This window comes from Alcanivorax sp. REN37, assembly GCF_041102775.1.
In the GTDB taxonomy this organism is placed as follows: Bacteria; Pseudomonadota; Gammaproteobacteria; order Pseudomonadales; family Alcanivoracaceae; genus Isoalcanivorax; species Isoalcanivorax beigongshangi.
In genome coordinates this window covers 2002360-2058542 of sequence record NZ_JBGCUO010000001.1, presented here as the reverse complement: position 1 = coordinate 2058542, position 56183 = coordinate 2002360, and the positions used below count along the sequence as shown (strand labels likewise).

Sequence of the window (56183 nt, the reverse complement as noted above, 5' to 3'; positions counted from 1 at the left end):
ACGATGGCCGCTCATGCGCAGCGGGCTGGCCACATGGGTATGGCGGCCGTAGACCGGGTGCTCGGCCTCGAACACCTGGTCGCGCTGGCGGAACAGCGGCGTTTGTACCGCTTCATCCAGCGTCAGCATCGGGCTGACACAGCAGTCTTGGTCGGCGAACAGCTTTTCCCAGTGCGCCAACGGCGCGGCGGCAAAGCGTGCGGCAATGGCGCTGCGCAGCTTGCTGTTAGCTTCGGCGTCGCTGCTGCGGTGGTGCGCAGCCCAGCCGGATTCGTTCATCAATTCGCAAAAACGCAGCCAGAATTTTTTCTCCAGCGCGGCCACCGCCATGAAGCGGCCATCGCTGGTGCGATAAAAACCGTAGCAGGGCAGTGCGCCAGACAGCGTGTCCTTGCCCGGTGCCGGGGTGCTGCCGTGCTGGGCGCGGGCCATCAGCGGCATCACCGCATGGGCCAGAACGCCGTCAGTGATCGAGGTGTCGACGAAGCGGCCCTGGCCGGTGCGTTGGGCGTCAAATAGCGCCGCTTGGATGCCGGCCAAGGCGGTCAGCGTGCCGCCAATCAAGTCTGCCAGCGGCAGATTGGACAGCGCCGGCGTGTCGGCATCGACGCCCACTTGGTGGGCGACGCCGGACAGCGCGCAGTAATTCAGGTCATGGCCGGGGGCGTGGGCGAGAGCGCTGTCCGCGCCGTAGCCGCTGATGGAGCAATACACCAGCCGCGGATTGATGGCTGCCAGTGACGAGTAATCCAGGCCGAGACGGGCCATGGCGCCGGGGCGGAAGCCTTCCACCAGCACATCGGCATCGGCCACCAACTGGCGCAACAGTTCGCGGCCAGCGTCGTTTTTCAGGTCCAGCCGCAGCCCGCGCTTGTTGCGATTGACCTGCGCGCGCAGTTCGCCGGGGACGTAATCACCGGCACCGGTGTCCTCGATTTTGATGACGTCGGCGCCCAAGTCGGCGAGGTGCTGAGTACACAGCGGACCGGGTAACAAGCGGGTGAGATCGAGGACGCGAATGCCCGTGAGGGGCGCACGTGGGGCCATGGAGACACCTCCGGCAACAGGGTTCGGGATTGTTGTTTTCGATCGAGTCTAGGCAGCGCCCCGGGGTGAACCAATGGCGAAAGCGTTGGATTTGATTGGCGCGAACTAACAACAAATAGCCATGAACGATCAGTCAGCGGAAGGTTTGGTGGCGGCAGTTCTGCGCCGCGCTCATCAGCCGGCGGGGTGGCGATGGCGCCGGCGTTGGCCGCAGTCTGGGCCGCTGATGGCTGGCCAAAGCCGCGCCATCACTGGCTTTGCGTCTGCCAGTGCGGTGCCGCACCGGCGCCAGTGGTGGACGCGGTGGGAGAAAACAAGGATAAAAGCGTCTTTGTTTTGGCGTTTCCGCCTTCGGTGGCGGAGCTTGTGGTCGGATGCGGTGCCGACACGGCCTGACAGGTTCTGTCATGCATTTGTGGCGGAATTGGCCATTGCTGGCATCTGGACCCAGCGGTCAGTCTTTCCGGGCATCTGCGGTTCCGGGCCGGGCTACGGTTTTTGCCGGGCGAGAGCTGGAGACGACGACGCGCTTCGATGCCGGTCATCGGTGCTGGCAGCGAAGCTGACCAATGAGAATAAAAACAACGGGAGTCCAACCATGGGTTTGCTCAACAAACCGCAATGGAGGACCGCGATCCGTACCGGGTCGTGGCAAGGCGCAGGCCAACGGCAGCGCCGGGAGGTGGCGTCATGGTGAGCCGCCAGAAATTGCCTGATTTGATTGCTGCCCTGTCGGTGGTGGCACTGGGCGTGGCAGTGGTGGTCATCGGTCGCGGTTATCCGGTCGGCACCCTTAGCCGCATGGGCTCCGGTTACTTCCCGGTGATCCTCGGTGGTCTGCTGGCGCTGGTCGGCGTGGCGCTGATTTGGGAAGCGATCCGCGCCGGCGAGAGCGCATTGCAACGCATTCCGCTGCGGCCGGTGTTGATGATCGGCCTCGGGGTGCTCAGCTTCGGAGCGCTGGTAGAGCGCGCTGGCCTGGTACCGGCCACGGTAGCGCTGGTGCTGCTCAGCAGTCTGGCGGAACCGCCGCTGCGGCCGGTCAGCACCTTGGTGATTGCCGCCGTGATGTCCGCGTTGGGGGTGGCTCTGTTCATCCACGCGCTGGCATTGCCACTGAACGCATTCGGGGGCTGAGCCATGGATCTGCTGTCTAATTTTGCCCTCGGGCTGTCCACCGCCATCACCCCGGAAGCGCTGCTGTTCTGCTTTATCGGCGTCACCGTGGGCACGTTTGTCGGCGTGCTGCCTGGCATTGGCGCCATGGCCGCCATCTCGCTGGCGCTGCCGATGACCTTCCACATCGACCCCACCTACGCGCTGATTATGCTGGCGGGGATTTTCTACGGCGCCCAATACGGCGGCTCCACCGCGTCGATTCTGATGAACCTGCCGGGCTCGATTTCCAGTGCCGTGACCTGCCTTGACGGCTACCCGATGGCGCAGAAGGGCAAGGCTGGTGTGGCATTGTTCGTGACCGCCATCGCCTCGTTTATTGGTAGCTCGTTCGCCATCATCATCGTCATGTGCTTTGCCCCGGTGATTGCCGAGGCGGCGCTCGGGTTCAGCTCCTACGAGTATTTCGCGGTGATGCTGATGGGCCTGATCGCCGCCTCGACGCTGTCCACCGGCTCGCCGCTGAAAGGGCTAGCGTCGGTGGTGATCGGCGTCACGCTCGGCATTGTTGGCACCGATGTCACCACCGGTCAGTACCGTTTCACCTTCGGCCTCAATGACCTCAGTGATGGTATCAACCTGGTGGCCATCGCCATGGGCTTGTTCGGGATTTCTGAAATTGTCAGCAATATTTTGCGCAAGGGCAGTGAGCGGCCGAACATTGGTAAGGTGACGCTGCGTTCGATGTTCCCTAGCCGCGAAGAGTGGAAACTGATCCCCAAGCCGGCGGCGCGCGGCTCCATTGTGGGCAGTGCCATCGGCATCCTGCCTGGGGTCGGGCCGACGCTGTCGGCGTTCATGGCCTACCTACTGGAAAAGAAAGTGTCGCGCACGCCGGAGCGCTTTGGTCACGGGGCAGTGGAAGGCATTACTGCTCCAGAGGCGGCCAATAACGCGGCGGTGCAGGCCGGTTTCATTCCCACCCTCAGCCTCGGCATTCCCGGCGACGCCATCATGGCGCTGATGCTGGGCGCGATGCTGATCCACGGCATTGTGCCGGGGCCGCTGTTCATGACCGAATACCCGGAAATGTTCTGGGGGCTGGTGATGAGCTTCTGGATCGGCAACATCCTGCTGCTGGTGCTCAACATTCCGCTCAATGGACTGTGGGTGAAGATGCTGGCGATTCCTTACCACATCCTTTACCCGGCGATCCTGGTGTTCATCTGCATCGGCGTTTACAGCGCGCAGAACAGTGTGTTCGACGTTTATGTGGCGCTGTTCTTCGGGCTGGTGGGACTGGCCATGAATGCGGTGCGCATTCCCACCGCGCCGCTGCTGCTCGGCTTTGTGCTCGGGCCGCTGCTGGAGGAGCATTTCCGCCGTTCCATGCTGCTCTCGCGTGGCGCTTTTGATGTGTTCATGCAGCGCCCGGTGAGCGCCACCTTCTTGGTGATCACCGCCGCGCTGTTGCTGTATGCCGGCTTTGGCATGTGGCGCAACGCGCGCCGGCGCCGTCAGGCGCAGGCCGCTGCGGCGGCCTGATCTGCCGTCCGCCCCTTGCCGGGGCGCCTGTGGGCGCCCCGGTCACAAGAATGACAACGGAGGGGTTTCCAGATGTCGCTAGAGCGGGATCCTGCTACGACCAACCACACTATTTTGATTTTCCAGGTGAAGGAGATTTTGGCCGGCGCTGAGCGCCTCGGCCATGACGTGGGCAGCTTGCTCAATCGGGCCGATATTTCCCCAACACTGCTGGAATCACCGCTGTCGCGGGTGTCTCAAGCCCAATACGCGCGCCTGACGCGGGTGCTGCGCAATACACTGCGTGATGAATTCTTCGGCTTGTGCAGCCACCCGTTGCGGGTCGGTTCGTTCTCGCACATGTGCCATCGGCTGATCCAGTGCGACACCCTCGGCGAGGCAATGCGCTACGGCTTCAGTTTCTACCACATGATGATCGACGACTTTACCGCGCGGTTGTCGGTGAAAAATGACGTGGCGCGGGTGCGTATCACCCGCAGCGGCGGGGCGCCGGCGCAGGGCTGCTATGCCGAACGGCTGTTTCTGTTTTTCTCGATGGGCATTGCCTCGTGGCTGGTGGCGCGGCGCTTGCCGCTCACCCAGCTGCATTTCCTCGATATGGAGCGCAACCGCGAGCCCTACGTGAAAATGCTGTTCCAGGCGCCGGTGTCGTTTGCTACCGGCGAGCTGGGGTTTGATTTCGAAGCGCGCTGGTTGGACCTGCCAGTGGCGCAGAACAGCCTGAGTGTGCGCACCTTCCTACACCAGGCGCCATCCAGCCTGTTGGTGAAATACCGCGACCACACCAGCATTACTGAGAGGGTCCGGCGTCTGCTGCGTCGCCACCTGAGCGGCGAGATGCCCACGCTGGAAGATGTTGGTCAGGTGTTCGGTATGACGCCGCAGACGCTGCGTAGGCGTTTGGCCGACGAAGGTCATACCTATCAGGCGCTGAAAGACAGCTTACGCTGTGATGCCGCCATCGAATACCTGTCGCGGCTGGAATTATCGCTGGTGGACATTGCCGGCATGGTCGGATTTTCCGAACCCAGCACCTTTCACCGTGCGTTCAAGAAATGGACCGGATTGCCGCCGGGTGAATACCGCAGTCGCCGCCTTCAGAGCAGCGCCTACCACTGATTAATCCTGCCTTATTGCCTGCTTTCGACGCGTCCGGATTCAGTGCCGGGCGCGGCGGCGAGAGGGATCATGAATTCTGTAAATAACAAAAATAACTGAAAGGTTTCGCCAATCGGTTTGTTGGAATGCGCCATTGAGACAGCGCCGCCATAAAGCGACGCTGTAACCATCGCAGCGCCGGAAGCGGTGGCGCTGAATCCAACAATAACTATTCAGGAGCGTCCCATGAGTCAGTCCGTGCTTGTCGCCGGCGTCGGCATGATCCCCTTCACCAAACCCGGTGCCAGCGACCCTTACTCGGTCATGGGTGCCCAAGCGGCCAAGGCTGCGCTGGCGGATGCTGGCGTCGACTACAAACTGGTGCAACAAGCGTTTGTCGGCTACGTCTACGGTGATTCCACCTGCGGCCAGGCGGCGGTGTATGGGGTCGGCCTGACCGGTATTCCGGTGTTCAACGTCAACAACAACTGCGCCAGCGGCTCCACCGCACTGTTCCTCGCCCGCCAAGCGGTGGCCTCCGGTGCCATCGACTGCGCACTGGTGCTGGGCATGGAGCAAATGGTGCCGGGCGCGCTGAAAGGCGCGTTCGATGACCGTCCGTCGCCGATGGCGCGGTTCCAAGACGCCATGAGCGAGATCCAAGGCTTTGATCCGCAAGCGCCGCGCGCTGCCCAGCTGTTTGGCGGTGCCGGCCGCGACTACATCAAGCAATACGGCATTTCCAAAGACACCTTTGGCCGTATTTCGGTGAAGGCCCGCGCCCACGCTGCGAACAACCCGTACTCGGTATTCCGCGCGCCGATCACCTTGGAAGAAGTGATGGCGGCGCCCACCATTTTCGATCCGCTGACCCGTTTCCAGTGCTGCCCGCCCACCTGCGGCGCCGCTGCTGCGGTGCTGTGTTCAGACGACTTTGCCCGTCGCCACGGCCTGAGCCCGGCGGTGCGCATTGCCGCCCAGGCCATGACCACCGATACCGACAGCACCTTTGACGCCGGTGATATGCGCCAAGTGGTCGGTTACGACATGACCGCCGCTGCCGCCAAACAGGTGTACGAAGCAGCAGGCGTCGGCCCGCAGGATATTCCGGTGGTGGAACTGCATGACTGCTTCACCGCCAACGAACTGATCACCTACGAAGGCCTTGGCCTGACCGCGCCCGGCACCGCCGAGAAATTCATTCTCGACGGCGACAACACCTACGGCGGTCGGGTGGTGACCAACCCGTCCGGTGGCCTGCTGTCCAAGGGCCACCCGCTGGGCGCCACCGGTTTGGCGCAGTGCACCGAGCTGGTGTGGCAACTGCGTGGCCAAGCGGACAAGCGGCAGGTAGAGGGGGCTCGCCACGGCCTGCAACACAATCTCGGCCTCGGCGGCGCCTGTGTGGTGACGCTGTACGAGAAAGTGGGCGCCTGAGGAACCGGACATGATCGATACCCGTTTTATCGGCACGGAGCTGCCGTCGTTTAGCGTGGATGTGGAAGCCGGTCGGCTGCGCTTTTTCGCCAAAGCCACCGGCAACGCTGACCCGATTTACGTTGACCGCGAGGCGGCGCGTGCCGCCGGCTACAGCGATATCCCGATTCCGCCGACCTTCCTGTTTTGCTTGGAAATGGAATCCCCGCAGCCGAGCGCCATGCGTGAGCTGCTGAACATTGATATCGGCAAGGTGCTGCACGGTGAACAGCAGTTCATCTACCACCGGCCAGTGTGTGTCGGTGATCGCATTACGTTTGCGCCGCGCATTTCCGACATTTACGCCAAAAAGGGTGGCGCGCTGGAGTTTGTAGTGCGCCAAACCCGGGTGACCAACCAGCACGACCAGCTGGTGGCCGAACTCAACTGCGTCACCGTCGTGCGCAACAGCTGACCGGAGCCGATCCCATGACTGCTTCCTTGTCTCAAGCCCGGGTCGGCGACGCGCTGCCGGTGCTGACCACCACCCCCATCAGCCGCCTCGATCTGGCGCTGTATTGCGGCGCTTCCGGCGACCACAACCCGATTCACGTGGACCTGGATTTTGCCCGCGCGGCGGGCCAGGACGATGTGTTCGCCCACGGCATGCTGTCGATGGCCTACCTCGGTCGGTTGCTGACCGGCTGGGCACCGCAGCACCAGCTGCGCCGCTTTGACGTGCGTTTTGTGTCGATCACCCATATCGGCGATGCCATCAGCTGCCAAGGGGAAGTGACCGCGGTGGAACAGGTGGACGGCGAAACGCGGGTGCGGGTGGCGCTCACCAGCGCCAATCAGCACGGCGACATCAAACTCAAGGGCGAGGCCGAATTCGGCCTGCCGAACTGAATCGATACCCACTTGGGGAGTAGCACAACATGAGCAAACTGACTGGCAAAGTCGCCATCGTATCCGGCTCCGGCCGCGGCATCGGCCGTGAAATCGCCCTGAAACTGGCCAGCGAAGGCGCGGCGGTGGTGGTCAACGACCTCGATGCAGCACCGGCCAATGAAACCGTGGCCGACATCATTGCCGCCGGCGGCCGCGCCGTGGCCTGCGTTGGCAGCGTCACCGAAGACGGTTTTGCCGAGCGCTTTGTTAATACCGCAGTGGAGCAGCTTGGCGGGCTCGACATCATCGTCAACAACGCCGGTTACACCTGGGACAACGTGATCCAGAAAATGACCGACGAGCAGTGGCACGCCATTATCGATGTGCACTTGACCGCGCCGTTCAAAATCCTGCGCGCCGCCTCCGAGTTCATCCGCAAAGCGGCCAAAGAAGAAGCTGAGCGCGGTGAAGAAGTGTTCCGCAAGGTGGTGAATATTTCGTCCACCTCCGGCGTGCTTGGCAACGCTGGCCAAGCCAACTATTCGTCTGCCAAGGCCGGCATCGTCGGCATGACCAAGGCGCTTGCGAAAGAGTGGGGCCGCTACAAAGTGAACGTCAACGCGGTGGCGTTTGCGCTGATCAACACCCGCCTGACCCAGCCCACCGAAGAAGAAACCACGGTCGACATCGAAGGCCGCGCGATCCGCGTCGGTGTACGCAGTGCCAACCTGAAAGCGGCCGAGTCCACCATTCCGCTGGGCCGTGCCGGCACGCCGCAGGAAGCGGCCGGTTCGGTCTATCTGCTGTGCATCCCGGAATCCAACTACATCAGCGGCCAGTCACTGATCTGTGGCGGCGGCCGGCCATAAGCGGGCGATGACCATGAGCCAAGAGACCCCGCTGTGGATGGACCAGGATCTGACCATCTTCCGCGACAGTGCGCGCAAGATCTTCGAGCAGGAATTTGCGCCGCGTGAAATGGACTGGATCCGCCAAGGGCACAGCGACCGCAGTGTCTGGAACGAGCTGGGCGCACACGGTTTGCTGTGCGCCAGCATTCCGGTGGAGTACGGCGGCGCCGGTGGCAGCTTTGCCTACGACGCGGTGATCTGTGCCGAGCAGGCGCGTGCCCAGGTGGGCAGCTTCAGCCTCAACGTGCACAGCGCCATTGTGGCCCACTACATCCTCAATCACGGTACCGAAGCGCAGAAGCTGCGCTGGCTGCCGCGCATGGCCAGCGGCGAGATGGTCGCCGCCATCGCCATGAGTGAGCCGGGCGCCGGATCCGATCTGCAAGCGATCCGCACCAGTGCCCGCCGCGACGGCGACAGCTATGTGATCAACGGTGCCAAGACCTTCATCACCAACGGATTGCACGCCGATCTGGTGTGCGTGGTGGCCCGTACCAACCCGGCGATCCCGGGTGCCAAGGGGCTGTCACTGCTGATGGTGGAGACCGCCGACTGCGCCGGGTTCCGGCGCGGGCGGCTACTAGAGAAGATCGGCCAGCGCGGCCAAGACACCGCCGAGTTGTTCTTCGATGAGGTGCGCACCCCAGCGGCCTACTTGCTCGGTGGCGAGGAAGGGCGCGGCTTCGTGCAGCTGATGAAAGAGCTGCCGCGTGAGCGGCTGCTGATCGCCATCGGCGCCACGGCGATGATGGAGCGGGCGGTGGCCGACACCTACGACTACGCCGACCAGCGCAAGGTGTTCGGGCAGCGTCTGATGGACCTGCAGAACACCCGCTTCAAGCTGGCCGAGTGCCATACCAAAGCAGCGGTGGCACGGCGCTTTGTCGACGACTGCATCCAGCGCGCATTGGCCGGTACGCTCGATGTGCCCACGGCCTCGATGGCGAAGTGGTGGGTCACCGAAACCAACTGCCAGGTGATCGACGAATGCCTGCAGCTGCACGGCGGTTACGGCTACATGATGGAGTACCCGATCGCGCGCCTGTACACCGACGCCCGTGTCGGCCGCATCTATGGGGGCGCCAACGAGATCATGAAAGAGCTGGTGGCGCGCTCGCTGGAGCAACCGCGCTGAGTCCTGCTAGCGGACTGTGATAACAACAAGGAGTGGCCATGAGCACTGCCCATCACCCTTTCTGGCCCAAGGGCATGCCGTCAACACTGACGCTGCCGGACGTGACCTTGTGGGACAACCTCGCCACCGCTGCCGCCCGTTACCCGGAGCGGCCGGCGGTGGTGTTCTACGGCGCCAGCCTGAGCTATGCGCGGCTCGCGCGCGAGGCCGATCTGCTGGCCGGTTACCTGCAATATCACTGCGGTGTCACGCGTGGTGAGCGGGTAATCCTGCTGAGCCAGAACTGCCCGCAATTCTTCATCGCCTACTACGCGATAGTGCGGTTGGGGGCGGTGGTGGTGCCGGTTAATGCCATGAGCACCAGCCAAGAGCTGGCCTACTTTGTGGAAGACAGCGGCGCCCGTGTCGGCCTGCTGGCCCAGGAAATGTACGAGCGCGCACGGCCGCTGCTAGACGACGGTCGTCTCGCGCACCTGGTGGTGCACACCTACAGCGACTACGCCGGCCGGCCACTGAGCGCTGAAGTGCCCGGCTGGGTGGCGCTGCCACGCCAGCCGATCAACGACCCGTCAGTGACCTTCCTTGCCGACGCGCTGGCTGCGGGGCGTCCGGCGGTGCCGGAGCGGTTTGGCCCGGAGCAGATGAGCATCCTGCCGTACACCTCTGGCACCACCGGTCATCCCAAAGGGTGCGTGCACACCCACCGCTCGGTGATGGCCGCAGTGGCCGGTTCTGCAGTGTGGCGCGGACTGCATTCGGAGTCGGTGTTCTTCAGTGTGGCGCCGCTGTTTCACCTGCTGGGCATGCAGAACGGCATGAACCTGCCGGTGTTCCTCGGTGCCACCGTGATCATGCTGCCGCGCTGGGATGAAAGCCTGGCGGCGGCACTGATCGAGCGCTACCGCGTCAGCATGTGGTCAGCGACGCCGGCGATGCTGGTGGACTTCTTCTCCAATCCGGTGGTGCGCGAACGGGATCTGTCGAGCCTGACGCTGCTGGCTGGCGGCGGCGCGGCAATGCCGGAAGCGATCTCGAAAATGCTGCGCGAGCAGTACCAGATTGATTTCAACGAAGCCTACGGGCTGACCGAAACCGCGGCCTTCTTGCACGCCAATCCGGTGCAGCGCGGCAAGCCGCAATGCCTCGGCATGCCCACCTTCGGCGTCGAATCACGGGTGATCGACCCGGACACGCTGGAAGAGCTGCCGCCCGGCGAAGTGGGCGAGCTGATCACCTGCGGCGAGCAAGTGATGGTCGGTTACTGGAACAACCCCACTGCCAACGAGGAGTCGTTCCTCATCCGTGACGGCAAGCGCTTTTTCCGCACCGGCGACTTGGTCTCGGTGGATGAGGAGGGCTACTTCTTCATGCGCGACCGGCTCAAGCGAATGATCAGCGTGTCCGGGTACAAGGTATGGCCGGCGGAAGTGGAAAGCCTGTTTTACCACCACCCGCAGGTGCAGGAAGCCTGCATTGTCAGCGTGCCTGATCGGCGCAGCGGCGAGGCGGTGAAAGCGGTGCTGGTGATGAAACCCGGCGCCACCCATGACGAAGCCGACATCATCGCTTGGGCGCGCAGCAAGATGGCGGTTTACAAGGCGCCGCGCTTTGTCGAATTCCGCAGCAGCCTGCCGCGCTCGGCCACCGGCAAGATCCAGTGGCGTGAAGTGCAGGATGAACAGCAACTCACCCATGTCGCCGAAGCCGGAGTGTCCGGCGACTGATTACCCGCTGAGAGAGAGGACCATGATGACAACAACAACCTCCCCATCGAACCTGATCCGCCGCGCGCTGCGGCGCGCGTTGCTGGCCGTCGCGGTACTTGGCGTGGCCACTGGCGCCCAGGGTGCTTACCCCGATAAACCCGTGCGTCTGGTGGTGCCGTACCCAGCCGGCGGCGGCGCCGACACCATCGCCCGCACGCTCGGCAAGGAACTGTCGGAGCGCTGGCAGCGGCCGGTGATCATCGACAACCGCCCCGGTGCCAGCGGCATCACCGGCGGCAACGCAGTAGCGCGCGCCAAGCCGGACGGACTGACGCTGTTGCTGGGTATTACGGCGATGGCGCAGCTGCCGGCGCTGTACGCCAACCTGCCGTTCGATGTGCGCAAGGACTTCGAGCCGATTTCCGAGATTGCCCGCTCGCAGGACTTCCTCGTGGTGCCGAATCGCTTTGGCATTAGCAGCCTAGAGCAGTTTCTGGCGCGCATGAAAGCTGAGCCGGGTGAGCACAGTTATGGCTCCTATGGCACCGGCACCTCATCGCACATCCACGGCGAAATGCTGCGTAAGCAAGCCGGCTTGGATTTGGTGCATGTGCCGTACCGCGGCGCCGCGCCGCTGATCACCGATGTGCTCGGTGAGCGACTGACGCTGGGCGTGGTCGACACCGGCTCGGTGCGCTCGCACCTCAACACTGGCCGCTTTGAAGTGCTGGCGGTGACGGGGGCCGAACGCTCGCCGCTGTTGCCGGAAACGCCGACGCTGACTGAACTTGGTTACCGCGATTACGAGCCTTACGGCTGGTACGCGCTGTTCGCCCCGGCCGGGGTGCCGACTGCCATTCTTGATGAACTGTCGGAAGCGGTGCAGACCATCGTCGCGCAGGACAACGTGCAAGACATCCTTCACGGCCTCGGGCTGCGTCCGGTGGGCAACAGCCGCAGCGAGTTCGCCAAGATCTATGACGCCGACGTCGGCACCTGGACGCGGGTGATCGAAGACACCGGCATTCGGCTGGAGTGACGGTGATGGAACTGGACTTCAGCCAACGCAACGTCTTCATCGCCGGCGGTAGTAGCGGCATCAATCTCGGCATTGCCCATGCGTTTGCGGCCCGTGGCGCGCGCGTGGCGCTGCTCAGCCGCTCGGCGGAAAAGCTCGGTGTGGCGGCCACTGAACTGGCCCGCTATGGCGGAGAGGTGCTGGCACTGCCGGCGGATGTGCGCGATGTGGACAGCGTGCGCGCGGCGTTGGCCGAAGCCCACCGCCACTGGGGCCCGATCGACGTGCTGGTGTCCGGCGCGGCGGGAAATTTCCTCGCGCCGGCCACCGGCATGTCAGAAAACGGTTTTCGCACCGTGATCGAAATCGACCTGATGGGCACCTTCCATGTGCTGCGCAACGCCTATGGCTTCCTGCGCAAGCCGGGCGCCTCGGTGATCAATATTTCCGCCTCTCAAGCGTTCAACCCGACGCTGTTCCAAGCCCATGTGTGCGCCGCCAAGGCCGGTGTCGACATGCTTACCCAGGTGCTGGCGATGGAGTGGGGGCCGGAAGGCATCCGCGTCAACTCCATCGTGCCTGGCCCGATCGCTGACACCGAAGGCATGCGCCGACTGGCGCCGGAGCCGGAGGCGTTGGCGGCGGTGGTCGATCAGGTGCCGCTGCGACGTCTCGGCACCGTGGAAGACGTCGGCCACATGGCGCTGGTGCTGTCGTCGCCGTTGGCGTCCTACGTCACCGGCACGGTGGTGAAAGTGGATGGCGGCAACGCTCTGCGTGGCAGCCGCGACTACCGCGAGGCGGTGCAATCCCCTGTATCTCTGGCCAAGGAGTCCTGAACGATGGACCCGGTATTGCTTGATCTGCACGACGGCGTGGCCCGCGTGACCTTCAACCGGCCGCAGCGCCGCAACGCGCTCAACTTGGCGATGCGCGAGCGCATGGCCGAGGTGGTGCAGGAGCTGCGCCGTAATGATGACATCCGCGCGGTGGTGCTGACCGGCGCCGGCGGGGCGTTCTGCTCCGGTGGCGATCTGGAAGGCATCCTCGGTGCCGAACTGGACAACGACGGCTGGCGCACTCGTATGCGCGGCCTGCACCACTGGCTGAAAGACCTGATGACGCTGGAAAAGCCGGTCATCGCCGCGGTCGACGGCGCCGCCTATGGTGCCGGTTTCAGCCTCGCGTTGGTGGCCGATGTGATCCTCGCCACGCCGCGGGCGCGGTTTTCGATGTCGTTCCTGAAAGTGGGCGCGGTGCCGGACCTGGCGGCGCTCTACAGCCTGCCGCGTGCGGTGGGCCCGCGCTTGGCGCGCGAGTTGATGCTGTCCACCCAAGAGCTGGACGCCGAACGTGCCCACGCCTTGGGCATCGTCAGTGAAGTGGTGGCTAGCGAGCAGTTGCTGGCGCGTGCGCAGCAGATTGCTCACAGCTTCACCGGCGCTTCAGCGCTGGCAGTGGGATTGGTGAAGACGCTCACCGCGCGCGCCATCAACAGTGACTTGGACAGCATGCTCGACGCCGAAGCCGCCGCCCAAGCGCTGGTGTTTGGCTGCGATTACCACCGCCAGGCCATCGACCGATTCCTCACCAAACAGCCGCCGCTGTTTGTGTGGCCCCAAGCTTCTGAACAGGACGCATGACATGACTGCAATGCTGGAAGGAAAAGTAGTAGTGGTGACCGGTGCCGGCGGCGGCATCGGCCGAGAAATTGCGCTGCTGGCGGCGCGTCAGGGCGCGCGCGTGGTGGTCAATGACATCGGCGCTTCGCTCAGCGGCGAAGGGCTGGATGCCGGGCCAGCGCAGGCGGTGGTCAACGAAATTCGCGGCTTCGGTGGCGAGGCGGTGGCCAACACCGACAGCGTGTCGGAAGCGGCCAGCGCCCAGCGTATTGTCGGCGCCGCCATGGACCACTTTGGCCGCATCGACGGCGTGGTGAACAACGCCGGCATTCTGCGCGATCGCATCTTCCACAAAATGTCGGAGCCGGAGTGGGATGCAGTGATCAAGGTGCACCTGTACGGCGCCTACTACATCAGCCGCGCGGCCGCCACGCACATGAAAGAGCAGGGCAGCGGCGCCTTTGTGCACATGACCAGCACCTCCGGCCTGATCGGCAACTTCGGTCAAGCCAACTATTCGGCGGCCAAGCTGGGTATTGCCGCGCTGTCGAAATCCATCGCGCTGGACATGCAGCGTTTTAACGTGCGTTCCAACTGCATCGCGCCATTCGCCTGGAGCCGCATGACCGGCTCGGTGCCGGCGGACACCCCGGAAGAAAAAGCACGGTTGGCGCGGTTCCAGCAAATGACCCCGGACAAAGTCGCACCGCTGGCGGTGACGCTGCTGGGCGACCAGGCCGACACCAGTGGCCAGATCTTTGCGGTGCGCAACAACGAAATCGTGCTGATGAGCCAGCCGCGGCCGGTGCGCAGCGTGCACCAGAGCGACGGCTGGACCCCGGAGCGGGTGCTGGAGCATGCGCTGCCGGCGCTGCGCGCGTCCTACCACCCGCTGGATCGGTCCGGCGACGTGTTCTGCTGGGACCCGGTGTAAGGAGCCTGTCATGAGCGAAATGCAAAGCGGCGTGCAGCAGGCGTGGCAAGCGCGTCTGGACGCCGGTGAATTCGTCATCCAGCGCTGCGGCGGCTGCCAGCAGCATGTGTTCTACCCGCGTGGGCTGTGCCCGCACTGCGGCGCTGATCAACTGGCGTTCGTGACGCCGGCCGGCAGCGGCACCGTGTATGCCACCACAGTGGTGCGCCGCAAGGCGGAGCTGGGCGGTGACTACAACGTGGTGTTGGTGGATCTGGACGAAGGCGTGCGGCTGATGAGCCGAGTGGAAGGTGTGGCGCCGGACGCAGTCGCCATCGGCCTGCGAGTGCAGGCGCGGGTGGCGCGCGAGCAAGATCGCGGCCTGTTGTTGTTCGATCCCCTGTGAGCCGGAGCTGACCATGACTGATCTCAATTCCCTACGCGGCCAGGTGGCGATTGCCGGCGCCGCGACCTTCGGCTGCGGCGTAGTGCCGGGCTATACCGACATGGAACTGCTGGTGGGCGCCGCCCAGCGTGCAGTGGCCGATGCCGGTCTGACCATGCAAGACATCGACGGTCTGTGCACCGCCAGCGTCACCGCCACGATGTGGCCGATGGTGGTGGTGGAGCACCTTGGCATCCGCCCGACCTTCATCGACGGCACCATGCTCGGCGGCTCCAGCTTCATTGCCCATTTGCTGCCGGCGATGCAGGCGCTGATGTCGGGCCAGTGCAACGCGGTGCTGGTGTGCTACGGCAGCGCTCAGCGCTCCGCCACCTTTAACCGGCGCGACATCGTGGCCAGCCGCAAGCTGCTGGATCCGCAGCCCTACGAACATCCTTACGAGCCGATGCTGCCGCCCAGCGCCTACGCGCTGGCGGCCAATCGTCACATGCATGAGTTCGGCACCGAGCGCCGTCAGTTGGCGGAAGTGGCGGTGGCGGCGCGCCAATGGGCGCAGCGCAACCCGACTGCATTCGAGCGCGGTCCGCTGTCGATCGACGACGTGCTCAATGCGCGCATGGTGTCCGACCCGCTGACGGTGCGTGACTGCTGCCTGGTCACCGATGGTGGCGGTGCCTATGTGCTGGTACGCGGTGACCGTGCCCGCGATCTGCGCCAGCCGCCGGTGTACGTGCTCGGTAACGCCACCGCCTGCTGGAACCGGCAGATTTCCTCGATGGCCGACCTCACCGTCACCGCCGCCCAAGAATCCGGCGCGCGCGCGTTCGCCATGGCCGGGCTGACGCCGGCGGACGTGGATGTGGTGGAGCTGTACGACGCCTTCACCATCAACACCTTGCTGTTCCTCGAAGACCTCGGTTTCTGCGCCAAAGGCGAGGGCGGTGCCTTTGTCGAGGGCGGCGCTATTGCGCCCGGCGGGCGCTTGCCGGTGAACACCAACGGCGGCGGCCTGTCCTGGGGCCACCCCGGCATGTACGGCATTTTTGCCTTGATCGAAGCGGTGGAACAGCTGCGCGGCCAGTGCGGCGAGCGTCAAGTGAGCGGTGCCCAGGTGGCGCTGGCACACGGCAACGGCGGCACGCTGTCGAGCCAGTCCACCGCCATTCTTGGCACCGCTGCCACCCTGTAATTGCCGGCCCCGCCGGGCGGGGCCGTGGAGAGACGACATGATCCGTGACCAAGAAATGATGAATGCCTTCCTCGATACCGTGTCCAGTTTCGTGCGCGAACAGCTGGTACCGAACGAGGAATTGGTGGCTGAGACCGATGAAATCCCTGAGCACATCGTGCAGGCGATGCGCGACATGGGGCTGTTTGGGCTGACCATTCCGGAACAATACGGCGGTCTTGGGCTGACCATGGAAGAAGAAAGCCGGGTGATGTTCGAGCTGGGTAAAACCTCACCGGCGTTTCGTTCCATCATCGGCACTACCGTGGGTATCGGCTCCCAAGGCATCCTGATGGACGGCACCGACGAGCAGAAACAGCGCTATCTGCCGCAGTTGGCTACCGGTGAAAAAATGGCCTCGTTCGCGCTTACCGAGCCGGAATCCGGTTCCGACGCTGCCTCGCTGCGTACCACCGCCCTCCGCGATGGTGACCACTATGTGGTCAATGGCACCAAGCGTTTCATCACCAATGCGCCCCATGCCGGGCTGTTCACCTTGATGGCACGCACCGATCCGGCGGTGAAGGGCGCCGGCGGTATTTCCTCGTTCATCGTTGACGCCGGCACGCCGGGCATCTCGTTCGGCAAACGTGACAAGAAAATGGGCCAGCGCGGCGCTCATACCTGCGATGTGATTTTCGAAAATTGCCGAGTGCCGGCCGCCAACCTGATTGGTCTGAAAGAAGGCCAAGGTTTCAAGACCGCCATGAAGGTGCTCGACAAGGGCCGCATTCACATCGCCGCCATCTGTGTCGGCGTGGCCGAGCGCATGCTGCAGGATGCACTGGAGTACGCGGTGGAGCGCCAGCAGTTCGGCCAGCGCATCGCTGACTTCCAGCTAGTGCAGGGCATGTTGGCCGACAGCAAGGCCGAGCTGTACGCCTCCAAGTGCATGGTGCTCGACGCCGCGCAACGACGTGACAACGGCGAGAATATTTCCACTGAAGCGGCCTGCGCCAAGATGTACGCCTCGGAAATGTGCGGCCGCGTGGCAGACCGCGCGGTGCAGATCTTCGGCGGCGCCGGTTACATGGCCGAATACGGCATTGAGCGTTTCTACCGAGACGTACGTTTGTTCCGCATCTACGAAGGCACCACCCAGGTGCAGCAGATGATCATTGCTCGCAACATGGTGCGCGCCCTGGGCGCCTGATGCGCTGTGCAGGTTGCGGGGGCGCCGGCAAACCGCCCCCGCAGCCGCTCTCCGCCGCCGTGTGAACGGCGGTTTTTTTTGCCTGTAAAACGGGTAGTGCGGTGTCACTGTGGCGCCGGGTGTTACCGATCTCTACGCTGTCAGCGTGCCCGTTTGGCGGAACCGCCAAAAGTGGTCGTCAGCATGGATTTGGCCAACCGGTGGTGACCAGTCCGGCCATTGAGAGCACCGTGCCGGGATTCCACTATCGGAGACATCATAAAAACAACCGCGAGATGGAAAATGATGACGCGATTCATGAAGAGCTTTTCGGCACTGCTGGTAATGGCCGCAGCGCTGCTTCAGGTCTCCACGGCGGGAGCTGATTACCCCACTAAGACCATCCGCATGGTGGTGCCGTTTGCCGCCGGTGGCACCGTCGATGCCTTGGCACGGATTGTCAGTGAAGGGCTGTCACGGGAGCTGGGGCGTCCGGTGATCGTTGAGAACCGCGCCGGCGCCGGCGGCAACATCGGCGCCGAAGCGGTGATGCGCGCCCGCGCCGACGGCCATACGCTGCTGTTCGGCTTCACGCCAATGGTGCAGATCCCGCATATGTTCGAAAAACCACCGTTTGACGCCGAGCAGGACTTCACCGCCATTGCCCAGCTGGTAACCGGCGTCGGCCTGATGGTGGTCAATGCCGACAGCGGCATCGAGAACATCGAGCAACTGGTTGAACTGGTGCGCAGTGAGCCAGGCAAACACAGCTACGGCAGCTTCGGCATCGGTTCTTCCGCCCACCTCTATGGCCTCGCGCTGGCCGAGAAGAACAACCTCGACATGGCGCACATTGCCTACCGCGGTGAATCACCGTCCATCACGGACCTACTGGCGGGCCAAGTGACGGCGGTGATTGCCGGCATCTCCGGCAACACTATGCCGCACATCCGGGCCGGCAAACTGGTGCCGGTGGCGGTGACTGGCCCGCGCCGTTCGCCGGTGCTGCCGGACGTGCCGACCTTCAAGGAGCTGGGTTATGTCGACATCGACACCCGAGGCTGGATCGGCATTCTCGGCCCCAAAGGCATGGATATCGCGGTGCGTGATCGGGTGGCCGAAGCCGCACTGAAAGTGGTGCAGGAGCCGGACGTTCGCCAGCGCATTGACAACATCATGATGATCATGGACCCGCTTGGTCCGGAAGAATTTGGCGCCATCATCAGCAACGACAACCGCATGTGGCGCGAGATCATCAAGAAAGCAAACATCAGCGTTGAAGGCTGAAATATTCAGAAATAGTGCGCGCTAATCGCCAATGATTAATGAAAAAAAAGGCCATTGAGCGCGCCCCCTTCATCTTTGAAGATGAAGCCATAACACATAACAACAACAGCGAGAACGCCATGAAACGATACCTCGCCACGGCAGCAACGCTGCTGGCATTGGGCCTTGGGGCCTTGGCCCCAGCCAGCTGGGCTGACGACAACTGGCCGCGCAAATCAGTGCGCCTAGTGGTGCCGTTCCCCGCCGGGGGTGCCACCGATTCACTGGCCCGAGTGCTGGCTGAATTCATGCACCGCGAACTGGGCAAGCCGGTGATCGTCGACAACCGCGCTGGCGCCGGCGGCAACATTGGCGCTGAAGTGGTCGCCCGTGCTCCCGCCGATGGCCACATGCTGATGCTGACCATCACCAACATCGTGCAAACCCCGCAGATGCTGAGCCGTCAGCCGTTTGACCCGATCAAGGATTTCACCCCTATCGCGCAGTTGGTGACCACGCCACTGGTGATGGTGGTGCGCGCGGAAAGCGGCATCACCACCCCGGCAGAGTTGGTGGAATACATCCGCAATGATCCCAGCCACGCCAGCTACGGCAGCTATGGCGCCGGCTCCTCCGGGCACCTGTACGGCTATGCCTTTGCCAAACAGACCGGACTCGATATTCCCCATGTGGCCTACCGCGGCGAAGCGCCGTCGGTGTCGGACTTGCTCGGCGGCCAGGTGACGGCGGTGATCATGTCTGGCGTCGGTGCCGCACCCCACGTGCGTGCTGGCCGCATGAATGCGCTGGCGATGACCGGCACCTACCGCATGCCGGCGCTGCCAGACGTGCCCACTTTCAAAGAGCTGGGCTACGAACGCATGGATAACAAAGGCTGGTTTGGGCTATTCGGCCCGGCTGGCATGGACCCGGCGCTGCAACAACGGCTGTCGGACTTGATGCTGCGCGCCCTGAAAGATCCAGAGGTGATGCAGCGGGTGGAAAACCTGTCGCTGGTCATCGACCCGGTGCCGGCGAGTGACTTTGCAAAGGTGGTGGCCAGTGATTACAGCAAATGGGGCACCGTTATCCGTGAAGCTGGCATCCGTCTCGACTGAAGGAAGAGCGTAACCATGTATCTGACTCAAGGATTGCACCGTGCGGTGCAGCAGTGCCCGGAGCGCATCGCCACCATCGAAGGTGACGAGCGCTGGAGTTACCGCCAGCTGGCCGAGCGGGTGGCACGTCTGGCTGCCGCCATGCGGCGCGCTGGCGTGGAAGATGGTGATCGGGTGGCGTTGTTGTCGCTGAACTCCAACTTCTGCATGGAGTTCTTCCTGGCCGCCTGGTGGGCTGGGGCCGTGGCGGTGCCGGTGAACACCCGCTGGGCGCCGGTGGAAATGAGCTTCGGCATCAACGACGTGGGCGCCTCGCTGCTGTTTGTCGAGCGCACTTTCCTGTCGGCGGCGCCGTACCTGAAACAAGAGTGCCCGAGCTTGAACGGCAACATCGTGGTGGTGGGCGAGGGCGACAGCCAAGGCTTTACCTCCTACGCGCAGTTCATTGACGGCGTGGCACCCATCGAAGATCGCTTGCGCAGTGGCGACGATCTCGCCTGCATCGTGTTCTCCGGCGGCACCACTGGCACACCCAAAGGGGTGATGCTGTCGCACATGAACATGTGGTCGTCGCAGATTGCCGGCCGCGCCGAAAACGCGCCGCTGCCGCTGGTGATCACGCTGATGGCGCCGCCGCTGTTCCACACCGCCGCGCTCGGCAAGCTGGTGGCGCAGGTGATGCTGGGTGGCACCTCGGTGATGATGCCGGCGTTTGATGTCGGCGAACTGATCCGCTTGATCCAGCAGGAAAACGTCAACGACGTGATGTGGGTGCCGAGCATGGTGCAGATGCTGCTCGACCATCCGGACGCAGTGGGCGCGGATTTCTCCTGCCTCAAACGCATCACCTACGGCGCGGCGCCGATGCCGCTGGCGCTGCTGGAACGGGCGCAGAAAGTGTTCACCGAAGCCGAGTTCATCCAAGCCTACGGCATGACCGAAACGGCGCCGGTGATCTCCATGAACAACTGGGAAAACCACCTGCCGGCCGCCTGGGCCTCCGGCCGCATCCGCTCCGCCGGCAAGGCCACCATGGCCACCCAGGTGCGCATCGTCGATGAACATGACCAAGAGCTGCCGCGCGGCCAAGTGGGCGAAATTATCGTGCGCGGCCCCAACGTGATGCTCGGCTACTGGGGCCGGCCGGAAGAAACCGCGGAAACCCTGCGCGGCGGCTGGATGCACACCGGCGACGGCGGCTACATGGATGACGATGGCTACATTTACGTGGTCGATCGCATCAAGGACATGATCGTGTCCGGTGGCGAGAACGTGTACTCGGCCGAGATCGAGAACGTGCTGATGCGCCACCCGGCGGTATCGCAATGCGCGGTGATCGGCATTCCCTGCACCAAATGGGGCGAAGCCGTGCATGCGGTGGTGGTCCTGCATCCCGGCAGTGAGGCCGATGAAGCGTTGCTGCAACAGCACTGCCGCGACAGTCTGGCCGGCTACAAGGTGCCGAAGTCGGTGGAATTCCTTAAAGAGCTGCCATATTCCGGCCCCGGCAAGGTGCTCAAGTTTGTGCTGCGGCAGAAATATTGGGATCAGCCGCAAACCGCTGCCGATCAACAGCAATCGGTCTGATTGGCGCCGACTGGAGAGTGTCCCATGGTCTGGACCACCGCGGATGAAGTGCAATGGAACCTCAGCAATCCGTTCCGCCAGTTCCTCGGCGTGCAAGTGGGCGGCATCGAGGACGGTGAAGCGGAGATCCTGCTGCCGGTGGGGCCGCAGCTATTGCAGGCCTATGGCGTGGTGCACGGCGGGGTTTACTGCACCCTGATCGACACCGTGCTCGGCACTGCGGTGCGGGCGGCGGCCGGGTATGACGCGCGCCCGGCCACGCTGGATCTCAACGTCAGTTTCTTGCGTGCTGCCGGCCCCGGCCAGTTACGGGCCTGCGCACGCATCATCAAACCCGGCCGCCGCGTGATGGTCGGCCTGGGGGAGGTCTACGATGCCGACGGTCATCAAGTCGCGGTGGGGCGCGGCTCCTTCATGGTCGGCGCTGCACCGCCTGACTGACTGAATTTTCCTGATTTTGAACAGCTTTCCACTGCCGGCATCACCCGGCAGCGGGTTCGCTCGGCCTGCGTTTCGGCGCAGGCGTACTCCGGCCGCGGCTTTGCGGCGGCGGCCAAGTCTCTTACAACAACATGGTTGGACCAGAATAATGAAAACACCTGCCACCACTCTGAGTTTGAGCATTGCCCTGGCGCTGGCTGCGCCGCTGGCCCACGGCGCGGTGGATATCGAACAGCGCCTGGCGGAATTGGAAGCGGAACTGGCGGAAATGAAAGCCGACAGCGCCGACAACGTGCGCCGCAACCCGGCCGGCGGTTTCGTCGTCGGCAATACTACGCTGCGCTTTTCCGGCTACATGAAAGGCGACGTGTCGGTGTCGGATCGCGGTTATCAAGGCGGTAAGGCCTGGGAAGTGGTCACCGCTGCCGGCGTCAAGAGCACCGATAAAGACCTCGGCTACCGCACCACACTGTCGGCGCGGCAGAGCCAGTTCGCGTTTTCCACCAGCACCCCGGTGGGCGAGAACACCTTCCGCACCTTCGTGTCGGTGGACTTTTACGGTGAAGACACCAAGGCCAACGAGTTGGTCTCGAACAGCTACGCCCCGCGTCTGCGTGAAGCTTACGGCAGTTACGGCCGGCTGTTGGTGGGCCAGACCTGGTCGACCTTCACTGACCTGATGGGGGTGGGTGAACTGGTGGGCTTCGGCCAGCACGCCAGCGTCAACTTCGTGCGTCAGGCGATGGTGCGCTACACCCATCCGTTCGACGGCGGCAAGCTGGAACTGGCGATGGAAAACCCGGAAGACACCGGCGCCGGCAACCAAGACGTGCCCGACTTGATCGCGCGGCTGAGCTTCAACGGCAACTGGGGCTATGTGTCGGCGGCCGCAGCGGTGCGCCGCATGGCGCTGGATAATGCCACCGGCCGCGACTATCAGTGGACCGACGCCTACAGCCTGACCGCGCGCATCCCAACCGTGGGCAAGGACGACATTCGCCTGCAAGTGAACTACGGCAACGTCGGCCGCTACATGGGCCTGCGCAGCTTCCCCGATGCGGTGGTGGAGCAGGGCGGCACCAGCATTCACGGGGTCGATGCCTGGGGCTACTCGGCCATCTACCGCCACTTCTGGACCGAAAAACTGCGCAGTTCGCTGGCCTGGTCCGACAGCGCCATCCGCGAACGCGGCCGCTATGCCGCTACCGCCAATGCGCGCTACAGCACCGCGTCACTGAACCTGCTGTACTCGCCGATCCGTCCGCTGACCTACGGCATCGAACTGCAACGCTACGACTTGGAAGAAGTGGGCGGCACCAAGCACGAACTGAACCGGGTGCAGTTCTCGGCCTGGTACCACTTCTGATCTGATTACGGGCTCTGGCCCAGACTTTCCTGGTGACTCACCCCTCTTCGGAGGGGTTTTTTTTGCGTTGCGGCGACCGGGATCAGTGGCTCAAGTGCTGGTTGACCGCCTGCACTATGGTATGGGCGGCGTCCACCACTTGGTCGAGCGGGTCTTGGTAACCGTTCATCAACCAACGTGCGGCGATATATACCAGGGCGCCGAGAATGCCGGCCGACAACTGGATGCGCGGCGCCGGCAGGGTACCGGCGGCGGGATAAAGCTCGCCCCATAACTGATCGAGCAGCGCGGTGAAGTCTTCCATCACCTTCTGGTACAGCGCGTCCACTTCGGCGCTGACACCGAGGATCTCCACCATCATGATGCGCGCCGCTTCCGGGTGCTCGGCCAGGTAACTGAAATAGGCGTGTAGCGCATTGCGGCTGCGTTGTTCTGCATCGGCGCCGGGCTGGCTCAGTAGGGCTTCCGCCAGCGTTTGGCTGACCTGTTCGATGGCTTGGGTGTAGACCGCTCCCAACAAGGCTTCGCTGTTGGCAAAGGATTCGTAGAAGTAGCGTTCGGTAAGCCCCGCCTGCTGGCAAACGGCGCGCACGGTGGTGGCGCGAAATCCCTGCTGGCCGATGACTTGGGTGCCGGCTTCCAGCAGCTGTTGGCGCCGCTGAGCGCGGCGCTGCTCAATACTGATGCCGCGATAAGCGCGGGCTTTGGGAGCGGGTGTCGTCATGCCGGCGATTGTGACAGCTGCCATTGTCAGACGTAAAGGGTGGCCGTGATGACCACCGCCGGTGGTCAGTGCGGCAACCCCGGCAGCATTGACATGAAGTGTTGTCAGAAAATAGATTGACAACCTCTGTTGTCAGATCGAGTGAAGACCATGCAAGCAGCTCCCCACGCGCTTACCCCCGACGTCGACGTCGCCATTCTCGGTACCGGTTTTGCCGGGCTTGGCATGGCCATCAAACTCAAGCAGGAGGGCGGTCAGCGCTTCGTGTTGCTGGAGCGCGCTGATGAAGTCGGTGGCACCTGGCGCGACAACCACTATCCGGGCGCTGCCTGTGATGTGCCATCGCACCTGTACTCGCTGTCCTACGCGCCGAACACCGAATGGTCGCGCAAGTACCCGTCGCAGCCGGAGCTGTACCAGTACCTGCGCCAGCTGGCTAACGACTACGGCTTGTACCCGCACATCCGTTTCGGCGCCGAGCTGGAGCAGGCCGAGTTCGACGAAACCAACAACCTGTGGCGGGTGCGCACCAGCAACGGTGAAGTCACCGCCCGCTCGCTGGTGATGGGCAGCGGTGGCTTGGCCGAACCGCGTTGGCCGGACATTCCCGGCGTTGACCGATTTAAGGGCGAGCGTTTCCATTCCTCGCGCTGGGATCACAGCATCGATCTGACCGGCAAGCGTGTGGCGGTGGTCGGCTCGGCCGCGTCGGCGATCCAGCTGGTGCCGCAAATCGTTGATAAAGCCGCCACGTTGTCGGTGTTCCAACGCACGCCGAACTGGATCATTCCGCGCGGTGATCGCGCTTACCGTGCCACCGAGAAAGCATTGTTCCGACGCCTACCACTGGCGCGCCAATTGCACCGCGCCGCCATCTATTGGGGCCACGAGGCGCGGGTGATGGGCATGGTGATCAACCCGAAATTGATGACGGTGTTCCAGAAAGTGGCGGAACTGCATATCCGCCGCCAAGTGAAGGACCCGGCGCTGCGCAAGCAGGTGACCCCGGACTACACCATCGGTTGCCGCCGGGTGCTGATCTCCAACGACTGGTACCCGGCATTGCAGCGCGACAACGCCGAGCTGGTAACGGATGGCATCGCCGAGATCACCGAAACCGGCATCCGCACCGAAGACGGCCAGCTGCGTGAAGTGGATGTAATCATCTTCGCCACCGGTTTCTACGCCACCGAAAACCCCATTGCCGGGTTGGTGCATGGCCGTCACGGCGACACGCTGGCCAGCCACTGGCAAGACGGCGAGCAAGCCTACTTGGGCACCACCGTCAGCGGTTTCCCCAACTTGTTCATGCTGGTCGGCCCCAACACCGGCCTCGGTCACACCTCCATGGTGTTCATGATCGAGGCGCAGGTAGAGATGGTGATGAAGCTGTTGGCGCTGCGTAACCAAGCCGGCGCTGAAACGTTGGAAGTGAAGGCGGAAGTGCAGGATCGCTACAACGATAAATTGCAGAAACGTCTGGCCGGTTCGGTGTGGGCCACCGGCTGCACCAGTTGGTACCAGCACCGCAGCGGCAAGATTACTGCGCTGTGGCCGGGCTTCACCTTTGAGTTCTGGCTGCGCACCCGCAAGGTGGATCAGGACGCTTATCGCCTCGGCTGACGGCGCCCGGGCACACCGCTCGCCGGTGTGCCCGCCGCCGCCTATACTCCAGCGCTGCGCTGGAGGCCCGCATGCAAATCCCCTGGAATCAGATTCCCGCCGACACTCTCGGCAACTTGCTGGAAGAATTCGTTACCCGTGACGGCACCGATTACGGCGCCGAGGAAGTGCCGCTGACCACGCGTGTGGCGCAGGTGCGCCGCCAATTGGAGCGCGGCGAAGCGGTGATCTGGTTTGATGACGCCACGGAAAGCGTGTCGGTATTTTCCCGCCGCGAGCTGATCGAGCGCGGACTGCTGGACTGACGTCCGGCCTGCGGTTGGCGCTGGAGGGTGGTGGCGCTGGTGGTGGTCTGGCTTAGTCGTCTGTTTCTGTTTCTGCGTCACCGTCCCCCCATTGCCTCCCTCGCTGGCGCGGTAGAGCCGTCGGCGGCTCGGCCGACCTTGCAACGCCTCTGTCGGCGTTACACACGCCAGTCCCCAGCATCACTGCTGTCGTATCACCAGCGGCACTGTTGTGCCTAGCGCGCACGGTAACCGCTCAAACCCAAGCTACGCGTAGACCGGAGACGGTCAGCAGAGCTCATCCCTCGTCAGCGCGCCGCTGCTGGCGCAGCAGGAACCGCACCGGGGCCAACGCGGCAACGATGGCGCGGTCGCTGGGCAGCGGCGCGCCACTCATTTGCGCCACCAGCAGATCAGCGGCCAACGGCGTGCCAGACAGGCCACGGCTGCCGTGGGCGACGTTGAGGAACAGACCGGGCTGCGGCGCCAGCGTGTCGGGATGCGGCACCGGGCCCACCAGCGGCAGGAAGTCGCTGCTTTGGCAGCGGAACGCCACCCGCTGGCCGGCCACCACGATCTGCTCGCCGCCTAATTGCTGCCAAGCATCCGGCAGGTGCTGCTGCAGCGCGGCCAGGTTACGGGCGTCATCGTCGGGGGTGGGCTGGGCGTCGTGGCGGTGCAGGTCGAAGGTGGCACCGACGCAATGCAGGCCGTCCAGCGCGGGAGTCAGGTAGCTGCTGTGGCAAACCGCGTCGGTCCAGTCGCTGCTGGCGGCGGTGGCGCGGCACAGTGTGGTCTGGCCGCGAATTTCCCGCAGCGGCAGCCAGTCCAACCCGACCAGCTGGCGTGCAGCGGCGGCCGTGGCAATCACCACTTGATCGAACTCATGGCAGCCGTGGTCGCTGTGCAGCGCCCAACGGCCGTCGGCGCGGGCATCGATGGCGTGGACGCTGCACTGCTGCAGCTCGATAGCGGCATGAGCCAACAGCTGCCGGCACCAGGCCGGTGGATGGATCACCGCGCCGTGCGGCAGCCACAGGCTGTGTGCCGGCCATGGCGGCGGTGCGGCGCCCAGTAGCGTATCTGGCCAGCGACCGGAGGCCAGCGCCTCGGCGTGCTTGCGGGCGTGGCGGGCATCCGGCGCCAGTTGGTAGACACCGCAGCGGCGACCGTCGCCAGGCTGACGCGGAAAGTCGTGGCGCTGCAACCAGCTCAGGGCGTGCAAATAGCTGCTTTGATAAAAGCGGTTTTGGGCGGTCGGGTGGGCGCTGGGGGTGGTGTAGAGCAGGCCAGCGTGGTTGCCGGAGGCTTGGGATGCCACGCCCACCGCTTCCAGCACCGTTACTTGGTAGCCGGCTTCGGCCAGCGCGCGGGCGCTGGTGGCGCCGGCCAGCCCGGCACCGATCACCGCCACCCGTCCCTGCGGCCGTGGGCGCGGCTGCCAGAGTCCGCTGGCGTGGCCGACCAGCATTTCGCGCTTGCGGCCGAAGCCGGGCACCCGAGTCGTGGCAAAGCCGGCCTCGATCAAGCCCCGGCGCACGAAGCCGGCGGCGGTGAAGGTGGCCAAGCTGGCGCCCGGCGCACTCAGGCGTTGCAACTGGGCGAACAGGGCCGCGCTCCACATGTCCGGATTGCGTGCCGGTGCAAAGCCGTCGAGAAACCAAGCGTCGACCTCGGCATCCAGCTCTGACAGCCGCTGGCAGGCATCGCCGAGCAGCAGTGTGACGCGGATGCGCGGGTGCAGCGTCAACACATGGAAACCACTGGTGAGCGCCGGGTACACCGCCTGTAATGCAGCCGCCAATTCGGCAAATTGCGGCCAGTGGTGGTGGGCGGCGACCAAGTCTTGCGGCCGCAGCGGGAAGGCTTCCGTGGAAATGAAATGCAGCTCGGCCTCGGCCGGCGCGGTGGCCAAAAACAGTGCTGCGGCGCTGAGCAGGTTGAGGCCGGTGCCAAAGCCGGTTTCCGCGATCACGAAGCGCTCGCGCCGCAGCGCGGCAAAGCGCTGCGGCAGCTGATTGCCGTCGAGAAACACATGGCGGGTTTCCGCCACGCCGTGGTCGCGGGAAAAATACGGATCGTCAAATGCCGGTGCCAATGGCGTGCCCTGTTCCCAACTCAGGGTAGCGGGGCGGATTGGGGCGTGGGGATCGTCATGCATCGGTGCTGGCGCTCCCGGCCAAGCTGTCGATCAGTGCCCACAGCAATGGCGCCAGCCCGTCGCGGTCCAAGTCGCTGCTATAGACGCGCACGAACAATCCATTCTGAGCGCTCACCAACAGCCACAGCTGGCCCGGCTCGGCTGCCACCATACCGGAGAACAGCGGGAACGGCCGCTGCGGCAGCTGTTCGATCTGCTCCTGCTGCCACGGCAGTGGCCGCGGCCAGATCGCCGGCAGGCGAGCGGCCATCAACGCCCGCTGCTGGCCATAGAAGGAGGCCACTGCTCGTTGCGGCGTCATCAACTCCCAGCCGCCGGGGAAGCCCTGCACCGCCACCTGCACTTGCCAGCCATCGCTGTGACGGTAGTGCAGCAGCCGCTGGTCGCTGCTGACCACATCGCCGTCCAAGCGCCAGCGTCCCAGCTGCTCCGGGGCCGGCAGCGCCGCCAGATCCACCGCTGCCGCCGGCAGCAGCACCGCTGGGGTCTCAGGGCGTGTGGTCAGCGACTGCGGCTGGCAGGCGCCCAGTAGCAGCGTGCTCAGCAGCAGCAAGGGCAGCAGGGGCATGGGCGTCTCCAAATGTGGCATGGGCAATTGTCAGAATTTCGCATTGGCTTGCAGAGCCGTGGCGCGAGGCGCTGGAGCCGGTGGATGTGGCCCGACCGGACAGTGGTGCGGGCCCGCGCCAGTGCATAATCGACCGCGTTCCTGCCCCAGTGCCGCGAGACTCTAAGGCGCACATCCCGGGGCGTCCACACTTGGAGAACTCCATGCTGATCAATGAACCCCTGACCCTGCCGTGTGGTGTGACCATCAAAAACCGCATCGGCAAGTCCGCCATGAGCGAAACCTTGGGTACCCGTAACAACCGCGCCACCCCGGCGCTGACCGCGCTGTATCGACGTTGGGCGGCGGGTGGGGTCGGCCTGAACATCACCGGCAACGTGATGGTGGACCGCCGTTACCTGGGTGAACCGCAGAACGTGGCGGTGGAAGACCGCACCCAGATGGAAGCGCTGCGCGCCTGGGCTCGCGAGGGTACCCGCTTCGGCACCGAGCTGTGGATGCAGCTCAACCACCCGGGCAAGCAAAGCCCGATTATCCTGTCACCGAAAACCGTGGCGCCATCGGCGATTGGTTTTTCCAACCCACAGCTGAAGCGTTTCTTCGCCATGCCGCGGGCACTGACCGACGACGAAATCCGCGACATCATCGCGCGCTTTGCCCGCACCGCAGAGATCGCTAAGGACGCTGGTTTTACCGGTGTGCAGATCCACGGCGCCCACGGTTACTTGGTTAACCAGTTCCTGTCGCCGTTGCATAACCAGCGCGACGATCAGTGGGGCGGCTCGCTGGAGAACCGCATGCGCTTTGTGTGCGAGATCTACCTGGCCATTCGCGCGGCGGTGGGCCCGGAATTCCCGGTTGGCATCAAGCTGAACTCGGCGGATTTCCAGCGCGGCGGCTTCACTGAAGAGGAGTCGATGCAGGTGGTGGAGCGGCTGGCTGAGCTGGGCATGGATCTGATCGAAATTTCCGGCGGCACCTACGAGCAGCCGAACATGGCCGGCAAGGATCAGAAAGAGAGCACGCGTAGCCGTGAGGCCTACTTCATCGAATACGCCGAAAAGGTACGCCAGCGGGTGTCAGTGCCGCTGATGGTCACCGGCGGCTTCCGCACCCGCGCTGGCATGGAAGCCGCGCTAGCAAGCGGCGCCACCGATCTGGTTGGGCTGGCGCGCCCGTTGGTGCTGGATCCGGATTTCCCCAACCTGGTGCTGTCCGGCTCCGATCAAGCCAGTCCGGTGAAGCCGATCCGTACCGGCATCAAACCGGTGGACGACATGGCGATGATGGAAGTGTCTTGGTACACCTTGCAGCTGGCGCGCCTGGCGCGCGGCAAGGCGGCGGCCAAGGACGCCTCCGGTCTGGTGTCGTTGCTGAAGGTGGTCGGTGTAGTGAGCTGGCGCCGGTTGCGCATGGGACGGCTGCGCGCGGCCTGAGTCCGGCTATAATCCTCCGTCGCGGCCGGACACACCCGGCCGCTTGGCGCGGGCGGAGGTGGTATGCGGTGGTGGCAGAGCGGGCTGGTGAGCCTGCTGTTGGCGGGGCTGTGGTGCAGCGGCGCGGCGGCACAGGATGAGCGCGTCGGACTGGTACTCAGCGGCGGCGGCGCGCGCGGGTTTGCCCATATCGGGGTGATCCGGGCGCTGGAGGAACGCGGCATCCAGGTCAACGCCATCACCGGCACCAGCATGGGCGCCATCGTGGGCGCCCTGTATGCGTCCGGCAAGAACGTGGCGGAGTTGGAAGACATCGCCCGCACCACCGACTGGGCCTACGCCTTCACCGACAACTCGCCGCGCACGGACCAGCCTTATATCTTCCGCCAACTCGATGCTGGCCTGGCCGCCGATTACCGGCTGCTGATCAACCAGGGCCGGGTGGTGTTCCCGCGGGGTGTCATTCAGGGTCAGCACCTGACCCAGATCCTTGATGAACTGTTTGCCCACGTCGATCGGCTGCGCCGTTTCGACCAGTTGCCGATCCCGTTCAAGGCCATTGCTGCTGATCTGGTCACCGGCGAGGAAGTGGTGATGGATCGCGGCCGACTCAGCACCGCGGTGCGCGCCAGCATGTCGATTCCAGGACTGCTGGAGCCGGTGGAATGGCAGGGCAAGTTGCTGGTGGATGGCGGTATCGCCAACAACATGCCGGTCGGCGTGATCCAGCAAATGGGCGTCGATCGCCTCATCGTGGTGGATGTTGGCAGCCCGGCACGCAGTCTCGATGAGATCACCTCAGTGCTGGAAGTGGTGGACCAGCTCACTGGCATGTTGGTGCGCCAGAGCGCCGAGCGCGAACGCAAGCTGATGCAGCCTGACGATGTGTTCATCCGCCCGCCATTGAGCATTACCAATGCCAGCTTTGGCGACGCCGATGTGGCGATGGAGGCCGGTTACAGCGCCACCGTGGCAGCCCTGGAAGCGGCCGGCTGGGCGGCTGCGGCGCCGCTGCCGAGCGTCGAGGAGCGGGTGTCGTTTACGCCGACGCGCATTGATTTCATTGAAGTGGTCAACGACGGCCCGGTAGCCGAACGGGTGGTGCGCAACCTGATTCGCCAGCCGCTCGGCGAGCCGCTGGATACCGAGCGTTTGAAGCAGGACATTTCGGAAATCTATGCGCTTGATTATTTCCGTGAAATCCGCCACGAAGTGGTGCGCCGCGACGGCAAGGCGGGGCTGCGCATCGTCGCCCATCGGCGCGAAGCGGGCAGTAACTTCCTGCGCATCGGTCTGCGCCTGAGCGATGACTTTAACGGCAACACCGACTTCGGTCTTGGCGCCAGCCTGCGCATGGCGGGACTGAACCATCGCGGCGGCACCGCGTTCTTCCGCGGCGATATTGGCACCACGCCGCGTTTCGAGGCGCGCTTCCTGCAGCCGCTTGACCACCACATGAATTACTTCATCGAGCCGTTGGTGATGTACCAGTCCGACCGCATCGAGCTGTTCGACAGCAACCTGCAACCGGAAGCTCTGGCCAGCTACGAACGCAGTGAGCGCGGCATGGGGCTGTTTGTCGGGCGCCAGTGGCTGCGGCTGGGAGAATTCCGCGCCGGGGTCGTGCGCCGCCGTGGACGGCTCGACTTCCGCAGCGGTATCGACCAAGGCAATGTGCACTTCTCCGACGGTTATTACAGCGCGCGGTTGGGCTGGGATTCGCTCGACAACCTGGCGTTTCCCACCGGCGGCGCACGCTGGGCGGCGGAATGGCAGTGGCATGATCCTGGTATCGGCGCGCCTTCCAGTTTCAGCCGTTGGGAGCTGGGCGCCACCTGGGCCCACACCATGGGGCCGCTGACCATGTTGCTGGAGGGCGATCTGAAGACCGCCGACAGTAATGATCTGGGCGTTACCAATCTGCTGCCGATCGGCGGCTTCCTTGAATTGTCTGGCATCGCGCCGCGCAGCCGCTGGGGACAGCACCGCGCCCTGACGCGGTTAGTGGCCCTGACACCGCTGGGTGAGAAAACGCCATTGCCGTCGCCGGTGCCGCTCTACCTCGGCGCGTCGCTGGAACGCGGTAACGTCTGGGAAACGCGCGATGAAATGCGTTGGTCCGACGCCACCGTGGGCGGCAGTGTGTTCCTCGGCGCGCGCACGCCGCTGGGGCCGGCTTACCTGTCGGTGGGCTTCGCCGAAGGCGGCGACTATTCGGTGAACATCTTCCTCGGCGAGTTGTTCCGTTGATGGCGTGGTGAGCGGGTGAGCGCCACCGTGCGGCCGCTGCACGCCATGGCAGACCGACCGCTGCCAAGCTTGGCGCAACTGGGCCCGCGGGTGGTGATCCTTGGACCATCGGCTAGCGGCAAGTCCACCTTGGCTACCCGCATTGCTGCCCGCCAGCAGCTGCCGGTGGTGCATCTCGACCAGCTTTATCACCGTCCAGGAAGTGATTGGCAGCCGCGGCCGTTGGCTGAGTTTGCCGCCCAGCACCAAGCGGCGGTAGCGACGCCAGCTTGGGTGATGGAGGGCCACTACAGCACTTTGTTGCCGGCCCGGTTGGCGCGCGCCACCGGGTTGATCGTGTTGGATGCCAGCACCGCCGTGAGCCTATGGCGCTATCTGCGTCGAACCCGCACCGTCATCCGCGGGCGGGCGGTCTGGTGGGCAACCGTGACCGCATCAAGTGGAGCATGATCCGGCCTATCACCGTGGCGACGCCGCCGAACCGGCGCCGCTACCGGCAGCTCTTTGCCGAGGTGACATTGCCGAAAGCCTATCTGGGTTCGGTGGCGGCGCTGGCTGCGGCTTACCGGCAGTGGCAATTGCCAGCGCCGTAAGGGGTGTGCACGCCAATGGCCAGTGCGCGGGTCGAGCCCACGCAGCACGGCGCTGACTGCAGCAGCCGGTCGCGGGTTTTATCCTTGATTGCGTTGTGGTGCGGTTGTTACTGGAGCTCGGTTGCGTCGTCATCAGCTCGGGCCGCCTGCTGTTGCTGTGCGCGGTAACGTGAGGCGCCGCGCGGCTTTTTTCCGACAGAGTGATCACGGCTCCAAGCCGGTGAGCGTCACCCTGGCTTGGTCAGCGCTGCGCGCGCTAAAACAGCCCGCGAACAAGCTTGTATCGCCGCTGTGCAGATGCCGGATTCAATGAAAATCGTGGGAGTCCGGCCGCAGCCCGGCCAGCGCGCTGCTGTGATCGGTAATGCGGCCTGCCACCAGATGCACCACCCCCTCCGGGCTTTTTTCCAAGGTGCCGGTGATACCTATCAGTACCCCGCCCAGCAGGGCGCGTCGGTAGCGCTCTTGCAGCGTGCGCCACACCACCACATTGGTGTTGCCGGTCTCGTCTTCCAGCGTCAGGAATAACACACCGGAAGCGGTGCCGGGGCGCTGGCGGGTGGTAATCAGCCCGGCCACCCGCACCAGCGCGCCGTGACGTTGGCGGCGCAGTTGGCGTGCAGTGAGGTAGTGACTGAACGGCGCCAGTGGCCGCAGCAGCGCCAGCGGGTGCCGGCCCAGCGACAGATGCAAGCTGGCGTAGTCGGCGCGCAGACTATCGAATTCCGACGGCGCATCCAGGTATACCGGGCTGTCGCGCAGACTGTCGGCGGGCAGCAACGGGCTGACGGGTGGCACCGCCTGCATCGCCCAGTGCGCCTGGTGACGGTGGCCGCACAGGCGCTGTAGTGCGTTGGCGGCCACCAGTGCACGCCGGGCCTTGGGGGGCAGCGCCGCCCGTTGGCACAGTTCTGCCACGGAACGAAAACGACCTTGTTGGCGGGCCGCCACCACGCGTTCGGCGGCCTCCTGCGCCAGCCCTTGGACCTGGCGCAGACCGACCCGCAACGCCGGTTGCAGGCCGAAACGCAAACGCTCGGCATCTTCCAAGCTGTAGTCCCAGTGGCTGTGGTCGACGCACACCGGCCGCACCTCAATGCCGTGGCGTTGGGCGTCCTGCAACAGCTGCGACGGTGAGTAGAACCCCATCGGTAGGCTGTTCAGCAGCCCAGCGTAGAACGCCGCCGGATGGTGGCGTTTCAGCCATGCCGACTGGTACACCAGCAACGCGAAGCTGGCGGCATGGGACTCCGGAAAACCGTAAGCACCGAAGCCCTTCATTTGCTCGAACAGGCGCTCGGCAAAGCTGGCGTCGTAGCCGCGTGCGCGCATACCCTCCAGCAGTTGATGACGAAATTGCAGCAGCTCGCCGCTCTTGCCCCAACGCGCCATGGCGCGGCGCAACGCATCGGCATCGCCGGCGGTGAAGCCGGCGCACACCATCGCCATCTTGATCACTTGTTCTTGGAAAATGGGTACGCCCAAGGTGCGTGCGAGGATTTGCTCCACGGCCGGATCGGGGTATTGCACCTGTTGCGGTGCCTGCCGCCGCTGCAGATAGGGGTGCACCATCTGCCCCTGGATCGGGCCTGGGCGCACGATCGCCACTTGCACCACCAGATCGTAGAAGGTGCGTGGGCGCAGGCGCGGCAGCATGTTCATCTGCGCGCGAGATTCCACTTGGAACACGCCGACGCTGTCGCCGTTGCAAAGCATGGCGTAGGTGTGCGGGTCTTCCGCCGGCAGGTCGGCCAGCGTCAACGGTTGCCGGCGGCGCGGATCCTGCTCATTGATCAGCGCCAGCATGCGCCGCAGCGCACTGAGCATACCCAGCGCCAGCACGTCCACTTTCAGCAGTTTCATCGCTTCCAGGTCGTCTTTATCCCACTGGATCAGGGTGCGGTCCGGCATCGCGGCTTGTTCCACCGGCACCAAGGTCGACAGCGGCGCATCGCTGATGACGAAGCCGCCGACGTGCTGGGACAGGTGGCGCGGGAATCCCACCAGTTCTTGCACCCGCAGCTGGAACTGGCGCACCCGATGCGAATCGCCGAGGCCGGCTTCGCGCAGCCGCTGCGACAGCGTGTCGGGTTGGTCCCACCACGCCAGTTGGCGGCTGAGCAGTTCCAGTTGCTGGCGGTCGATGCCCAGCGCACGGCCGACATCACGGATCGCCGAGCGCAGCCGGTAGCTGATCACGGTGGCGGCCAGTGCGGCGCGATCGCGGCCGTATTTGCGGTAGATGTACTGGATCACTTCCTCGCGCCGTTGGTGTTCGAAATCGACGTCGATATCCGGCGGCTCATCGCGCTCACGGGATAGGAAGCGTTCGAACAGCAGTTGGCTGCGGGCCGGGTCCACTTCGGTGATGCCAAGGCAGTAACACACTGCCGAGTTGGCTGCTGAGCCGCGTCCCTGGCACAGGATGCCGCGCCCACGGGCGAAGCGGACCAGGTCATGGACGGTGAGGAAAAACGCCTGATAGCCCAGTTCGTCGATCAGTGCCAGCTCGGCCTGCAGCTGCTGCTGCACCGCCGTCGGCACGCCGTCTGGATAGCGCTGTGTGGCGCCGGCCTGCACCTGCTGACGGAGGTGCTGCTGGGCAGTGAGACCGTCTGGCACGATTTCACGCGGATAACGGTACTGCAGTTGGCGCAGCGAGAACTGGCAGCGCGCGGCGATGTGCAGGCTTTCTTGCAACAACGCCGGCGGATACAGCTGTGCCAGGGTCGCCAGCGGCCGCAGGTGGCGCTCGGCATTGGCGAAGCGGCGGTCACCCAGTGCGTCGACGCTGGTGCGGTGGCGCAGTGCGGTGAGTACATCCTGCAGTGGCTGGCGCTCTGGGCTGTGCATGTGGGCATCGTTGCTGGCCACCATGGGCAGCCCATGGGCATCGGCCAGCGTTAGCAAACGCTGGTAGTGGCGCCGGTCGCTGCCGGTGTGCAGCAGCGCGCAGGCAATCCAGAGCCGGGTCGGGAAGCGTTCAGCGAGTGCCGTCAGTGCTTGGTGATCGGCCACCTCATCGGTGGCGGGGCCGGGGCTCCACAGCGCCAGCAGGCCATCGTCGGCGTCGTCGAACAGCGCCAAGTCGGCGTGATAATGGCCCTTTTGCGGGTGTTGGCGAGCGCGGCTGATGCGCCGGCACAGGTCGGTGTAGGCGCTCTGGTTGCTGACCAACAGCACCAGCCGGCCGGGTAGGTCGGTGAGGCGGAATTGACTACCGATGATCAGCGGCAGGCCCACCGCTTCAGCGGCGCAGTGCGCCCGCACCACGCCGGCCAAAGAGCATTCGTCGGTGATCGCCAGCGCCCGGTAGCCCAGAGCACTGGCCTGTCGCACCAGTTCCGCCGGCTGGCTGGCCCCGGTCAGGAAAGTGAACGCGGAGGTGGTGTGCAGTTCGGCAAACATGGTCCGGCCGCATGCAGGAAACAGGGCCCGTGAGCGGGCGCCGTCCTTGGCGCCGGGGAGACCATCACGGGGGTGGTGTTGCAGTACCACGGATCCGTGTGCTCACGGGACGGCCAGATTACTGTCCTTTTGGACAGTGTGTCAACAGGGCGCAGCGCAGTGGTTCAGAAGCGCGGGTCGGCGATCGCCGGCAGCACCAATTCGCGCACATAACTGGCCGGCGACAGCGCCAGCAGGCTTTGCACCAGCTGCACCACGTCGTGGAGCGGGATCAGCGCGCCGTCGCCGTGGGCGGCCGCTTGTGACAGCGGCACGCGCAGGTCGTGGTCGGTGTTGAGGTAGCCCAGTTGTAGGCAGGTGACGCCGAGATTCTGTCCACGGTAGTTCTCACGCAGCGCGTCGGCGATGCCCGACAGCGCGAACTTGGTAGCGCCGAACGCCACTTCCGGACGCCCGCTGCCGGGCAGGCCGGACGTGGAGCCGGTCAGCAGCAGTCGCGGTTTATGGCTGGTGAGCAAGCGCGGTACCAACAGCTGCAACAGCAGCAGCGTGCTGGTGAGGTTGGTGTTGACCAGGTCGGCCAGTTGCGCCGGGTCTTGGCTGAGAAAATCGTAGTCGTCCGAGAACGCGGTGGCTTCCCAGATGCCGAGGTTGCAGATCAGCACATCCAGCGCGGCCGGGGCTTGCTGCGTCAGTTGTTGCAAGGCGGGCAAGGGTTGGCTGAGGTCGGCTTCGATCCAATCCAGTGTCACTTGTTGGGGCAGTACCAGGTCATCGGGACGCCGACGTGACACGCCGATGACACTGTCGCCGGGCACGCACAACCCTTCCACGAAGGCGCGGCCCAGTCCTTTGCTAGCGCCAATCACCATCAATTTCATTGGTCGTTACCTGTTGCCGGTCGGTGCGCGGGGCACCTATGGTGCGCTGACGACACGCGGCTGCAAACCGCGGAGTTGAGAGATTGGCGTAGAAGGCGTGGGGGAGGGCGGCTGCGCCCGGGTAACCGGGCGCAGCACAGTGATCAGGCAAACACGCGGAAGCGCTCGGCGTCGTCGATGAAGGCTTTCGGTGCGAACTCACCTTGGTGTGAACCAAACGGCATCTGCGCGCGCAGCACCCAGCTTTCCGGCAGCTGCCACTCGGCGTGGGCGGCGGCGTCAGCCAGCGGGTTGTAGTGTTGCAGACTGGCGCCGATGCCGGCCTCTGACAGCGCGGTCCACACCGCCAGTTGCGCCATGCCGCTGGCCTGCTCGGACCATACTGGGAAGTTGTCGGCGTAGAGTGCGAACTGCTCTTGCAGGCTTTTCACCACGTTCTGGTCTTCGTAAAACAGCACGGTGCCGGCACCGGCGGCGAAGCTGTCCAGTTTGGCCTCGGTGCCGGCAAAGGCGTCCGCCGGCACGATCGGGCGCAGGGCGTCTTTAACGAAGCCCCAGAATTTCACGCTCTGATCGCCGAACAGCACCACCACCCGTGAGCTTTGCGAGTTGAAGGCGGACGGCGAGTGGCGCACCGCGTCTTGGATCAGGGCGGTGGCGGCTGCTTGGGACAGCGGCAGATCATTGCCCAACGCGTACTGGCTGCGGCGGGCTTGGAGGGCGTTAACGAAAGCGTTGCTCATGCTGCGGGTTCCTTGGCAGAGAGTGCAGAAAAGGCGCTCGGCGCAGGGCGCCGGAGCGGTATCGGGTCGGCAGCGGCGGCCGCTGGAAGCGGGCCGCGCCACGGTGATCGCCATCATAAGTGCAGGACGAAGCGATCAAAACCATTGAAATGGAATAGCAGTGTTTCGGATTGCAGCACGCTGGCCGCTGATTCAGGCGCCACTGTCCACCAGCACCAGTTCGGCCTCGTCGAGTGCGGTGATCACCAACTCGGTTTCGCCGTGGATGGCGGCGCCGTCGCGCGCGTCCAGCGTCAGTTCATTGACCATCACCCGGCCACGGGCCGGCACCAAGTAGCCGTAACGCTGCGCGGAGGCAAACCGGTAGTGCAGCGTCTGGCCGGCGCTGAGCGTAGCGCCGAGCACTTCGGCATCGGCGCGAATCGGCAGCGCACCCTCCGCGCCACTGCCGCTGGCCAGAGTCACCAATTGCCCGGCCCGTTGCTGGCGCGGGAAGGGTTTTGTGCCCCAGGCCGGTGCGGTGCCGTGCTCACGCGGCAGCAGCCAGATTTGAAAAATCTGCGTGCTGTCGGCTTCCTGGTTGTACTCCGAGTGGCGGATGCCGGTGCCGGCACTCATTACCTGTACATCGCCGGCTTCGGTGCGGCCTTGGTTGCCGAGGCTGTCGCGGTGACTGATAGCACCGCGGCGCACGTAGGTAATGATCTCCATGTCGGCGTGGCCGTGGGGCGGAAAGCCGCTATCGGCGGCAATGGTGTCATCGTTCCACACCCGCAGCGCGCCCCAGCCCATGCGCGCCGGGTCATGGTAATTGGCAAAGGAAAAATGGTGTTTGGCGTCCAGCCAGCCGTGGTGGGCGCCGCCAAGATCAGCAAACGGACGGTGTTCAATCATGGGCTCTCTCCCTGGTCGGTGAAGCGATGGGCACAGTTTAAGGCAGCGCGTCAGGTGCCAGAACCGGCGCAATGGAAAGCCATCAATTCCATTTAGCGCGCCGCGGTTGGAGGCGGCCGGACGGCTGTGCAAGACTGTGGCCCGGCCGCCGCGAGCGGCGTGGATTTTGCCGATGGAGCAGCAGCGACCATGAAAAAATTACCGGACCTGGAGGCCTGGGCGATCTTCGCCACGGTGGCGGAAACCGGCTCGTTCGCCCGCGCTGCGGAGCTGCTTGGCTTGTCTCAGGGCACCGTGTCCAAGGCGGTCACCCGGCTCGAACAGCGCATGCAGATCACGCTGCTGCACCGTACCTCCCGCAGCATGTCGCTGACCGAAAGCGGCGCGGCGGCGCTGGAGCGCGCGGAACGCATCCTCGCTGAAGGCGAAGCGGTGGAAGCGGAAGTGATGGAGCGTGGTTGCAGCTTGCGCGGCGTGATCCGCATGTCGGCGCCGATGTCATTTGGGCTGTCGCAATTGGCGCCGCTGCTGCCGGACTTCATTGCCGCGCACCCCGAAGTGCAGCTCGATATTCAGTTCGACGACAAGCAGGTGGATCTGGTCAGCGAGGGCTACGATCTGGCGCTGCGCATTGCCAATCTGGTGGATTCCAGCCTGTTGGCGCGGCGGCTGTTGCAGGTGCGGCTGTTGTTGGTAGGTGCGCCGAGTTATTGCGCCCGCCATGGTGCGCCGGCGCACCCACAGCAGCTGCAGGGCCACCAGGGGCTGATGTACAGCTACGCGCCGTCCGGCAACAGCTGGCGTTTCCGTCATGCTGAGCACGGCGAGTGTTCAGCGCAGATGGCCACCTTGATCCAAGCCAACAATGCCGACGCCTTGAAGCCAGCGCTGGAAGCCGGATTGGGGCTGGCGGTGCTGCCGGAGTTTCTGGTTTGGCGCGAACTGGCCGAGGGCCGTCTACAAACGGTGATGGACGATTGGGAAGTGGCGCCGATTGCGCTGCACTTGGTCACTCCCCCGGGTCGACGTCGGCCGCTGCGGGTGCAGACGTTTATGGATTATCTGGCCGGGCGCTTGCGCGAGGCGCCTTGGGCCCAGCCGCTGGTGGACGACTGAGCGTGGTCAGCAGCGGCGCTGCGTAACGCTGCTCAGGCAGTGTCCGTCTCTCGCCGCGCCCACAGCGGATAAGGAATGCCGATCAGGCGGTTGAGAATGAACGCCTGAGTGAGCAGCAGCAGAATACCGAGCAGCAGGGTCTGGATCTGGTGCCACTGGCTGACGCTGCCGAGCGCCACCATCAGCGCGGTGGCGGCCGCCGGCGGATGCGCCACCCGCAGCAGCACCATCAAGAAACAGGTCAGTCCCAAGGCAAAGCTGATGGCCGCCACCCGTGGCAGCGTGACGCCATCGATCAGCGCGCTGCCGGCATCCCCGAGACCGAACAGCAGCAGACTGGCGAAGCCCAGTGAGGCGCCGATGGTGTGCGCACTGAGTACGTTGCGCGGCGACGACGCTTCCGCCAGCGGCAGGTAGAACAGCAAGAAGGCAGTGGCCCCGAGCGAGGGGAAGATGAACACCTCCTGCGTCACGAAGGCCAGCATCGCCAGCAGACTGGCGCTGAAGGTGGCGTTGATCAGGCTGGCGGCGGCCAGCGCCAGGCGCGGGCTGACACGCTTGCGCAAACCATTCAGATGCAGCAACCGCAGCAGGCCGGAGCCCAATTGCCAGCGGATGCGCTCGTTGCGTTCACTCATGACGAAACTGCTCGGCGTCGGCACGGAGCCGGGCATGATAGCGAAGCCGGCCGCTGGCGGCACCAGAAAGGTAACCGGGGGCGATGGCCCTGCGCCCGCGGCGTCAGAGTGTTCGGGCGGCAGCAGCAAAAAAGCCAGTCGCGGGACCAGGGCGTGTTGCTGAGCGACAGTGGCTGGCAGTGCGGACTCTGGGCGACGGCGGTGTGCTGCTTGGACGGTACCGCAGGTCGTTGGTGGCCGTGCGCTCGCGGCGCCAGAGTGAGCGGGCGGCATCAGCAACAAGGCCGGTGATAAAACCGGCCTTATCGAGCAGAGTGCGCAGCGGCTTCAGCCGAGCAGGGCCAGCGTGCTCTCCGCCTGCCAGAACGGCTCCAGTTGGCGCCGTACCTGTTGCTCCAGCACCCCTTGCTCACGCAGGTGGTCGAGGATCGCCGGTGCATAGTGCAGGATTTCCCGCTCGATCATGGCGCTGTCCACGCCCATGTCTTCGATCAGGCTGGCGAGGCTGCCGTCGCCGTATTTCTGGAAGAACCAGTCGATGCCGGCGTCGATCATGGCTTGCAAATAGCGCGCTTCGCGGAAGGTTTTCCAGAATTCCAGCCCGGCCACCATGGCGTCTTCGATCTCATCCTGGGTCACGTATTGCTTGATGCGCGACAGCGGCTGTTCCTTCACTTCCTGCCAGTAATCGAGCACTGCGCGGCGCACGTCACCGCTGGCGATGGCGCGTTCCAGCCGCTGTTCAGTCTGGCCGATCAGCGACCGGGCGTTGACGGCAATGTATTTTTTGATGCTGGCCTCGGCGGTCTTTTCCAGCTTCGGTGCGGCGCGATTGACCACCGACTTGCCCAGCTTCAGCACCGAACTGGCACCGGGAATGTGACCGGCGACGCTGGCACCCTGGTCGACGAAGCCGCGAATGCCACGGTAGAGCAGGTCGGAAATCAGCCGGATGGTGATCGGGCTGCCGGCCAGTTGGCCGAGCAGACGCTGGTGCAGCACCTCCATTTCCAGCACCACATCGACCATTTCTGCCACTTCTTGGTCGCTCACCACATCACCGAAACGGTGGGTGTCGTGGCCGGGGTGGTTGTAGACGCGTTCGGCGATCTCACCGATCAGTTCGGGAATCGCCGGCGGGATCGGCATCTCGATGGCGTAGCGGCGCGCGGTTTGGCGCACCTGTTCGGCGGTCACCAGCGTGGTCAGCGGCGTGCGGTCCATCAGTGCCAGTGCCTGGCCGATTTCTTCCCGTACCCGCTCGGCAAAGCGTTCGCCCTGCAACTGGTCGAGCACGAACTGCACCTGGGCGTCGAGCAGCCGGGTGGCGAGGGCGTGGCGGGAATCGGTCATCGGGGCATCCTCGGGCAGCGGAAAGCAGGAAGCTGCAGCTTAGAGACTTTGCCCGGCCGGCTCCTTGGCAGGTGCGCCCTAGGCTGGCGCTTGTGCAGCAGTAGGCTGACAGCGGCCGGCGCCGGGTGCACACTGCCGCCACCGCATCACCGCACTGAGGAGACAGTATGACGGTGCATCGCACATTCGGGCGCGATCTGCAGCAGCAGTTGCCAGGCTGGGTGCAGGACGGTTTGGTCAGTGCCGACCAGGCTCAGGCGCTGGCAGCTCGCTACCCGCTGCCACATCACGGACAGGGCGGCGTGCGCGCCTTAGCGCTACTGGCGGTGCTGTGCCTTGGCGCGGCGCTGTTTTTGGTGATCGGTCACAACTGGGACCAGTGGCCGCGCATGCCGCGCATGTTGGCGCTGTGGACGCTCACGGCAGCGCTCAACGGCGCCGGCCTGTGGCGCTGGCTGGCTGGCGCGCGTCACCAAGCGGTGGGCTGGTGGCTGGCTGGCGCCATCAGCTACGGCGCCAGCATCATGCTGGTGGCGCAGATTTATCACCTTGGTGAGCATTTCCCCGACGGCCTGTTGTGGTGGGCGCTGGGCGTGCTGCCGGTGGCGCTGCTGAGCCGCAGTCGCCTGTTGCATGGCGTGCAGCTGCTGCTGGCGACGTTGTGGGCCGGCAGCGAATGGAATTACAGCTTCCCACTTTGCTACGGCTTGTTTGCCGCCGCAGCGCTCTATCAATGTGTCTGGTGCCGGCGCCAGCCGCTGCTGTTGCTAGCGGCCTGGAGCGGATTGCTATGGTGGCTGGCGGCGTTGCTGCTGGTGGCCACCGGCAGCAGTTCACCGCGCGGCGACCATGTGGTGCTGATGATGCTGTGCTTGATGCCGCTGCCGGCGGCGCTGTACGGCATGGCGGCCGAGCACCGGCTGCCGTTCCGCCGTGCCGACAGCCGGCTGATACTGGCGCTGTCGACTTTGGTGGCCGCTGGAGTGGCGTTGGTATTCAGCTTTGTTGATGCCTGGCAAGCGGCCTGGTACTGGGAAAACGGCCGTTTCACTGCCCAGCAGGGGGCGCTCGCGCTGTCGCTACTGGTGGCGCTGGCACTGAGTCCGCGCATGCCGGCGTACGTGCGTTGGCGGGTACTCGGAGGGGGCGCCCTGGTGGCGCTGCTGCTGTGGGGCGGCCTGACGGTGGCAAGCCAGCAGCGAGAACAGTTGCTGGCGCTGGTGATGAACTTGTTGGCTTTGGCTGCCGGCATTCTGCTGATCCGCGAAGGCGTGCAGCGGCGCCAAGGGCTGACTTTCTATGGCGGCGTGCTGCTGGTGCTGGCGCTGGCGCTGGCCCGCTATGTGGAATTGATCGGCGACTATCTGACCTCGGCGTTGCTGTTCGTCGTGGCCGCCGGTGTGCTGGCCGGGGCCGCCTGGTACTGGCGCCGTCTGCCGCAGGAGCAACAGCCATGAGTCGCGTGATAACAACCTCGCCGTGGAACTGGCGGGTGTGGCTGCTGGCGCTGGCGCTGCTCGGCCAGCTGTCGGTGTTGGTGGGGGAATACCTGCTGGCGCAGTACCCGCTGTGGGTGGGCGAATCCGTCACACTGCGCATGCAGCCGCGTGATCCGCGCGACTTGTTCCGTGGCAACTACGCACGCCTGCAATACGACATTTCCCAGTTGTCGCCCAGCCTGCTCAATGCTGACCAGGACCCGCTGCGTGATGGCGCGCGTGTTTACCTGTCACTGGCGGTGGATGAGCACGGCATTGCTCAGCCGGTAGCATTGAGTCTGACCGCGCCAGCAGCTGGCCCGGTGATTCGCGGCCGTGTGCGCCATCACTGGGGCGGCGATTGGATGACGGTGGAGTACGGCATCGAAGCTTGGTTTGCGCCGCTGGACAAAGCGCTGGCGCTGGAACGTGATCTGATGCAGGGCGGGTTGGCGGAAGTGAAGCTGACCGCCAGTGGCCGTGCCGCACTGGTGGCGGTGGGGCCATTGCCGGAGGGCATGGCTGCGGCGCGTCCCACCACCGGTGAGCCGGCGATCGAAGCCGCTGCCCGCCGCGCCGCCAAGCAGGCTGCGGCTGCCGCCAGACAAGCCACTGCTGACAGCGCCAAAGACCCAGCCTCCGCACCGCCCGCCACTGGGGCGGCGGTGAAGCAGGCGCCGGGACTAGAAGTGGAGTGAGCCGAGCGGCTCTCGGTCGGCGCCGGGCGGACTGAGAGTGGTTGGAGCGTTCGCTGGGGGCACTAGGTCCGGGTAATGGACCGTTGAGGGGATAGAGCCAACATGGCAGGCGCGCCTCAAAGGAGGCAAACGGGCTGTGCGCGGTTTGAGAGGCGGGTGCCGGCGCACCAACCGGGCCGCCGCGCCGATCTTCGCCTGGTGGCGTCGGACCGCGCAGGGCCAGACCGAGTTGGACGACTGTTCGCGGAGTGGGCCGAGCCAGCCAGAGCTCAATCAGGTTCAGCCCTCAGTGGGTGCTGGCTGCTTGCTCGGTAGTGCCGCCCCACCTTAAAACGACGTTGTTCCCTTTTCTGGGGCGATAACTTCACGCCGCGCAATGCCATGTCCACCTCAAACTGCTGCTGCAGGGCACCGGCTGCGGTGTTGCTCTACCACCCGTTAGGCCAGCACCACCGATGTCAGGTTATCGGTGGCACCTAGGTTATAGACGCCGTGCAGCGTGCGGTAATAAAGGGTGCTTCCCCAGCAGCACAGCCGCCACAAACCCAGGTTGAGTGCTGTTTTCCGCCGTGCGACGCCCCCCATTTTCGCTTGCATCCGATGGCCCAGCAGTGACTGGAGCGGTAGCTGTTTAGTGGAGCGCCTGTTGGCCGGGCATCGCCAAGGCCAGTCGATCGCTGGGGCGGTTGCTATCACAGGCTCGCTTTAGGCTTCTTCCCCTCAGCGCTGCTGCCGCGAGCTGGTGTTCAGTTTCGCGCTGCTGCTCCCCATTTCCGCTCGCACTCCATGGCCCGACAGTCACCGAAGCGGCAGCTGTTTGATTGCTGGCTGGTTATCGAGAGCAAGTGATCGGTGGGGCGGTTGCTATCGCACGCAGCGCCTTGAGCTTCTTCCCCCAGCAGCACTGCCGCCGCAAGCCCAGGTTGAGTGCTGTTTTCCGCCGTGCGGCGGCCATCATTCCCTCTGCTGCTCGACCGCCCCACGGAAGCTAGACAGGCTGCTGTTAAAGCGTATTGCTGCTGGCCGGGCAGCGCTAAGGAGGTGCTGCCAGTGTCGGGCGCGCCTCACTGGTAGCGGCTGCATGCTGCCGGTGTCCTGTCCAATAGAGCTTTGCTGCTAACCGGCCCTCAGTCCTCGTCCGTGGCGGCGGCTTCCCGTTGCAGTAACTCCCGTTTGCGCTCGATGCCCCAGCGGTAGCCGGACAGGCTGCCGTCCTGGCGCACCACCCGATGGCAGGGCACCGCCAACGCCACCTTGTTGGTGGCGCAGGCGCGGGCCACGGCGCGGGTGGCGGAGGGCTGGCCGAGTTGGGCGGCGAGCTCGCTGTAGCTGACGGTGGTGCCGAGCGGGATTTGCTGCAAGGCCTGCCAGACCCGTTTCTGGAACGCGGTGCCTTGCAGGTCCAGCGGCAGCGCCAACGCCCGGCGCGGGTCCTCCAGCCAGCCGATCAGGGTGGCGAAGGTGCTGGCAAATTGCTGGTCATCGCCGTGCAGGGCGGCATCGGGAAACTGGTCTTCCAGGGCCCGCACCAGCTCGCCCGCGTCATCGCCCAGATAGAGCGCGCACAGCCCGCGTTCGGTGGCGGCCACCAGCAGCGCGCCCAGCGGGCAGTCGGCCACCGCAAAGCGGATCTGCTGGCCGTGGCCGCCGCGTCGGTAGCTGCCCACCGGCATGCCCAGCCAGGCGCCGGCGTGCTGGTAAACGTGGCCGCTGGCGCTGAAACCGGCCTCGGCCAGCGCATCAATGGTGCGCGCGTGGGGCGTGCTGAGGCTGTGCTGCAAACGTTGGGCGCGGCTGACCGCGCTATAAGCGCGTGGGGTGAGTCCAGTATGGGCGCGAAACTGGCGCAGAAATTGCGCCTCGCTCAAGCCCGCCCGGTGCGCCAACTGCGCCACGCTGGGCGGCTCGGCGTGGTCGAGCGCGCGGCAGGCGGCGGCGATGGCGGCACTGTGATCAGGGTGATGACGGGCCCGGTAGCCGGCCGCCTCAGCTTCGGCAGCAGTATCAAAAAACACCACGTTGTCGCGCCGGGGTCGGCGGCCGCCGGCGCTCGGCTGGGCGTAACAACCGCTGCTGAGCACGGCATACACGAAATGGCCGTCGGCGTCGGCGTTACGCTGCTGCACCGCTTGCCAGCGGGCGTCATCGGTGGCGTAGGGCGAGGCTGTCATGGATTGAAACTCCGCATCAGATCGGTGCCCAGCATAGCGGCGCCGGGTGGCAAATAAACGCTGCCAGCCTGCATCCGGTGGCGATCAGGGGCGTAACTGGCGGGCGCGGCGGAACGCACCCGGAGTGCGTTGATACCAGCGCTTGAAGGCGCGGCTAAACGCGCTCTGTTCGGAAAACCCCAGCAGCAGCGCCACGTCGCTGAGTGACAGCCCTGGGTCGGCCAGGTAATCCAGCGCCAGCCGCGCGCGCGCCTGATCGAGGAACTGTTGCCAGGTCAGACCACGCTCCGCCAACCGCCGCTGCAAGGTGCGTGGCGAGCGGTGCAGGGCGGCGGCGATCACCTCCAAACGCGCCTCACCCTCGGTCAAAAAACGCGGCAGTGCACTGCGCAGGGCGGCATCCATGGGGTCGGTGTCGGGTAGCGTTTCCAGCAGCGCTTGCGCTTGGCGGTCGAGGATCGCTTTCAGCGCCGGGTCGCGCAGCGGCATGGGCTGGGCCAGCAACGCCACCGGGTAGCGCACCCGTACATGGTCATCGCCAAAATGCACTGGGCAGCGGAAGAACCCGCTGTACGCGGCTTGCGCCTCGGCGTCCGCCTGACCGATGAAATGCACTGAAGTCGGCGGCGGCAGCTCCGGTAGCTGGCGGCGTAGGAAACTGAGCATGGCGGCAATGGCGGCGCCGTCCGCCCGTTGGCCGAGGCCGCCGGTGAGGTGTTTGGGCCAGTGCAGTTCGGCGTGTTCGCCGTCGCTGACCATTTCCGCCACGTCCAGACCGTAGAACAGCTTTTCGTAGCGCTTGTAGGCCCACATCGCCTCGCCAAGGGTGTGGGTGGCCAGCACCAAATAACCGAGCACGCCCACATGGCGCGGCTGGATGCAGGCGCCGATCGACAGCTCCGGGGCCGGTTGCGCCGGGCGCAGCGCCACCGCTTGTTCGAGGCAATCACGCCAGAACTCTACTGGCACCACATCGTCTGCCACCCGTTGCAGCACTGCTGCCCGCAGGGCCGGTGCCGGCAGTCGTTGTTGGTCGAGCCAGTCCAGCAGCAGGCTGATCCAGGCGCCGGTGACGCGAATAAGCATAGTCGGAGTGCCCTGTGGCGTAGATAGTCAAAAAGGTGGCGTCGATAGTCAATCAACTCCCGCGGCCGAGGGCAACAATCGGTGCATCACGGCGCGGTACGGGCGTGCCCGCCGTACGGCTTCATTGGGAGAATGAGATGTCACTGATCACCATGTTCGAGGACGTGCTGGCTAGCAGCGGCGTGCTGGAACTGCTGGCGTTGGCGCCGGCATGGATGGCACTGGACCTGCGCCAGCTGATTTTCGCCATTGCCACGCCGGTCTTCATCGGCATCACGCTGCTGGAATACCGGCGCATCAAACATGACCCGGCGCGCTTTAACCTGCGCGAGGCGGTGCGCAACTTCATGCTCGGCGCCGGCTATCAGACCACCGAGCTGTTGTTTGCCGGTCTGTTGGTATTTCCGCTGTACGCGTTCGCGTACCACTACCGTCTGTTCGAATTGAAGCTGACGGTCTGGACCGCGCTCGCCACCTTTGTGCTGGTGGATTTCACCTATTACTGGCTGCACCGCGCCAGCCACCGGGTGCGCTGGTTCTGGGCCGCCCACGTGGTGCACCACTCCTCCGAGCGCATGAACTTCTCCACCGCCATGCGCCAGAGCGCGCTCAACGTGTTCATCGGTTACGGGCTGTTCTTCATGCCGATGGCGCTGCTTGGGTTCAACCCAGTCTGGATCGGGGTGTGCTATGCGCTGTCGCTGGTGTACCAGTTTTTCATCCACACCACGCTGGTGAAGCGACTGCCGGCGCCGGTGGAATGGATCATGAACACCCCCAGCCACCACCGCGTGCACCACGGCCGCAACCGCGAGTGCATCGACAGCAACTATGCGGGCGTGTTCATCATTTGGGACCGCCTGTTTGGCAGCTTTGTGGATGAGCGCGGCAAGGGCGAACTGCATTACGGCGTCACCCGGCCGCCGGCCAACGACGGTTTCCTGACCATGTGGACGCATGAATACCAAGCCATGTTCCGCGACATGGCGCGTCCCGGCAGCCTGTGGCAACGCTTGCAGCATTTGTGGCGTGCGCCGGAGTGGGAACGGCCGGAGACCAAGCGCGAGCGCTGAATGGGTCGCTGAGAAATACAGGCGCCGGAGAGGGCTGCTCTCCGGCGTTTTTTTATGGCCGGGCGCGCATCCGGCCAGACCAGTATTCAGCGCAAATAAGGGGCGATCAGCGCCGCGATGCGGGCGCGCAAGGCGTCGTCGTCGAGTTGTTGGTGGGACAAATCGTTGGCGTCGATCAACAGCGCCATCAGGTGTGAGCCTGCCAACTCCACCGGATCGTGGGGCGCCAGCACCAGCTGTGGGCGCTGCGCCAGCAGCTGCGCCCAGTGCTCGCGCACGGCAGCCCAATAGCGCGCGGTCTGTGCCCAGTAGCGCTGTGCCGGTTCGAAGTCGAATTGGTCATCACGGCGGTAATGGTTGAGACCACTTTCGTGGGCAATGACCCGGTCGGCCTGCTGCTGCCATTTGAGGTTGTCCTGGCCGTGGACCCAGCCGTCGGCGGTGAGCACATGACGGTTGATGCTGATCAGCGCGTCGTAATCCTGACGCACGCTGTGCTCGCGCCGGGGCAGCGGTCGCAGCGTGCTTTCCGATACCCACTGGCTGACACCGTGGGCGTGTTGCCAACGTCCGAGGCCGGCGTAGCGGGGGCTGTCGTCCACTTGCCAGACGGTTTGCAGCCAGCGGCCGGCGGCCTCCGTCGCCGCCACCGGCTCGTTGGCCCAGCGGTAGCCGCCTAGGTAGCGCCAACGCTGTTGCGGCTGCCAAATCCACTCTTGGCGCCAATGCTTGGTGACGTGGCCGCGACCGGAAACGAGCAGGTGCTGCAACACGATGTGATCCGGTTGATCGCGCAGCACTAGCACCAACTCCTGGCCGCCGGAGTGATAGTCGTCGCTGGCCATGCTGCCGGGCACGAACACCATATCCTGTTGAAACTGGAAGCTGACCTGATAGCCGCCCGCCATGGCGAGAATGGCGGCACGGTCAGCGGCTGGCGGTGCGTCAGCGGCATTGGGCAGCGTTTGGCAGCCGCTCAGGGCAGCGAGCAGCAAGCTGTAGAACGCCAGCAGTGGCCAGCGTGAACGAGTAGGAGGCATGGTGCGGGGTCCAGCAGGGCAGAGACCGCATCCTTTCATTAATAGGAATGGTTATCAATAGCGATTGATCGAGCGGCGCTGCGTCGACTCAGAAAAAACCATGTAGAAACCAGCCTTGCTCAGTGCGGAACAGCCAACACCAGGCACCGTCATGGCTGCGTGCCAGGTAGTACTGGCGCTGCTGGGCGTGTTGCCACCAATGGCTGGCCAGCCGCCGTTCGCGGGTCCACAGCTGCAACCGGCGGCGCTGCCACAGCGGTCGGCCGCGGGCGTCACTGGCCAGTGGTTGCGGGGCTGGCAGGCGCCATAGCGGCAGTTCGCGATCGCCCGGGCGAGGGCTGCTGGGGGCGTGCTCGGCACTGGCCGCGTCGGCCTGCTGCAGCAGTTCCGGCAGCGGGTCCGGTTGTGGACGGAACTGCCGCAACGACAATCCCGGCAGTGTGGCGAGGCGGTCCAGTAGCGCACTACGGCCGGCACCTGCGTGAGGATCGGGAAATAAACTGTCAGCCAGCGGCGGGCCGGCTTCGGCGGCGCCGCTTTCCAGCCGCAAGCGCAGCACCGGCGCCCGCAGTATCCGCTGCTCCAGGTGCCGTTCGGTCAGCTGCAACCAGCCGCCCGGTTCCGGGTCGGCACTGCTGCGCCGCACTACCAGTGCCGGGGCCTCGCCAAGGTGGTCCCACAGTCGCCAGCGCAGGCTGCGAGTGCGCACCTGATGGCGGCGCAGGTCGCGCATCAATTGTTGCAGGAGCCGCTGGCACCAAGGCAGCAGCGCCGACAGCGTGGTCAGTGGCGGGTCCAACTCCTGCTCCTTTACCAGCACCGGCAGCGCTGCCAGCGGTTGCTGTGGGTCCGGCTGCTGGCCGCTCAATCGCTGCAGCCAATCCAGCAGCGGCGCACCAAAACGCGGGCCGAGGCTGTCGCCGGGCAGCGCCAACAGTTGGCCGAGGGTGCGAAAACCGGGGGCGGTCAGTGCTTCGCGCAGGCGACTGTGCAGCGGCAACTGCGCCAGCGGCAGCGCCGCCAGAGCCGGTTGCAGCGCCTCGGCCAGCGGCAGCCCTTGGGCATCAAGCAGGGTACTGCGGCCGAGTGCTTGCAGGCTCAGTGACCAGGGTGCTGTCGCCAGACAGTGGGCGGCGCGTGGAGTGTGGCCGAGACCGGCCTGCCAGTGGTGACCGGATTGGCTCAGCTGGGCCAGCAACTCCACCAGCAAGGCTTCGGCGCCACCGAACAGGCGCAGACAGCCGCCCAGTTCCAGCCACAGCTGCCAAGGTTGGTCGAGCCGGTCGTCATCCAGCGGGTGAGCGGCGGGTAGGCATACCTGCGGGGTGAAGCACTGAAGCTGGCGGGCCAGCCGCTGCAAGCGGCGTTGCTCACGGGCTGGATCACGCTGCCGCAATTGCAGGCCGTCGCACAACGCCAGCGCTTGCCCGCGCTGCATACCGGGGCGGATCCCTGCGGCGCTGGCGGCGGCGTTAGTGAGCAGGATGTGGCGTGGATCGGCCAACGCCTGGGGGCCGGCCAGGGCGGGCAGTACCTCTAGCCCCCAGTGCGGTAATCGCAGCGCCAACCACAGCGGCGGCGGACGGTTGTTCACGGGCTGTCCTGCGGTTGTGGCTGGGGCAGCAACTCTGTTTGCAATAGCGGGCTTGGTGCGGGCTGCGGGTTTGGTACCGAGACCGGTGCTTGGACGGGGGCCGCTGGTGGCCACGGCAAGGCACCGGGCAGGGGACTGTCGGTGGCGCTGGCCGGCATCGGCCACGTCGCCGGCAGCGCGCTGGGCAGGGCTGGCGCCGGCATCTCAGTCAAGCGCGGGCGCTGGGCCATGCAGTGCGGTACCGGCGCCTGCGCCAGCGGGATGTGGCTGGGCTCCAGTGGCGCTGGCCAGGGCAGAGTCAGCTGTTGGCCGGCCCAGCCGCCGGGTTGCTTGAGCAGTTCCAGTTGCAGCGCGTCACCCTGGATATGAGCACACAGCCGCAACGGCGCTGGGCTGCTGTGGGCCCGGCTGCGCAGCGGATGCCACAGCGTCAGCCAGCAGCGGCCTTGGTGGGCGGCTTGGTGCAGCCGCCGCAATTGCGCCGCGGACAGGGGGCGTGTTGGCCAAAACAGCAGCGCCGCCACTGCGCCGGAGGCAGCGGCATCTACTACTGCACGCAGCAGCGTGCGCGGATCGGCGCTGTCGAGCACCCACAGCAACTCAGCGGCAATGCCCTCGCTCTGCCAGCGTGCCACCAGCGGCTCCGCCGGCGGCCGTGCCAGCAGCACTTGGCCGCGCTGGGCGGCCGCTGCCAGCCCTGGCAGCAGCAGTGGCAGCAGCGCCGGTGCCGCGGCATCACTGAGCAGCTCGGTGACACCGGACCGCGGCCAGCCACCCTGGTGCAAGGCGCGGTCCAGCGCGGGGTAACCGCTGGGCAACGCAGTGGTGCGCGGCGCCAACGGATGGCGGCCGCGCCACAGGTCGGGACGCTGCAGCAGTTGCTGAAGGGAAGCGGAGGTATTCATGGCGGCATGATACTGTCCAAAAGAACAGTTAATCTACCGCGCTATGGCATCAGGTACGCCGGTTCAGACCGGGCGCGGCAACCGGTACAGCAGGTGTTGCCGCAACTGCGGTTGGTCCGCTGGCACACGCGGATGGATGAAATCGCCGGTCGGGTCACGCTGCATGCCGAGCCGCTGCATCACCGCTTGGGACGCCCGGTTGGCCGGCACCGTGAACGCCACCAGTTCGTGCGGGGCATCGGCAGCGCTGAAGCTGGCGGCCACCAGTGCGCGGGCCATTTCCGTCACATAGCCCTGATGCCAGTGCTCCGGCAGCAGTCGCCACAGCAGTTCCAGCGTGCCGGCCGGTAGTACCGGTTCCAGCGCGGCGGGCTGGATGCCAACAAAGCCGAGCACCTGCTCCGGCTGGTCGCGTTTGACCAGCGCCGGTACTCCCCAACGCTCGTGCGCCAGCCGCTCGCGCACCCGTGCGAATAAGGCTTCTGATTCGCTGCGGCTGAGCGGCAGCAGCCAAGTGGTGATCTGTGCGTCGCTGGTGAGGCGGTGGAACACCTCGGCGTCTTGGTCTTGCCAGGGACGCAGTGCCAAGCGCTCGGTGATGGGGTAATGCATTAGCGTGCCGTCCAGTGGCGGTAGGGGGTGCGGCTGAGGGCGCTGTTGAAGTAGCGCGGGTCGTGGCTGACTTCGGCGCCCAGCCAGTCGGCGGCGGGCAGTGGGTGATCGGCGCTGGGGAGTTCGATCTCGGCCACCACCAGCCCATCGTTGTCACCGTGAAACACGTCGATTTCCCAGCACAGGCCGCCGTCGGCCGGTAGCAAATAACGGGTTTTGTCGATTACGCCGGCGTCGCACAGCGCCAGCAATGCCTCGGCATCAGCGGCCGGTATCGGGTACTCGAACTCGTCCCGTTGCAGGCCGGCGGTGAGCCCTTTCACGGTTAGCCAGCCGTGGCCGTCGCGCAACCGCACTCGCACCGTGGCAGTGGGGCTGTGGCTGAGGTAGCCCTGGGCGATACGCTGGCCGCTAAGACCTTGCAGGACTTGCAAGTCACGCAGCAGGAATTTGCGTTCGATTTCGATGGCCATGGCCGGCTCCAAAGACAGAGCCGCCAGCTTACGGTTTTTTGGCGGCGACGCCAGCCGACGAGGTAAGTGAAAAAAACGTCAAAAAGAGGCGTGCCTGCACCGGGTCGGGCCGCTAGAATGCCGCCTTTGCCTTTGACTGGACTGTTGGTCGGTCAGCGCCTCGGTGCAGGGCAGCCATCGAATTGAGTGAGATCGCCTGTGAAGCAGAGCATGGATCAGGCCACCGCGAGTCGTTTGCGCCAATGCGGCTGGCTGGATTTTGACACCCTGTGGGCGCTGGATCTGCCGGTGGTGGATGAACCCAATACTGACCGTGGTGGCTGGAGCAGCGTCTCGCGGCTGACCGTGGATGGTCAGCCTTATTTCCTCAAACGCCAACGCGATCACCTGACGCGCAGTCTGCGCGCACCGTTCGGTGAACCGACGTTTGCGCGCGAATGGCGCAACATCAACCGCTTCCAGCGCTGTGGGATTCCGGCCCTGCGCGCCGGCTATTTTGCCCAGCGTGGCCGCCAAGCGATGTTGCTCACCTACGCGCTGAGCGACTGGCAGGACCTGGCCCACTGGCAGCAGCGCTGGCCGCAATTGCCGGAACCGGTGCGCAGTGGCGTACTGGCGGCCTGTGGCAGGCTGCTACAGCAACTGCATCAGCAGGGACTGGTGCACGGCTGCTGCTATCCCAAACACATCTTCCTGCGTGCCCAGGGCGATGGCCTCGAAGCCTGCTTCATTGATCTGGAGAATGCCCGCCGCGCGCTGTGGGGCGATCACGATCGTCTGCGTGATCTGGAACCCCTGCTGCGCCGGTCAGCACCGGCCTGGGGCGAGGGTGAGGCGGCACAGCTGCTGGAAAGCTATACCCCGGACCCGGTGACGCAACTGACCTGGCTGCAGCGCATTGCCGGCCGCAGTCGCCGTAAGGCGCAGCGCTGATGCAAGCGGTACAGACTGCTCCACGCTTGGCCGGCCGGGTGCCGGCGCTGCCTTATGTGATGGAACTGGCCGACGGCAGCCAACTGGAGTTGCTGGAATGGCTGCGGGTGCTGCCGGACAAGCGCTATGTGGCGCGCGCCCGCTGGCGCGACCAACAGGTGCTGGCGAAAGTGTTTGTCGGCCCCAGTGCCGAACGTCATTGCCGCCGTGAACAGCGCGGTATCCAGCGGTTGTTGGACCAGGGCATCGCTACCCCAGCGCTGCTGTACCAAGACACCACCCCGCGTCGCACCTGCTTGCTGACCGCTTTTATTGCGCCCACTCGCAGCTTGTCGCAGGAATGGGCCACGGTGGCGGCGCAGCCGCTGCTGAGCGCCGACCAAGAAGCGCTGTTGGCGCGGGCGCTGGCGGTGATCGCGGCGATGCATCGCAACGGCATCTGGCACGGCGATTTGCACCTCGGCAACCTGCTGGTAAATGACGGCAACCTGCTGGTGATTGACGGCGATTGCATCCGCTCGGAGACCCTCGGCAAGCCGCTGTCGCGGCGCCGCGCGCGGCGCAACCTGGGCGTGTTCTTGGCGCAATTGCCGGTGGATCTGAGCGATTACCTGCCACAGCTGGCGCGCCATTACGGCCTGCTGCCGGGCTCAATCCGCCAGTTGCAGCGGCTGATTCGCCGCGTACAGGCATGGCGGCTGCAAAAATACCTGAAGAAAGTGCAGCGCGATTGCACCAGCTTCGCGGCACTGCGCACCCGCGACAGTCTGGCGTTGGTGCGCCGGCGCCAGCTCGACCAAGACCACCTCGGGCCGCTGGTACAAGACCCGGATGCGGTGCTCGCCAATGGCCGCTTCTACAAGCAGGGTGGCACCGCGGCGGTGGCCGCGGTGGACTGGCATGACCAGACTTGGCTGCTGAAACGCTACAACATTAAGAGCGTCGGCCACTGGCTGACGCGCTGTTGGCGCGCCAGCCGCGCTTGGCACAGCTGGGTAGCGGCGCACCTGCTGGCGTTTGTTGGCATCCCCACCGCGTCGGCGGTGATGGTGAAGGAACAACGCACCTTCGGTGTGCTGCGTGGGCCGGCGTGGTTACTGCTGGAGCATTGCGGTGACGACGACTTGCTGCGGCGCTGGGCGCCCTGGGCAGAGCAGGGATTGCCGCCGCAGGCAGAGCGTGAGGCGTTGCTGGCGCTGGTGGCGGATCTGCGCCGCTTGCGCATCGGCCATGGCGATCTGAAAGGACACAATCTGTTGTGGCGTGATGGCCAGTGGCTGTTGATCGATCTCGACAGTTTGCGGCGTTATCGCAGCGGCTGGGGGTATCGCCGTGCTTACGCCCGCGATCGTGCGCGGTTACTGCGCAACTGGGCGCCGCACAGCGCGTTGTACCAGTGGCTCGATCAGGCGTTGCCCGCGGCGTGAGGTCATCGCTGCCTGTGGCGTGAGGCCGTTATTGAAACCCTGGCAGCACCGCGCCCGCTGAGACCGTCCCGGCGGGCGCAGTGGGTTCAGGGTTGGCTGCGCAGGCTGTCCACCGCGTTGAGGATGCTGCCCACCAGTTCCGGGCTGGACGCCACCTCCACCACGCCGTTGACCACGAATTGCACCCCTACGCACAGGATCAGGAAGCCCATGATCTTGGTCATGGCGTGCAGGCCGTTGACGCCCAGTACCTTCACCAGCTTGGTGGACAGTCGCAGCGTCACCGCCACAATCACCGCCACGATCAGGATGCCGATGCTGATCGAGACAAAGTCGATCCAATCCTTGGCCATCGACGTCAGGCCGATGGTCACTGAAATGGCGCCGGGGCCGGCCAGACTTGGCATCGCCAGCGGCGTGAACGACACATCGCGTTTGCGGCGCGATTCTTGGTGCTCGGCCTGGGTCTGCATGCCTTCATCCTTCGGATACAACATGCGCATGCCGACTCCGGCCACCAGAATGCCGCCGGCGATGCGCAATCCCGGCAGCGACAGCCCGAAGAAATTCATAATCAAACTGCCGCTCACCAGAAACGCGATCAGGATGCAGACCATGTAGATCACTGCTTTGCGCGCCTGCTCCCAGCGCTCGGCATCGGTGTCGCCTTCGGTGATGGCGAGAAACATGGGAGCGGTGCTGAACGGGTTGATGATCGGCAACAGCGCAATCACAGCGGCAATAGCAAGCTGCATGGCAAGTCCTAGGCAAAGTGTGGAAAAGGCGGGAACAGGGCGGCGCATTGTACGACGTCTGGTAGCGTCGTGCTGGTAGCGGTTGGCGGGCGCGGTTGAACCGGAGCATGAACCGATCGGCGCAGTGTGCCGCTGACGTGACGGTCGGCGACACACTGCGCAGCGGCCGGCTGGCCCGGCGACGGTATGCTCAGCGCTTGCTGAACAGTGGGTACAACACCGGCAACACCACCAGCGTCAGCAGGGTGGCACTGACCAGACCGCCAAGAATCACAGTGGCCAGTGGGCGCTGAATTTCTGAACC

The 56183-nt window shown here is 64.9% G+C and carries 52 protein-coding genes (2 of these 52 only partly in view); 33 read left to right on the top strand and 19 right to left on the bottom strand.

Features of this window, described 5'->3' with window-relative positions; genetic code table 11:
* On the bottom strand, positions 1-1047 hold the 5' portion of the coding sequence (locus tag AB5I84_RS09385; protein ID WP_369455594.1) for a CaiB/BaiF CoA transferase family protein. The gene continues 114 nt to the left of window position 1, outside the view; only the first 1047 of its 1161 coding nucleotides appear in the window; it begins with the start codon at positions 1045-1047; the stop codon falls past the left edge of the window.
* Positions 1048-1737: 690 nt separating this feature from the next.
* On the opposite strand from AB5I84_RS09385, the gene AB5I84_RS09380 reads away from it, so the two are divergent.
* The 21 genes from AB5I84_RS09380 to AB5I84_RS09280 all read left to right on the top strand — a co-directional run bounded on the left by AB5I84_RS09380 (position 1738) and on the right by AB5I84_RS09280 (position 22962).
* Entirely contained in the window at positions 1738-2184 is a 447-nt protein-coding gene (locus AB5I84_RS09380) for a tripartite tricarboxylate transporter TctB family protein (RefSeq protein WP_369455593.1), read from the top strand.
* A gap of 3 nt (positions 2185-2187) precedes the next feature.
* Positions 2188-3708, top strand: coding sequence for a tripartite tricarboxylate transporter permease (locus tag AB5I84_RS09375; RefSeq protein ID WP_369455592.1), 1521 nt, complete (start codon positions 2188-2190; stop codon positions 3706-3708).
* A 72-nt stretch (positions 3709-3780) separates the two neighbouring features.
* Entirely contained in the window at positions 3781-4827 is a 1047-nt protein-coding gene (locus AB5I84_RS09370; protein WP_369455591.1) for an AraC family transcriptional regulator, read from the top strand.
* Positions 4828-5052: 225 nt separating this feature from the next.
* Positions 5053-6243 (top strand): lipid-transfer protein, encoded by a 1191-nt coding sequence (locus AB5I84_RS09365; protein ID WP_369455590.1) that lies wholly within the window; start codon positions 5053-5055, stop codon positions 6241-6243.
* Between the two features lie 10 nt (positions 6244-6253).
* The gene (locus AB5I84_RS09360) at positions 6254-6697 is read left to right on the top strand and encodes a MaoC family dehydratase N-terminal domain-containing protein (RefSeq protein ID WP_369455589.1); all 444 of its coding nucleotides are present in this window, start codon (positions 6254-6256) and stop codon (positions 6695-6697) included.
* Between the two features lie 14 nt (positions 6698-6711).
* On the top strand, positions 6712-7131 hold the full coding sequence (locus AB5I84_RS09355) for a MaoC family dehydratase (RefSeq protein WP_369455588.1): 420 nt from the start codon (positions 6712-6714) through the stop codon (positions 7129-7131).
* Between the two features lie 29 nt (positions 7132-7160).
* Positions 7161-7982, top strand: a complete 822-nt coding sequence (locus AB5I84_RS09350; protein WP_369455587.1) for an SDR family NAD(P)-dependent oxidoreductase — start codon at positions 7161-7163, stop codon at positions 7980-7982.
* A 13-nt stretch (positions 7983-7995) separates the two neighbouring features.
* Positions 7996-9159: an acyl-CoA dehydrogenase family protein gene (locus AB5I84_RS09345; RefSeq protein ID WP_369455586.1), complete on the top strand. Its 1164-nt coding sequence runs from the start codon at positions 7996-7998 to the stop codon at positions 9157-9159.
* A gap of 38 nt (positions 9160-9197) precedes the next feature.
* Positions 9198-10883, top strand: a complete 1686-nt coding sequence (locus AB5I84_RS09340; protein ID WP_369455585.1) for a long-chain-fatty-acid--CoA ligase — start codon at positions 9198-9200, stop codon at positions 10881-10883.
* Positions 10884-10905: 22 nt separating this feature from the next.
* Positions 10906-11904, top strand: coding sequence for a Bug family tripartite tricarboxylate transporter substrate binding protein (locus AB5I84_RS09335; RefSeq protein ID WP_369455584.1), 999 nt, complete (start codon positions 10906-10908; stop codon positions 11902-11904).
* A 5-nt stretch (positions 11905-11909) separates the two neighbouring features.
* Positions 11910-12722, top strand: coding sequence for an SDR family oxidoreductase (locus tag AB5I84_RS09330; RefSeq protein ID WP_369455583.1), 813 nt, complete (start codon positions 11910-11912; stop codon positions 12720-12722).
* A gap of 3 nt (positions 12723-12725) precedes the next feature.
* Positions 12726-13526: an enoyl-CoA hydratase/isomerase family protein gene (locus AB5I84_RS09325; RefSeq protein WP_369455582.1), complete on the top strand. Its 801-nt coding sequence runs from the start codon at positions 12726-12728 to the stop codon at positions 13524-13526.
* 1 nt (position 13527) lies between these two features.
* The gene (locus AB5I84_RS09320) at positions 13528-14439 is read left to right on the top strand and encodes an SDR family NAD(P)-dependent oxidoreductase (RefSeq protein ID WP_369455581.1); all 912 of its coding nucleotides are present in this window, start codon (positions 13528-13530) and stop codon (positions 14437-14439) included.
* Positions 14440-14449: 10 nt separating this feature from the next.
* On the top strand, positions 14450-14824 hold the full coding sequence (locus AB5I84_RS09315; RefSeq protein WP_369455580.1) for a Zn-ribbon domain-containing OB-fold protein: 375 nt from the start codon (positions 14450-14452) through the stop codon (positions 14822-14824).
* A gap of 13 nt (positions 14825-14837) precedes the next feature.
* Positions 14838-16013: a thiolase family protein gene (locus AB5I84_RS09310; RefSeq protein WP_369455579.1), complete on the top strand. Its 1176-nt coding sequence runs from the start codon at positions 14838-14840 to the stop codon at positions 16011-16013.
* Positions 16014-16050: 37 nt separating this feature from the next.
* Positions 16051-17205, top strand: a complete 1155-nt coding sequence (locus AB5I84_RS09305; RefSeq protein WP_369455578.1) for an acyl-CoA dehydrogenase family protein — start codon at positions 16051-16053, stop codon at positions 17203-17205.
* Between the two features lie 297 nt (positions 17206-17502).
* Positions 17503-18471, top strand: coding sequence for a Bug family tripartite tricarboxylate transporter substrate binding protein (locus tag AB5I84_RS09300; protein ID WP_369455577.1), 969 nt, complete (start codon positions 17503-17505; stop codon positions 18469-18471).
* A gap of 119 nt (positions 18472-18590) precedes the next feature.
* Positions 18591-19568 (top strand): Bug family tripartite tricarboxylate transporter substrate binding protein, encoded by a 978-nt coding sequence (locus AB5I84_RS09295; RefSeq protein WP_369455576.1) that lies wholly within the window; start codon positions 18591-18593, stop codon positions 19566-19568.
* 15 nt (positions 19569-19583) lie between these two features.
* On the top strand, positions 19584-21155 hold the full coding sequence (locus AB5I84_RS09290) for a long-chain-fatty-acid--CoA ligase (protein ID WP_369455575.1): 1572 nt from the start codon (positions 19584-19586) through the stop codon (positions 21153-21155).
* 24 nt (positions 21156-21179) lie between these two features.
* Positions 21180-21596, top strand: a complete 417-nt coding sequence (locus AB5I84_RS09285) for a PaaI family thioesterase (protein WP_369455574.1) — start codon at positions 21180-21182, stop codon at positions 21594-21596.
* Positions 21597-21744: 148 nt separating this feature from the next.
* Positions 21745-22962, top strand: a complete 1218-nt coding sequence (locus tag AB5I84_RS09280) for a DcaP family trimeric outer membrane transporter (protein ID WP_369455573.1) — start codon at positions 21745-21747, stop codon at positions 22960-22962.
* Positions 22963-23044: 82 nt separating this feature from the next.
* On the opposite strand, the gene AB5I84_RS09275 is transcribed toward AB5I84_RS09280, so the two are convergent.
* A complete protein-coding gene (locus AB5I84_RS09275; protein WP_369455572.1) occupies positions 23045-23686 on the bottom strand; it encodes a TetR/AcrR family transcriptional regulator in 642 nt (213 codons plus the stop codon).
* Between the two features lie 150 nt (positions 23687-23836).
* Here AB5I84_RS09275 and AB5I84_RS09270 point away from each other — a divergent pair, with 150 nt between their 5' ends.
* Positions 23837-25309 (top strand): flavin-containing monooxygenase, encoded by a 1473-nt coding sequence (locus tag AB5I84_RS09270; protein ID WP_369455571.1) that lies wholly within the window; start codon positions 23837-23839, stop codon positions 25307-25309.
* A 71-nt stretch (positions 25310-25380) separates the two neighbouring features.
* A complete protein-coding gene (locus tag AB5I84_RS09265) occupies positions 25381-25614 on the top strand; it encodes a YheU family protein (protein WP_369455570.1) in 234 nt (77 codons plus the stop codon).
* Between the two features lie 277 nt (positions 25615-25891).
* Here AB5I84_RS09265 and mnmC read toward each other — a convergent pair whose 3' ends face one another.
* Both mnmC and AB5I84_RS09255 read right to left on the bottom strand, forming a co-directional pair.
* Entirely contained in the window at positions 25892-27754 is a 1863-nt protein-coding gene (gene mnmC / locus AB5I84_RS09260; RefSeq protein WP_369455569.1) for a bifunctional tRNA (5-methylaminomethyl-2-thiouridine)(34)-methyltransferase MnmC2/FAD-dependent 5-carboxymethylaminomethyl-2-thiouridine(34) oxidoreductase MnmC1, read from the bottom strand.
* The gene (locus AB5I84_RS09255; RefSeq protein ID WP_369455568.1) at positions 27747-28322 is read right to left on the bottom strand and encodes a hypothetical protein; all 576 of its coding nucleotides are present in this window, start codon (positions 28320-28322) and stop codon (positions 27747-27749) included. The genes mnmC and AB5I84_RS09255 overlap by 8 nt, the downstream gene beginning before the upstream one ends.
* Before the next feature lie 203 nt (positions 28323-28525).
* Between AB5I84_RS09255 and AB5I84_RS09250 the strand changes: the two genes are divergently transcribed.
* From AB5I84_RS09250 to AB5I84_RS09235, 4 genes are all read left to right on the top strand, one after another.
* A complete protein-coding gene (locus AB5I84_RS09250; protein WP_369455567.1) occupies positions 28526-29758 on the top strand; it encodes an NADH:flavin oxidoreductase/NADH oxidase family protein in 1233 nt (410 codons plus the stop codon).
* Between the two features lie 63 nt (positions 29759-29821).
* Positions 29822-32008 (top strand): patatin-like phospholipase family protein, encoded by a 2187-nt coding sequence (locus AB5I84_RS09245; RefSeq protein WP_369455566.1) that lies wholly within the window; start codon positions 29822-29824, stop codon positions 32006-32008.
* Positions 32009-32023: 15 nt separating this feature from the next.
* Positions 32024-32458, top strand: a complete 435-nt coding sequence (locus tag AB5I84_RS09240; RefSeq protein ID WP_369455565.1) for a P-loop NTPase family protein — start codon at positions 32024-32026, stop codon at positions 32456-32458.
* Complete coding sequence (locus tag AB5I84_RS09235) at positions 32455-32601, top strand: hypothetical protein (RefSeq protein ID WP_369455564.1); 147 nt, start codon at positions 32455-32457, stop codon at positions 32599-32601. Before AB5I84_RS09240 ends, AB5I84_RS09235 begins: the two co-directional genes overlap by 4 nt.
* 306 nt (positions 32602-32907) lie before the next feature.
* On the opposite strand, the gene AB5I84_RS09230 is transcribed toward AB5I84_RS09235, so the two are convergent.
* The 4 genes from AB5I84_RS09230 to AB5I84_RS09215 form a co-directional block, all read right to left on the bottom strand.
* A complete protein-coding gene (locus AB5I84_RS09230) occupies positions 32908-36009 on the bottom strand; it encodes an error-prone DNA polymerase (protein ID WP_369455563.1) in 3102 nt (1033 codons plus the stop codon).
* A 164-nt stretch (positions 36010-36173) separates the two neighbouring features.
* Positions 36174-36890 carry an SDR family NAD(P)-dependent oxidoreductase gene (locus tag AB5I84_RS09225; protein WP_369455562.1) on the bottom strand — a complete coding sequence of 239 codons (717 nt, stop codon included), beginning with the start codon at positions 36888-36890 and terminating at the stop codon, positions 36174-36176.
* A 143-nt stretch (positions 36891-37033) separates the two neighbouring features.
* Positions 37034-37633 (bottom strand): nitroreductase family protein, encoded by a 600-nt coding sequence (locus AB5I84_RS09220; RefSeq protein WP_369455561.1) that lies wholly within the window; start codon positions 37631-37633, stop codon positions 37034-37036.
* A 192-nt stretch (positions 37634-37825) separates the two neighbouring features.
* The gene (locus AB5I84_RS09215) at positions 37826-38527 is read right to left on the bottom strand and encodes a pirin family protein (protein WP_369455560.1); all 702 of its coding nucleotides are present in this window, start codon (positions 38525-38527) and stop codon (positions 37826-37828) included.
* Positions 38528-38716: 189 nt separating this feature from the next.
* Here AB5I84_RS09215 and AB5I84_RS09210 point away from each other — a divergent pair, with 189 nt between their 5' ends.
* Entirely contained in the window at positions 38717-39643 is a 927-nt protein-coding gene (locus AB5I84_RS09210; RefSeq protein WP_369455559.1) for a LysR family transcriptional regulator, read from the top strand.
* Positions 39644-39675: 32 nt separating this feature from the next.
* Here AB5I84_RS09210 and AB5I84_RS09205 read toward each other — a convergent pair whose 3' ends face one another.
* Positions 39676-40281, bottom strand: coding sequence for an HPP family protein (locus AB5I84_RS09205; RefSeq protein ID WP_369455558.1), 606 nt, complete (start codon positions 40279-40281; stop codon positions 39676-39678).
* Between the two features lie 327 nt (positions 40282-40608).
* Complete coding sequence (locus AB5I84_RS09200; RefSeq protein ID WP_369455557.1) at positions 40609-41634, bottom strand: hypothetical protein; 1026 nt, start codon at positions 41632-41634, stop codon at positions 40609-40611.
* Between the two features lie 167 nt (positions 41635-41801).
* On the opposite strand from AB5I84_RS09200, the gene AB5I84_RS09195 reads away from it, so the two are divergent.
* Both AB5I84_RS09195 and AB5I84_RS09190 read left to right on the top strand, forming a co-directional pair.
* Positions 41802-43091, top strand: coding sequence for a DUF2157 domain-containing protein (locus AB5I84_RS09195; RefSeq protein WP_369455556.1), 1290 nt, complete (start codon positions 41802-41804; stop codon positions 43089-43091).
* Positions 43088-43810 carry a GDYXXLXY domain-containing protein gene (locus AB5I84_RS09190; protein WP_369455555.1) on the top strand — a complete coding sequence of 241 codons (723 nt, stop codon included), beginning with the start codon at positions 43088-43090 and terminating at the stop codon, positions 43808-43810. Before AB5I84_RS09195 ends, AB5I84_RS09190 begins: the two co-directional genes overlap by 4 nt.
* Positions 43811-44937: 1127 nt before the next feature.
* On the opposite strand, the gene ada is transcribed toward AB5I84_RS09190, so the two are convergent.
* Both ada and AB5I84_RS09180 read right to left on the bottom strand, forming a co-directional pair.
* Complete coding sequence (gene ada, locus AB5I84_RS09185; protein WP_369455554.1) at positions 44938-45981, bottom strand: bifunctional DNA-binding transcriptional regulator/O6-methylguanine-DNA methyltransferase Ada; 1044 nt, start codon at positions 45979-45981, stop codon at positions 44938-44940.
* A gap of 84 nt (positions 45982-46065) precedes the next feature.
* Complete coding sequence (locus tag AB5I84_RS09180; protein WP_369455553.1) at positions 46066-47067, bottom strand: helix-turn-helix domain-containing protein; 1002 nt, start codon at positions 47065-47067, stop codon at positions 46066-46068.
* Between the two features lie 137 nt (positions 47068-47204).
* Between AB5I84_RS09180 and AB5I84_RS09175 the strand changes: the two genes are divergently transcribed.
* Positions 47205-48140, top strand: a complete 936-nt coding sequence (locus tag AB5I84_RS09175) for a sterol desaturase family protein (RefSeq protein ID WP_369455552.1) — start codon at positions 47205-47207, stop codon at positions 48138-48140.
* Positions 48141-48226: 86 nt separating this feature from the next.
* On the opposite strand, the gene AB5I84_RS09170 is transcribed toward AB5I84_RS09175, so the two are convergent.
* From AB5I84_RS09170 to AB5I84_RS09150, 5 genes are all read right to left on the bottom strand, one after another.
* Entirely contained in the window at positions 48227-49180 is a 954-nt protein-coding gene (locus AB5I84_RS09170) for a DUF6607 family protein (RefSeq protein WP_369455551.1), read from the bottom strand.
* An 88-nt stretch (positions 49181-49268) separates the two neighbouring features.
* Positions 49269-50774, bottom strand: a complete 1506-nt coding sequence (locus tag AB5I84_RS09165) for a Y-family DNA polymerase (RefSeq protein ID WP_369455550.1) — start codon at positions 50772-50774, stop codon at positions 49269-49271.
* A complete protein-coding gene (locus AB5I84_RS09160; RefSeq protein ID WP_369455549.1) occupies positions 50771-51679 on the bottom strand; it encodes a SulA-like leucine-rich domain-containing protein in 909 nt (302 codons plus the stop codon). Before AB5I84_RS09160 ends, AB5I84_RS09165 begins: the two co-directional genes overlap by 4 nt.
* 63 nt (positions 51680-51742) lie before the next feature.
* On the bottom strand, positions 51743-52291 hold the full coding sequence (locus AB5I84_RS09155; RefSeq protein ID WP_369455548.1) for a GNAT family N-acetyltransferase: 549 nt from the start codon (positions 52289-52291) through the stop codon (positions 51743-51745).
* On the bottom strand, positions 52291-52764 hold the full coding sequence (locus tag AB5I84_RS09150) for a CYTH domain-containing protein (protein ID WP_369455547.1): 474 nt from the start codon (positions 52762-52764) through the stop codon (positions 52291-52293). Before AB5I84_RS09150 ends, AB5I84_RS09155 begins: the two co-directional genes overlap by 1 nt.
* A gap of 198 nt (positions 52765-52962) precedes the next feature.
* Between AB5I84_RS09150 and AB5I84_RS09145 the strand changes: the two genes are divergently transcribed.
* Positions 52963-53697, top strand: a complete 735-nt coding sequence (locus AB5I84_RS09145) for a lipopolysaccharide kinase InaA family protein (RefSeq protein ID WP_369455546.1) — start codon at positions 52963-52965, stop codon at positions 53695-53697.
* Positions 53697-55124 carry a lipopolysaccharide kinase InaA family protein gene (locus AB5I84_RS09140; protein ID WP_369455545.1) on the top strand — a complete coding sequence of 476 codons (1428 nt, stop codon included), beginning with the start codon at positions 53697-53699 and terminating at the stop codon, positions 55122-55124. The genes AB5I84_RS09145 and AB5I84_RS09140 overlap by 1 nt, the downstream gene beginning before the upstream one ends.
* Before the next feature lie 86 nt (positions 55125-55210).
* Here the strand turns inward: AB5I84_RS09140 and AB5I84_RS09135 are convergent, their stop codons facing one another.
* Both AB5I84_RS09135 and AB5I84_RS09130 read right to left on the bottom strand, forming a co-directional pair.
* On the bottom strand, positions 55211-55879 hold the full coding sequence (locus tag AB5I84_RS09135; RefSeq protein ID WP_369455544.1) for a MarC family NAAT transporter: 669 nt from the start codon (positions 55877-55879) through the stop codon (positions 55211-55213).
* A 190-nt stretch (positions 55880-56069) separates the two neighbouring features.
* On the bottom strand, positions 56070-56183 hold the 3' end of the coding sequence (locus tag AB5I84_RS09130; RefSeq protein ID WP_369455543.1) for an efflux RND transporter permease subunit. Its footprint extends 3000 nt past the window's final position; 114 of the gene's 3114 nt are visible here — the last part of the coding sequence; its start codon lies off the right edge, out of view; its stop codon occupies positions 56070-56072.

What these genes read in the sequence shown, in the direction of transcription:
- AB5I84_RS09235 (WP_369455564.1), top strand. Translation starts at nt 32,455, where the DNA reads ATGATCCGGCCTATCACCGTGGCGACGCCGCCGAACCGGCGCCGCTAC.
- AB5I84_RS09320 (WP_369455581.1), top strand. Translation starts at nt 13,528, where the DNA reads ATGACTGCAATGCTGGAAGGAAAAGTAGTAGTGGTGACCGGTGCCGGC.
- AB5I84_RS09170 (WP_369455551.1), bottom strand. Translation starts at nt 49,180, where the DNA reads ATGCCTCCTACTCGTTCACGCTGGCCACTGCTGGCGTTCTACAGCTTG.
- AB5I84_RS09350 (WP_369455587.1), top strand. Translation starts at nt 7,161, where the DNA reads ATGAGCAAACTGACTGGCAAAGTCGCCATCGTATCCGGCTCCGGCCGC.
- AB5I84_RS09380 (WP_369455593.1), top strand. Translation starts at nt 1,738, where the DNA reads ATGGTGAGCCGCCAGAAATTGCCTGATTTGATTGCTGCCCTGTCGGTG.
- AB5I84_RS09135 (WP_369455544.1), bottom strand. Translation starts at nt 55,879, where the DNA reads ATGCAGCTTGCTATTGCCGCTGTGATTGCGCTGTTGCCGATCATCAAC.
- AB5I84_RS09195 (WP_369455556.1), top strand. Translation starts at nt 41,802, where the DNA reads ATGACGGTGCATCGCACATTCGGGCGCGATCTGCAGCAGCAGTTGCCA.
- AB5I84_RS09290 (WP_369455575.1), top strand. Translation starts at nt 19,584, where the DNA reads ATGTATCTGACTCAAGGATTGCACCGTGCGGTGCAGCAGTGCCCGGAG.
- mnmC (WP_369455569.1), bottom strand. Translation starts at nt 27,754, where the DNA reads ATGCATGACGATCCCCACGCCCCAATCCGCCCCGCTACCCTGAGTTGG.
- AB5I84_RS09245 (WP_369455566.1), top strand. Translation starts at nt 29,822, where the DNA reads ATGCGGTGGTGGCAGAGCGGGCTGGTGAGCCTGCTGTTGGCGGGGCTG.
- AB5I84_RS09255 (WP_369455568.1), bottom strand. Translation starts at nt 28,322, where the DNA reads ATGCCCCTGCTGCCCTTGCTGCTGCTGAGCACGCTGCTACTGGGCGCC.
- AB5I84_RS09150 (WP_369455547.1), bottom strand. Translation starts at nt 52,764, where the DNA reads ATGGCCATCGAAATCGAACGCAAATTCCTGCTGCGTGACTTGCAAGTC.
- AB5I84_RS09310 (WP_369455579.1), top strand. Translation starts at nt 14,838, where the DNA reads ATGACTGATCTCAATTCCCTACGCGGCCAGGTGGCGATTGCCGGCGCC.
- AB5I84_RS09340 (WP_369455585.1), top strand. Translation starts at nt 9,198, where the DNA reads ATGAGCACTGCCCATCACCCTTTCTGGCCCAAGGGCATGCCGTCAACA.
- AB5I84_RS09275 (WP_369455572.1), bottom strand. Translation starts at nt 23,686, where the DNA reads ATGACGACACCCGCTCCCAAAGCCCGCGCTTATCGCGGCATCAGTATT.
- AB5I84_RS09175 (WP_369455552.1), top strand. Translation starts at nt 47,205, where the DNA reads ATGTCACTGATCACCATGTTCGAGGACGTGCTGGCTAGCAGCGGCGTG.
- AB5I84_RS09345 (WP_369455586.1), top strand. Translation starts at nt 7,996, where the DNA reads ATGAGCCAAGAGACCCCGCTGTGGATGGACCAGGATCTGACCATCTTC.
- AB5I84_RS09215 (WP_369455560.1), bottom strand. Translation starts at nt 38,527, where the DNA reads ATGATTGAACACCGTCCGTTTGCTGATCTTGGCGGCGCCCACCACGGC.
- AB5I84_RS09335 (WP_369455584.1), top strand. Translation starts at nt 10,906, where the DNA reads ATGATGACAACAACAACCTCCCCATCGAACCTGATCCGCCGCGCGCTG.
- AB5I84_RS09265 (WP_369455570.1), top strand. Translation starts at nt 25,381, where the DNA reads ATGCAAATCCCCTGGAATCAGATTCCCGCCGACACTCTCGGCAACTTG.
- AB5I84_RS09330 (WP_369455583.1), top strand. Translation starts at nt 11,910, where the DNA reads ATGGAACTGGACTTCAGCCAACGCAACGTCTTCATCGCCGGCGGTAGT.
- ada (WP_369455554.1), bottom strand. Translation starts at nt 45,981, where the DNA reads ATGACAGCCTCGCCCTACGCCACCGATGACGCCCGCTGGCAAGCGGTG.
- AB5I84_RS09365 (WP_369455590.1), top strand. Translation starts at nt 5,053, where the DNA reads ATGAGTCAGTCCGTGCTTGTCGCCGGCGTCGGCATGATCCCCTTCACC.
- AB5I84_RS09210 (WP_369455559.1), top strand. Translation starts at nt 38,717, where the DNA reads ATGAAAAAATTACCGGACCTGGAGGCCTGGGCGATCTTCGCCACGGTG.
- AB5I84_RS09360 (WP_369455589.1), top strand. Translation starts at nt 6,254, where the DNA reads ATGATCGATACCCGTTTTATCGGCACGGAGCTGCCGTCGTTTAGCGTG.
- AB5I84_RS09180 (WP_369455553.1), bottom strand. Translation starts at nt 47,067, where the DNA reads ATGCTTATTCGCGTCACCGGCGCCTGGATCAGCCTGCTGCTGGACTGG.
- AB5I84_RS09375 (WP_369455592.1), top strand. Translation starts at nt 2,188, where the DNA reads ATGGATCTGCTGTCTAATTTTGCCCTCGGGCTGTCCACCGCCATCACC.
- AB5I84_RS09300 (WP_369455577.1), top strand. Translation starts at nt 17,503, where the DNA reads ATGAAGAGCTTTTCGGCACTGCTGGTAATGGCCGCAGCGCTGCTTCAG.
- AB5I84_RS09160 (WP_369455549.1), bottom strand. Translation starts at nt 51,679, where the DNA reads ATGAATACCTCCGCTTCCCTTCAGCAACTGCTGCAGCGTCCCGACCTG.
- AB5I84_RS09205 (WP_369455558.1), bottom strand. Translation starts at nt 40,281, where the DNA reads ATGAGTGAACGCAACGAGCGCATCCGCTGGCAATTGGGCTCCGGCCTG.
- AB5I84_RS09305 (WP_369455578.1), top strand. Translation starts at nt 16,051, where the DNA reads ATGATCCGTGACCAAGAAATGATGAATGCCTTCCTCGATACCGTGTCC.
- AB5I84_RS09230 (WP_369455563.1), bottom strand. Translation starts at nt 36,009, where the DNA reads ATGTTTGCCGAACTGCACACCACCTCCGCGTTCACTTTCCTGACCGGG.
- AB5I84_RS09155 (WP_369455548.1), bottom strand. Translation starts at nt 52,291, where the DNA reads ATGCATTACCCCATCACCGAGCGCTTGGCACTGCGTCCCTGGCAAGAC.
- AB5I84_RS09325 (WP_369455582.1), top strand. Translation starts at nt 12,726, where the DNA reads ATGGACCCGGTATTGCTTGATCTGCACGACGGCGTGGCCCGCGTGACC.
- AB5I84_RS09220 (WP_369455561.1), bottom strand. Translation starts at nt 37,633, where the DNA reads ATGAGCAACGCTTTCGTTAACGCCCTCCAAGCCCGCCGCAGCCAGTAC.
- AB5I84_RS09280 (WP_369455573.1), top strand. Translation starts at nt 21,745, where the DNA reads ATGAAAACACCTGCCACCACTCTGAGTTTGAGCATTGCCCTGGCGCTG.
- AB5I84_RS09200 (WP_369455557.1), bottom strand. Translation starts at nt 41,634, where the DNA reads ATGACCGATTCCCGCCACGCCCTCGCCACCCGGCTGCTCGACGCCCAG.
- AB5I84_RS09270 (WP_369455571.1), top strand. Translation starts at nt 23,837, where the DNA reads ATGCAAGCAGCTCCCCACGCGCTTACCCCCGACGTCGACGTCGCCATT.
- AB5I84_RS09250 (WP_369455567.1), top strand. Translation starts at nt 28,526, where the DNA reads ATGCTGATCAATGAACCCCTGACCCTGCCGTGTGGTGTGACCATCAAA.
- AB5I84_RS09295 (WP_369455576.1), top strand. Translation starts at nt 18,591, where the DNA reads ATGAAACGATACCTCGCCACGGCAGCAACGCTGCTGGCATTGGGCCTT.
- AB5I84_RS09225 (WP_369455562.1), bottom strand. Translation starts at nt 36,890, where the DNA reads ATGAAATTGATGGTGATTGGCGCTAGCAAAGGACTGGGCCGCGCCTTC.
- AB5I84_RS09285 (WP_369455574.1), top strand. Translation starts at nt 21,180, where the DNA reads ATGGTCTGGACCACCGCGGATGAAGTGCAATGGAACCTCAGCAATCCG.
- AB5I84_RS09140 (WP_369455545.1), top strand. Translation starts at nt 53,697, where the DNA reads ATGCAAGCGGTACAGACTGCTCCACGCTTGGCCGGCCGGGTGCCGGCG.
- AB5I84_RS09370 (WP_369455591.1), top strand. Translation starts at nt 3,781, where the DNA reads ATGTCGCTAGAGCGGGATCCTGCTACGACCAACCACACTATTTTGATT.
- AB5I84_RS09190 (WP_369455555.1), top strand. Translation starts at nt 43,088, where the DNA reads ATGAGTCGCGTGATAACAACCTCGCCGTGGAACTGGCGGGTGTGGCTG.
- AB5I84_RS09315 (WP_369455580.1), top strand. Translation starts at nt 14,450, where the DNA reads ATGAGCGAAATGCAAAGCGGCGTGCAGCAGGCGTGGCAAGCGCGTCTG.
- AB5I84_RS09355 (WP_369455588.1), top strand. Translation starts at nt 6,712, where the DNA reads ATGACTGCTTCCTTGTCTCAAGCCCGGGTCGGCGACGCGCTGCCGGTG.